55 protein-coding genes (1 of these 55 running past the window's edge) are annotated in these 55,535 nt (G+C 74.9%); 34 read left to right on the top strand and 21 right to left on the bottom strand.

The window, feature by feature from the left end; all coding sequences use genetic code 11:
- Positions 1–599: the 5' portion of an NAD-dependent epimerase/dehydratase family protein gene (locus tag CUT83_RS21540; RefSeq protein WP_420882472.1), read on the bottom strand. 367 nt of this gene lie to the left of the window's left edge; only the first 599 of its 966 coding nucleotides appear in the window; the start codon lies at positions 597–599; the stop codon falls past the left edge of the window.
- A gap of 83 nt (positions 600–682) precedes the next feature.
- On the opposite strand from CUT83_RS21540, the gene CUT83_RS21535 reads away from it, so the two are divergent.
- Together CUT83_RS21535 and CUT83_RS21530 are read left to right on the top strand one after the other, a co-directional pair.
- On the top strand, positions 683–910 hold the full coding sequence (locus CUT83_RS21535; protein ID WP_093849583.1) for a DUF6480 family protein: 228 nt from the start codon (positions 683–685) through the stop codon (positions 908–910).
- Between the two features lie 14 nt (positions 911–924).
- Positions 925–1,959, top strand: a complete 1,035-nt coding sequence (locus tag CUT83_RS21530) for a polysaccharide pyruvyl transferase family protein (RefSeq protein WP_101257474.1) — start codon at positions 925–927, stop codon at positions 1,957–1,959.
- Positions 1,960–2,001: 42 nt separating this feature from the next.
- Here CUT83_RS21530 and CUT83_RS21525 read toward each other — a convergent pair whose 3' ends face one another.
- Both CUT83_RS21525 and CUT83_RS21520 read right to left on the bottom strand, forming a co-directional pair.
- Positions 2,002–3,135, bottom strand: coding sequence for an NAD-dependent epimerase/dehydratase family protein (locus tag CUT83_RS21525; RefSeq protein WP_240958240.1), 1,134 nt, complete (start codon positions 3,133–3,135; stop codon positions 2,002–2,004).
- Positions 3,132–3,734, bottom strand: a complete 603-nt coding sequence (locus CUT83_RS21520; RefSeq protein ID WP_101257473.1) for a hemerythrin domain-containing protein — start codon at positions 3,732–3,734, stop codon at positions 3,132–3,134. The genes CUT83_RS21525 and CUT83_RS21520 overlap by 4 nt, the downstream gene beginning before the upstream one ends.
- A 173-nt stretch (positions 3,735–3,907) precedes the next feature.
- On the opposite strand from CUT83_RS21520, the gene CUT83_RS21515 reads away from it, so the two are divergent.
- The 9 genes from CUT83_RS21515 to CUT83_RS21475 all read left to right on the top strand — a co-directional run bounded on the left by CUT83_RS21515 (position 3,908) and on the right by CUT83_RS21475 (position 11,609).
- Complete coding sequence (locus CUT83_RS21515; RefSeq protein ID WP_101257472.1) at positions 3,908–4,291, top strand: hypothetical protein; 384 nt, start codon at positions 3,908–3,910, stop codon at positions 4,289–4,291.
- Positions 4,288–4,488, top strand: coding sequence for a DUF2180 family protein (locus CUT83_RS21510; RefSeq protein WP_101257471.1), 201 nt, complete (start codon positions 4,288–4,290; stop codon positions 4,486–4,488). Before CUT83_RS21515 ends, CUT83_RS21510 begins: the two co-directional genes overlap by 4 nt.
- 147 nt (positions 4,489–4,635) lie before the next feature.
- Positions 4,636–7,578 (top strand): Na+/H+ antiporter subunit A, encoded by a 2,943-nt coding sequence (locus tag CUT83_RS21505; RefSeq protein WP_101257470.1) that lies wholly within the window; start codon positions 4,636–4,638, stop codon positions 7,576–7,578.
- Positions 7,575–8,039, top strand: coding sequence for a Na(+)/H(+) antiporter subunit C (locus CUT83_RS21500; protein WP_101257469.1), 465 nt, complete (start codon positions 7,575–7,577; stop codon positions 8,037–8,039). The genes CUT83_RS21505 and CUT83_RS21500 overlap by 4 nt, the downstream gene beginning before the upstream one ends.
- Positions 8,036–9,718, top strand: a complete 1,683-nt coding sequence (locus tag CUT83_RS21495) for a Na+/H+ antiporter subunit D (RefSeq protein ID WP_101257468.1) — start codon at positions 8,036–8,038, stop codon at positions 9,716–9,718. The genes CUT83_RS21500 and CUT83_RS21495 overlap by 4 nt, the downstream gene beginning before the upstream one ends.
- On the top strand, positions 9,715–10,308 hold the full coding sequence (locus CUT83_RS21490) for a Na+/H+ antiporter subunit E (RefSeq protein ID WP_101257467.1): 594 nt from the start codon (positions 9,715–9,717) through the stop codon (positions 10,306–10,308). The genes CUT83_RS21495 and CUT83_RS21490 overlap by 4 nt, the downstream gene beginning before the upstream one ends.
- The gene (locus CUT83_RS21485) at positions 10,305–10,571 is read left to right on the top strand and encodes an MrpF/PhaF family protein (RefSeq protein WP_093849577.1); all 267 of its coding nucleotides are present in this window, start codon (positions 10,305–10,307) and stop codon (positions 10,569–10,571) included. Before CUT83_RS21490 ends, CUT83_RS21485 begins: the two co-directional genes overlap by 4 nt.
- Positions 10,568–11,035: a monovalent cation/H(+) antiporter subunit G gene (gene mnhG, locus CUT83_RS21480; RefSeq protein WP_101257466.1), complete on the top strand. Its 468-nt coding sequence runs from the start codon at positions 10,568–10,570 to the stop codon at positions 11,033–11,035. Before CUT83_RS21485 ends, mnhG begins: the two co-directional genes overlap by 4 nt.
- A gap of 271 nt (positions 11,036–11,306) precedes the next feature.
- On the top strand, positions 11,307–11,609 hold the full coding sequence (locus CUT83_RS21475; protein ID WP_101257465.1) for a DUF6343 family protein: 303 nt from the start codon (positions 11,307–11,309) through the stop codon (positions 11,607–11,609).
- A gap of 85 nt (positions 11,610–11,694) precedes the next feature.
- On the opposite strand, the gene CUT83_RS21470 is transcribed toward CUT83_RS21475, so the two are convergent.
- Positions 11,695–12,876 (bottom strand): zinc-dependent alcohol dehydrogenase, encoded by a 1,182-nt coding sequence (locus tag CUT83_RS21470; RefSeq protein ID WP_101257464.1) that lies wholly within the window; start codon positions 12,874–12,876, stop codon positions 11,695–11,697.
- 119 nt (positions 12,877–12,995) lie between these two features.
- On the opposite strand from CUT83_RS21470, the gene CUT83_RS21465 reads away from it, so the two are divergent.
- Positions 12,996–13,661 carry a HemK2/MTQ2 family protein methyltransferase gene (locus CUT83_RS21465; RefSeq protein WP_173915128.1) on the top strand — a complete coding sequence of 222 codons (666 nt, stop codon included), beginning with the start codon at positions 12,996–12,998 and terminating at the stop codon, positions 13,659–13,661.
- Positions 13,645–13,905, top strand: a complete 261-nt coding sequence (locus tag CUT83_RS21460) for a CDGSH iron-sulfur domain-containing protein (protein ID WP_165869579.1) — start codon at positions 13,645–13,647, stop codon at positions 13,903–13,905. The genes CUT83_RS21465 and CUT83_RS21460 overlap by 17 nt, the downstream gene beginning before the upstream one ends.
- Positions 13,906–13,923: 18 nt before the next feature.
- Here the strand turns inward: CUT83_RS21460 and CUT83_RS21455 are convergent, their stop codons facing one another.
- Positions 13,924–14,994, bottom strand: coding sequence for an iron-containing redox enzyme family protein (locus CUT83_RS21455; protein WP_101257463.1), 1,071 nt, complete (start codon positions 14,992–14,994; stop codon positions 13,924–13,926).
- A complete protein-coding gene (locus CUT83_RS21450; protein WP_206282662.1) occupies positions 14,991–16,127 on the bottom strand; it encodes a carboxylate-amine ligase in 1,137 nt (378 codons plus the stop codon). The genes CUT83_RS21455 and CUT83_RS21450 overlap by 4 nt, the downstream gene beginning before the upstream one ends.
- 330 nt (positions 16,128–16,457) lie before the next feature.
- On the opposite strand from CUT83_RS21450, the gene CUT83_RS30495 reads away from it, so the two are divergent.
- A complete protein-coding gene (locus tag CUT83_RS30495; RefSeq protein WP_194074726.1) occupies positions 16,458–17,120 on the top strand; it encodes a hypothetical protein in 663 nt (220 codons plus the stop codon).
- Positions 17,117–18,658 carry an FAD-dependent oxidoreductase gene (locus CUT83_RS21440; RefSeq protein WP_101257461.1) on the top strand — a complete coding sequence of 514 codons (1,542 nt, stop codon included), beginning with the start codon at positions 17,117–17,119 and terminating at the stop codon, positions 18,656–18,658. Before CUT83_RS30495 ends, CUT83_RS21440 begins: the two co-directional genes overlap by 4 nt.
- 84 nt (positions 18,659–18,742) lie before the next feature.
- Here the strand turns inward: CUT83_RS21440 and CUT83_RS21435 are convergent, their stop codons facing one another.
- The 3 genes from CUT83_RS21435 to CUT83_RS21425 form a co-directional block, all read right to left on the bottom strand.
- Positions 18,743–20,137: a transglycosylase family protein gene (locus CUT83_RS21435; RefSeq protein WP_101257460.1), complete on the bottom strand. Its 1,395-nt coding sequence runs from the start codon at positions 20,135–20,137 to the stop codon at positions 18,743–18,745.
- Positions 20,138–20,386: 249 nt separating this feature from the next.
- The gene (locus tag CUT83_RS21430) at positions 20,387–21,082 is read right to left on the bottom strand and encodes an HhH-GDP family DNA glycosylase (RefSeq protein WP_240958239.1); all 696 of its coding nucleotides are present in this window, start codon (positions 21,080–21,082) and stop codon (positions 20,387–20,389) included.
- 7 nt (positions 21,083–21,089) lie between these two features.
- Positions 21,090–21,971 (bottom strand): DUF72 domain-containing protein, encoded by an 882-nt coding sequence (locus tag CUT83_RS21425; RefSeq protein ID WP_101257459.1) that lies wholly within the window; start codon positions 21,969–21,971, stop codon positions 21,090–21,092.
- Positions 21,972–22,065: 94 nt separating this feature from the next.
- Between CUT83_RS21425 and CUT83_RS21420 the strand changes: the two genes are divergently transcribed.
- Entirely contained in the window at positions 22,066–22,476 is a 411-nt protein-coding gene (locus tag CUT83_RS21420) for a hypothetical protein (RefSeq protein WP_101257458.1), read from the top strand.
- A 71-nt stretch (positions 22,477–22,547) separates the two neighbouring features.
- On the opposite strand, the gene CUT83_RS21415 is transcribed toward CUT83_RS21420, so the two are convergent.
- Positions 22,548–22,943, bottom strand: coding sequence for a chaplin (locus CUT83_RS21415; RefSeq protein ID WP_101257457.1), 396 nt, complete (start codon positions 22,941–22,943; stop codon positions 22,548–22,550).
- A 294-nt stretch (positions 22,944–23,237) separates the two neighbouring features.
- On the opposite strand from CUT83_RS21415, the gene CUT83_RS21410 reads away from it, so the two are divergent.
- From CUT83_RS21410 to CUT83_RS21375, 8 genes are all read left to right on the top strand, one after another.
- Positions 23,238–24,335 (top strand): hypothetical protein, encoded by a 1,098-nt coding sequence (locus tag CUT83_RS21410; protein ID WP_173915127.1) that lies wholly within the window; start codon positions 23,238–23,240, stop codon positions 24,333–24,335.
- Positions 24,336–24,427: 92 nt separating this feature from the next.
- Positions 24,428–25,684 carry a glycosyltransferase family 4 protein gene (locus CUT83_RS21405; RefSeq protein WP_101257588.1) on the top strand — a complete coding sequence of 419 codons (1,257 nt, stop codon included), beginning with the start codon at positions 24,428–24,430 and terminating at the stop codon, positions 25,682–25,684.
- Positions 25,681–27,243, top strand: coding sequence for an exopolysaccharide biosynthesis polyprenyl glycosylphosphotransferase (locus CUT83_RS21400; RefSeq protein ID WP_101257455.1), 1,563 nt, complete (start codon positions 25,681–25,683; stop codon positions 27,241–27,243). The genes CUT83_RS21405 and CUT83_RS21400 overlap by 4 nt, the downstream gene beginning before the upstream one ends.
- Position 27,244: 1 nt before the next feature.
- A complete protein-coding gene (locus tag CUT83_RS21395) occupies positions 27,245–28,669 on the top strand; it encodes an O-antigen ligase family protein (RefSeq protein WP_101257454.1) in 1,425 nt (474 codons plus the stop codon).
- Positions 28,666–30,438, top strand: a complete 1,773-nt coding sequence (locus tag CUT83_RS21390; protein WP_101257587.1) for a lipid II flippase MurJ — start codon at positions 28,666–28,668, stop codon at positions 30,436–30,438. Before CUT83_RS21395 ends, CUT83_RS21390 begins: the two co-directional genes overlap by 4 nt.
- Complete coding sequence (locus CUT83_RS21385) at positions 30,428–31,258, top strand: polysaccharide deacetylase family protein (protein WP_101257453.1); 831 nt, start codon at positions 30,428–30,430, stop codon at positions 31,256–31,258. The genes CUT83_RS21390 and CUT83_RS21385 overlap by 11 nt, the downstream gene beginning before the upstream one ends.
- Positions 31,259–31,334: 76 nt before the next feature.
- A complete protein-coding gene (locus CUT83_RS21380) occupies positions 31,335–32,600 on the top strand; it encodes a glycosyltransferase (RefSeq protein WP_101257452.1) in 1,266 nt (421 codons plus the stop codon).
- Positions 32,601–32,606: 6 nt separating this feature from the next.
- Complete coding sequence (locus CUT83_RS21375; protein WP_194074725.1) at positions 32,607–33,572, top strand: lipopolysaccharide biosynthesis protein; 966 nt, start codon at positions 32,607–32,609, stop codon at positions 33,570–33,572.
- Positions 33,573–33,688: 116 nt separating this feature from the next.
- Here the strand turns inward: CUT83_RS21375 and CUT83_RS21370 are convergent, their stop codons facing one another.
- A complete protein-coding gene (locus tag CUT83_RS21370; RefSeq protein ID WP_101257451.1) occupies positions 33,689–34,858 on the bottom strand; it encodes a glycoside hydrolase family 26 protein in 1,170 nt (389 codons plus the stop codon).
- 292 nt (positions 34,859–35,150) lie between these two features.
- Here CUT83_RS21370 and CUT83_RS21365 point away from each other — a divergent pair, with 292 nt between their 5' ends.
- From CUT83_RS21365 to CUT83_RS21355, 3 genes are all read left to right on the top strand, one after another.
- On the top strand, positions 35,151–36,650 hold the full coding sequence (locus CUT83_RS21365) for a carboxylate--amine ligase (RefSeq protein ID WP_194074724.1): 1,500 nt from the start codon (positions 35,151–35,153) through the stop codon (positions 36,648–36,650).
- Between the two features lie 31 nt (positions 36,651–36,681).
- Positions 36,682–37,944 carry an NAD(P)-binding domain-containing protein gene (locus CUT83_RS21360; protein ID WP_101257450.1) on the top strand — a complete coding sequence of 421 codons (1,263 nt, stop codon included), beginning with the start codon at positions 36,682–36,684 and terminating at the stop codon, positions 37,942–37,944.
- 284 nt (positions 37,945–38,228) lie between these two features.
- Positions 38,229–40,829: a glycoside hydrolase family 9 protein gene (locus CUT83_RS21355; protein ID WP_101257586.1), complete on the top strand. Its 2,601-nt coding sequence runs from the start codon at positions 38,229–38,231 to the stop codon at positions 40,827–40,829.
- A 100-nt stretch (positions 40,830–40,929) separates the two neighbouring features.
- On the opposite strand, the gene CUT83_RS21350 is transcribed toward CUT83_RS21355, so the two are convergent.
- A complete protein-coding gene (locus tag CUT83_RS21350) occupies positions 40,930–41,763 on the bottom strand; it encodes a putative protein N(5)-glutamine methyltransferase (protein WP_173915125.1) in 834 nt (277 codons plus the stop codon).
- A 353-nt stretch (positions 41,764–42,116) separates the two neighbouring features.
- Between CUT83_RS21350 and CUT83_RS21345 the strand changes: the two genes are divergently transcribed.
- Positions 42,117–43,202 (top strand): S-(hydroxymethyl)mycothiol dehydrogenase, encoded by a 1,086-nt coding sequence (locus CUT83_RS21345; RefSeq protein ID WP_101257449.1) that lies wholly within the window; start codon positions 42,117–42,119, stop codon positions 43,200–43,202.
- Complete coding sequence (locus CUT83_RS21340; protein ID WP_101257448.1) at positions 43,199–43,831, top strand: MBL fold metallo-hydrolase; 633 nt, start codon at positions 43,199–43,201, stop codon at positions 43,829–43,831. Before CUT83_RS21345 ends, CUT83_RS21340 begins: the two co-directional genes overlap by 4 nt.
- A 45-nt stretch (positions 43,832–43,876) precedes the next feature.
- On the opposite strand, the gene CUT83_RS21335 is transcribed toward CUT83_RS21340, so the two are convergent.
- Positions 43,877–44,560 (bottom strand): TetR/AcrR family transcriptional regulator, encoded by a 684-nt coding sequence (locus tag CUT83_RS21335; protein ID WP_420882470.1) that lies wholly within the window; start codon positions 44,558–44,560, stop codon positions 43,877–43,879.
- Positions 44,561–44,670: 110 nt separating this feature from the next.
- Between CUT83_RS21335 and CUT83_RS21330 the strand changes: the two genes are divergently transcribed.
- Positions 44,671–45,231 (top strand): NAD(P)H-dependent oxidoreductase, encoded by a 561-nt coding sequence (locus CUT83_RS21330; RefSeq protein WP_101257447.1) that lies wholly within the window; start codon positions 44,671–44,673, stop codon positions 45,229–45,231.
- A gap of 70 nt (positions 45,232–45,301) precedes the next feature.
- On the opposite strand, the gene CUT83_RS21325 is transcribed toward CUT83_RS21330, so the two are convergent.
- The 6 genes from CUT83_RS21325 to CUT83_RS21300 all read right to left on the bottom strand — a co-directional run bounded on the left by CUT83_RS21325 (position 45,302) and on the right by CUT83_RS21300 (position 49,760).
- A complete protein-coding gene (locus CUT83_RS21325; protein WP_240958237.1) occupies positions 45,302–47,086 on the bottom strand; it encodes a multicopper oxidase family protein in 1,785 nt (594 codons plus the stop codon).
- Between the two features lie 209 nt (positions 47,087–47,295).
- A complete protein-coding gene (locus CUT83_RS21320) occupies positions 47,296–47,589 on the bottom strand; it encodes a hypothetical protein (RefSeq protein ID WP_101257445.1) in 294 nt (97 codons plus the stop codon).
- A gap of 19 nt (positions 47,590–47,608) precedes the next feature.
- On the bottom strand, positions 47,609–47,971 hold the full coding sequence (locus tag CUT83_RS21315; RefSeq protein WP_101257444.1) for a cupin domain-containing protein: 363 nt from the start codon (positions 47,969–47,971) through the stop codon (positions 47,609–47,611).
- 183 nt (positions 47,972–48,154) lie between these two features.
- Positions 48,155–48,844: a maleylpyruvate isomerase family mycothiol-dependent enzyme gene (locus CUT83_RS21310; RefSeq protein WP_101257443.1), complete on the bottom strand. Its 690-nt coding sequence runs from the start codon at positions 48,842–48,844 to the stop codon at positions 48,155–48,157.
- A 42-nt stretch (positions 48,845–48,886) separates the two neighbouring features.
- On the bottom strand, positions 48,887–49,336 hold the full coding sequence (locus CUT83_RS21305) for an ATP-binding protein (RefSeq protein WP_240958235.1): 450 nt from the start codon (positions 49,334–49,336) through the stop codon (positions 48,887–48,889).
- 106 nt (positions 49,337–49,442) lie between these two features.
- Positions 49,443–49,760, bottom strand: a complete 318-nt coding sequence (locus CUT83_RS21300) for an STAS domain-containing protein (protein ID WP_240958233.1) — start codon at positions 49,758–49,760, stop codon at positions 49,443–49,445.
- 333 nt (positions 49,761–50,093) lie between these two features.
- Here CUT83_RS21300 and CUT83_RS29690 point away from each other — a divergent pair, with 333 nt between their 5' ends.
- Positions 50,094–50,180 (top strand): maltose acetyltransferase domain-containing protein, encoded by an 87-nt coding sequence (locus CUT83_RS29690; protein ID WP_277347741.1) that lies wholly within the window; start codon positions 50,094–50,096, stop codon positions 50,178–50,180.
- 189 nt (positions 50,181–50,369) lie between these two features.
- Positions 50,370–51,560, top strand: a complete 1,191-nt coding sequence (locus tag CUT83_RS21295) for a glycoside hydrolase family 12 protein (RefSeq protein ID WP_101257441.1) — start codon at positions 50,370–50,372, stop codon at positions 51,558–51,560.
- Positions 51,561–51,658: 98 nt separating this feature from the next.
- On the opposite strand, the gene CUT83_RS21290 is transcribed toward CUT83_RS21295, so the two are convergent.
- A complete protein-coding gene (locus CUT83_RS21290; protein ID WP_101257440.1) occupies positions 51,659–52,312 on the bottom strand; it encodes a peptidoglycan recognition protein family protein in 654 nt (217 codons plus the stop codon).
- A gap of 153 nt (positions 52,313–52,465) precedes the next feature.
- Positions 52,466–53,347, bottom strand: a complete 882-nt coding sequence (locus CUT83_RS21285; protein WP_101257439.1) for a lysozyme — start codon at positions 53,345–53,347, stop codon at positions 52,466–52,468.
- 669 nt (positions 53,348–54,016) lie between these two features.
- Here CUT83_RS21285 and ectA point away from each other — a divergent pair.
- Positions 54,017–54,526: a diaminobutyrate acetyltransferase gene (gene ectA / locus CUT83_RS21280; RefSeq protein WP_101257438.1), complete on the top strand. Its 510-nt coding sequence runs from the start codon at positions 54,017–54,019 to the stop codon at positions 54,524–54,526.
- Positions 54,527–54,602: 76 nt separating this feature from the next.
- Positions 54,603–55,535: aspartate aminotransferase family protein (locus tag CUT83_RS21275; protein ID WP_101257437.1), on the top strand; the 933-nt coding region annotated here is incomplete at its 3' end.

Below are 55,535 nucleotides of genomic sequence, written 5' to 3'. Positions count from 1 at the left end.
GTCGGCACGGCGCGGCCGTCCCCGGCGCGCATCCGGGGGCCGTAGGAGTTGAAGATCCGCACGATCGCGGTGTCCGTGCCGCGCGCCCCGCGGTGGGCGGTGACCAGCGCCTCGGCGTACCGCTTGGCCTCGTCGTAGACGCTGCGCGGGCCGACGGGGTTGACGTGCCCCCAGTAGTCCTCGCGCTGCGGGTGCTCGCGCGGGTCGCCGTAGACCTCGGAGGTGGAGGCCAGCACCATCCGCGCGCCGTCGCGCGCGGCCAGCTCCAGGGCGTTGCGGGTGCCGCTGCTGCCCGTCTCCAGGGTCTCCAGCGGCAGCCGCAGGTAGTCCGCGGGCGAGGCGGGGCAGGCCAGGTGGAAGACCAGGTCGAAGGGGCCGCCGGGCAGGTCCGCCAGGGCGCCCGGCGCGCAGGCGTCGCGCCGTACGAAGGCGAAGCCGTCCCGGCCGAGCAGATGCGCGAGATTGCTCTCGGACCCCGAGAGCAGGTTGTCCACGGCCGTCACCGCCAGACCGTCGTCCAGCAGGCGTTCGCACAGGTGCGAACCCACGAACCCGGCGCCGCCGGTCACCACGGCCCGCCGCCGGTCACGTTCACCCATCATCGGCAACCTCTTCCTGTCGTTCCCCGCTTTTGTTCCCCGGAGCCGGTGTAAGGGGGCGTCCTGCTGCGTACTCGGAGACCATGAGCGAAACGCACCCGGATCCTGACCCCAGGCGGTCGCCCGGCCTCGAGAGCGGTGGCGGGGTGCCGCCGGGCGAGACGCCGCCCGGCGAGAGCAGCACGCCCGCGGGCGCACCCGACCAGAACGCCAACACGCCCAGCGGCTGGGGCCCGGTGCCACTGATCCTGCTGCTGGTCCTGGCCGTGGTCGTCGCGGGGTTCTTCATCGCCTACGCGGTGGCACTGTGACCCCGAGTCCCCGGATGGCGACACCGAAAACACCCGGAACGGCCGAGGCGGCCGGAGCGACCGGAACAGCCGAAACAGCCGGGGCAGGCGCAGCGGCCGGGGCGGCGGGAGCGTCCAGAGCGCTGCTCACCGGCTGGTTCACCTTCCTGCACGGGGAGGTCACGGCCGGCGACGTGCTGGCGCTGGAGCGCGTCCGGCAGGTGCTGGACCGCTCCGGCATACCCCACGACACCGCCTGGAGCCCGGGCTTCCGGCCGGACGGTCCGCATCTGGAGGACGCGGACCCGGCGCGGTACACCCATGTGGTCTTCGTCTGCGGCCCGCTGCACGGGCCCCAGGTCGCACAGCTCCACGAGCGGTACCCCGGCTGCGTGCGCGTCGCCGTGGGCGTGTCGGTCATCGACCCCGGCGACCCCGCCGTGCGCGGCTTCCACCATGTGCTGCCGCGCGACGCCGAGGACGCGCGGCCCACCGCCGATCTGGCCGCCGCCGCGCCGGAGGCGCCCGCCGCCCCGGTGGCCGGTGTGATCCTCACCCGGGGGCAGGGGGAGTACGGCGGGCGCCGCCGCCATGAGGAGGTCGCCGAGCGGGTGACCGGATGGCTGGCGCGGACCGACTGCGCCCGGGTGGAGCTCGACACCCGGCTGGCGGGCGGCGACTGGCGGCTGTGCGCCACCCCCGCCCAGCTCCAGTCCGTACTGGCCCGGCTCGACGTCGTGGTCACCGACCGGCTGCACGGCCTGGTGCTCGCCCTGCGTGCCGGGGTCCCGGCCCTGGCCGTCGACCCGGTGGCCGGCGGCGCGAAGGTGACCGCCCAGGCGCGGGTGCACCGCTGGCCGGCCCTGGTCCCGGCCGAGCGGTGCACCGGGGAGGAGCTGGACCGCTGGTGGCGGTGGTGCCTGACCGGGGGCCGGGCCGCCGCCCGCCGCCGGCGGCACGCCTTCCGCCGCGCCCCCGACCGGGACCAGGGCGGCGCACTGGCGCGGCTCCTGCGGCCGGGGACCGGAACCGGGTCCGCGGCGCCCGGCACCGGGCGCGTACGGCGGTAGCCCGCGGCGGCCGGTGCCGGGCGCCGGGGCCGGCGGGCCGGGTCAGGCCCGGCCGCCCACCCCGGTGGCGATCTCGTGCCGCCGCCCGCCCGCCACGACGGGCGCCAGCGGGGCGGTGGGCGCCCCGGCCATCTCGCGCATCCCGCGCAGCAGCTCCCGCAGCGCCTCCTGCGCCGACCGCCGCGGCCGCCAGTCCAGCTCCCCGGCGGCCCGCCCGCAGTCCATCACCGGCAGCCGCAGGAACGCGTCCAGCAGCTCCGGAGGCGCGGGCACCAGCCGCAGCCGCCACGCCGCGCCCACCGCGGCCCGCACCGGCCCCAGCGGCACCCGCACCACGCGCGCGCCCAGCACGCCGGCCAGCACGGAGGCGTCCACCACCGGCTCGGCGGCCAGGTTGAAGGCGCCGTGCACCGGCTTCAGGACCGCGAGCCGGTACGCCTCGGCGGCGTCGTCGGTGTGCAGTACCTGGAAGCGCATCCCCGGAAGGGCGGGCACGGCCGGCACCAGGCCGAGTCCGGCCGGCCGCTGCGGCAGGAACGGGCCGGCGAACAGCCTGCGCTGCTCGCTGGCGGCCTCCCGCTTGAAGAGGAAGCCCGGCCGCATCCGCACCACGCGCACCTGGGGGTGGTCGCGCTCGAAACCGTCCAGCAGCCGCTCCACGTACGCCTTCTCCCGGCAGTACGCGGCGTCCGGCCGGCCGCCGTGGGTCGGCCAGGTCTCGTCCACGGCGCGGTGGACGGGGCCGGGGGAGTAGGCGCCCACCGAGGAGGCGTACACCAGCGCGGGCACCTCGGCCGCCGCCATCGCGCGCAGCACCCGGGCGGTGCCCAGCACATTGGTGCGCCAGGTGACCAGCGGATCATGGGTGGGCTGGATCAGCCAGGCCAGGTGGACCACGGCGTCGGCGCCCCGGAACAGGTCCGTCAGCCGCTCCTCGGCGGCCCGCCCGGCCGGGTCCTCGCCGTCGCCGCCGGCCCCGATGTCCGCACTGGCCCACTCGGTCTTCGGCGGCGTCCACAGCGGTGTGCGGCGGGCGACGCCGAGCACCGAGCCGACCTCGGGGGCGTCGCCCAGGGCCCGCACCACCGAGGTGCCCACATTGCCGGTCGCGCCCAGGACGACCACGCGCAGACCGCCCCCCGCGCTCCCGCCGCTCCCGGCCGGCGCCCCGGTCACCGCTCCTCCCGGCGCAGCGCGCCCCGGGCCCGGTCCACCACGGCGGCGAACGGGCCCGCCGCGGCGTCTTCACCGTCCGGCACGGCCGCGGGGTACGGACGGGCGGGAGCCACCGACTCCGCGGCCCGCACGGCCCGGGCCATCGCCCTGCGCCACTCGGGGTCGCCTCCGGCCTCCAGAGGGGGGAACTCGTAGCGCTCCTCGGCGCGTGTGTGCGCCTCCGTCTCCTCGCGCAGCGCCGCGAGCTCCCGCAGGAAGGCCGCCCGGCCGTCCCCCGCGCAGTCCATCGACTCCAGCCGCAGCAGCGCCCGCCCGGTCCGCCGCTCCTCCTCCAGCCGCGCCGCGACGATCTCCTCGCCGCCCTCGAGGGCACCGCGCGCGTACGGGTGGACGATCTCCTCCTCGGCGGTCTCGTGCGCGGTCAGCACCCGCACCAGCCGCCGGAACGCCGCCCGGCACCCGTCGCCGCTGTCGTCATCGCAGGCGGCGGCGTTCTCCACGGCGTCGAACAGCTCCCGGATCTCGTCGTGCCGCCGCGTCAGCAGGGCCACCACGTCCTCCTCCGCGACGGCGCCGGGCGATATGTCCCGTCCAGCCATCTCGCTCCTCCTCACGGCATGCGCTGTGGCCCGGCGCCGGGTACCCGCCCTCCCGGAGGGGAAACGGCCCGTCCCGCCCCGCCCGCCGGGGGCGCGCGAACCGGTGCACACCCGGTGTTTCCGTCCCCTCGCCCCGGGTACTGCGCGAAGTGCGGAAGGAGGGATGGTGCGGCGTGCTGGTCGGCCTGCTGTTGCTGTTGACGGTCTATGTGTCGGTGGCCCTTCTGACGGCCCGTGTGGTGTACGGCATCGAGCGGGCCCGGGTCATCGAACTGGAGCGGGACTGGCATGCGGACGAGGACCCGGTCGAGCGGTTCCGGCGGCAGGGTCAGTCGGCCACCGCGTCGACGGCGTTCCTGTACGGCATGGCCTGGCCGGTCGTCGTACCGGCGTATCTCTTCTACCGCTGCGCCGTACTGGTGATCACCGTCAGGCCCCCGCCCGCCCCCTGCGAGCGCGCCGACAGGGCCGAACGGCTGGACGCGCGCATCCGCGAGCTGGAGGAGTCGCTGGGGCTGCGCGGCCACGCACTGGACGAGAACGGACCGAGGCCATGAACTGCTACGAGTGTCTGACGCGAGACCGCACCACCACCGCCGCCGCGGTGTGTTCACGCTGCCATGTCGGCCTGTGCCCCGAACACCTGCGGATCGAGGCCGAACTCGTCAGCGAGCCGCGGGGGATGGGCCAGGTCACCCAGGCGCCGGAGGCCCGCCGGGCGCTGTGCGAGGTGTGTGCGCGGGCCGAGGGCTGACACCGCGCCACCCGGCCCCGCGCCCCCACCTCCGGCCCGCGCCCCGGCCCCCGGCGCGACCGCGCCACGGACGGGTGTACAGCCACACGGCACACGTCCCTTTATGTACGCTCTGTTCGCCCATGCGCGGTTCATCCGGGAGTGTCCTTGCTGGTTCTGATCGCCGCCCACGCCGCCGTGGCCGCCCTCCTCCCCGCCCTCGCACCGCGCGCCGGGCGCGCCGTGTGGTGGGTGGCCGCCCTGGTACCGCTGGCCACGCTGGCCTGGGCGGCGGCGCTCACCCCCGACGTGCTCGACGGGGACACCCCCGTGGAGCACTTCGGCTGGGCGCCCTCGCTGGGCCTGGAGGTCGTCCTGCGGCTGGACGCGCTCTCACTGCTGATGACGGTGATCGTCAGCGGCGTCGGAGCCGCCGTCCTGTTCTACGGCGCCCGCTACACCTCCGAGGGACACGGCCGCGAGTCCGCGCTGCTGCTCGCCTTCGCCGGCGTCATGCTCGGCCTGGTCACCGCCGACAACCTGCTGGTCCTGTACGTCTTCTGGGAACTGACCACCGTGGTGTCGTTCCTGCTCATCGCGGGCCGGGGCAGGACGCGGGAGCACCGCCAGGCGGCCCAGCAGGCCCTGGTCGTCACCACCGGCGGAGGCCTGGCGATGCTGCTCGGCTTCGTGATGCTGGGGGAGACGGCCGGCACCTACCGGATCTCGGAACTGGTCGCCGACCCCCCGGAGGGCGGGTACGTCCCCGCCGCGCTGGTGCTCGTCCTGGTGGGCGTCTTCACCAAGTCGGCGCAGTTCCCCCTGCACGGCTGGCTGCCCGCCGCGATGGTCGCGCCCACCACCGTGAGCGCCTATCTGCACGCCGCCGCCATGGTCAAGGCCGGCGTCTATCTGACGGCCCGGCTGGCGCCCGGCTTCGCCGACACCGAGCCCTGGCGCCCCCTGGTGCTGGCCGTCGGCCTGCTGTCGCTGGTCCTCGGCGCCTGGCGGGCCCTGTGGGAGAGCGACCTCAAACGTGTCCTGGCCTACGGAACCATCAGCGAACTCGGTCTGCTCATCGCCCTGTTCGGCTACGGAACCCGCAACTCCGCGCTGGCCGGCGAGGTGATGCTGCTGGCACACGCCACCTTCAAGGCGTCGCTGTTCCTGATCACCGGTCTGGTCGAGCACCACACCGGCACCCGCGAGATCGGCCGCCTCTCCGGCCTGGGCCGCCGCAGGCCGGTCCTGCTGGCACTGGCCGCCCTCGCCGCGGCCTCCATGGCCGGACTGCCGCCGCTGGTCGGCTACCTGGGCCACGAGGCGTACTTCGACGCCTTCTGGAACGCGGCCCGGCACGGCCCCGGAACCGGCGAGGAGTGGGTACTGGCCGCCCTGGTGGCCGGCTCCACGCTCACCGTGACCTACGCCGTCCGCTATCTGTGGGGCGCCTTCGCGAGCCGGCCCGGCGCGGAACCGACACCGCAGGAGGACCCCGGCGACCGGGCACTCGGCATGGCCGTACCCATCGCCGCCCTGGTGGCGGCCACCGTCGCCCTGGGCGTGTGGTACCCGGGCACCGAGACCCTCACCGAGCCCTACGCCGACCGGCTGCCGTCCCCTCAGAAGCCGTACCACCTCGCGCTCTGGCACGGGCTGAGCCCCGCCCTCGCACTGTCCGTCGCCGCGCAGGCCACAGGTGTCCTGCTGTACCGCCTGCGCCCCGCCCTGGCCGCGCTGCGCGACCGCGCGCCCCGCGCCCCCGACGCGCAGGAGGGCTACCGGCGCACCGAACAGGGCCTGGACCGGGCCGCGCTGGGATTCACCCGCCGCACCCAGGTCGGCTCCCTGCCGGTCTATCTGACCGTGCTGCTGACCACCGTGCTGGTGGTGCCGGGCACCGCCCTGCTGCTGCGCGACACCCCCTTCACCGCACCGCCGCTGTGGGCCTCGGCCGTCCAGGTGCCGCTGGGCGTGGTGGTGCTGACCGCGGCGGTCGTCCTGGCCCGCGTACGCCGGCGGCTGTCGGCCGCCCTGCTGGCCGGGGCGGTGGGCTACGGGGTCGCCGGCCTCTTCCTGGTGCAGGGCGCCCCGGACCTGGCGCTGACCCAGCTCCTGGTCGAGACGCTGACACTGGTGATCATCGTGCTGGTGCTGCGCGGTCTTCCGGCCCATCTGGGCCCCCGGCGCGCGCGTCCCCGTACGCGCCGCCTGCGACTGGCGCTGTCCGCCGCCGTCGGCACGCTCGTCGCGCTGCTGGCCGTGGCCGCCTCCGCCGCCCGCCGGGACCCGGCGGTGTCCGCCTACTACATCGAGCACGTCAAGGAGGCCGGGGCCCACAACGTCGTCAACGCGATCATCGTGGACTTCCGTGCCCTGGACACCCTCGGGGAGATCGCCGTGCTGCTGGTGGCGGCCATCGGCGTGGGCGCCCTGATCCTGCTTCCGGCGGGTGCCGGGAGGACCGGGGGACCGATCCGCTCCCGGCCCCCCGCCGCCGACCGGTACCCGGCGACCGCGCGCTGGGGCGTACCGCAGGACCGGTGGCTTCCGGAGGCGGAGAACATGCCCGCCCACGACCGCCTGATCATGCTGGAGGTCGTCACCCGGCTGCTGTTCCCGTCGATCCTGGTGTTCTCGGTCTATCTGCTCTACTCAGGCCATCTGCGGCCCGGCGGCGGCTTCGCCGGCGGGCTGGTGGCCGGGCAGGCGTTCACCCTGCGCTATCTGGTGGGCGGCCGGATCGACGCCGCGTTCGCCGGACGGGTCGATCCCCGCGTCATCGCGGGCGCCGGACTGGCCCTGGCCGCGACGGCGGGCCTGGCCCCGATCGCCTTCGGCGGCGCACCCCTGTCCACCGCGCTGCCGAGCGTGACGCTGCCGGTCTTCGGCCATCTGGAACTGAGCACCAGCGTGGTCTTCGACACCGGGGTCTATCTGCTGGTCGCCGGAGTGTGCCTGAAGCTACTGGCGGCCATGGGCCCCGCCCAGGCGCCCGTCGAGGAGGCGCCGCGACCGTCCGGTGGTGAGCCCGGTGGTGAGCCCGGCGGCGGATCCGGCGGCGCCGGGCAGTCCCCGCCCTCCGACGCACCCGGGAGCCGCGGCCGATGACGACTCTGGACCTGACATCGGCCGTGGTGGTGGGCGGGCTGTTCGCCGTCGGCTTCCACCTGCTGCTGCAGCGCTCCCTGATGCGCCTGCTGTTCGGCTTCCTCGTGCTCGGGCACAGCACCAACCTGCTGATCCTGCTGGCCGCGGGGCCGCCGGGCAGGCCACCGGTCACCGGACACGGGCAGGACGAGGCCTCGTTCGCCGACCCGCTGCCGCAGGCCATGGCCCTGACCGCGATCGTCATCACCTTCGGCATCTCCATCCTGCTGCTCGCACTGGTCTACCGGGGCTGGCTGATGCTCGGCCACGACGAGGTCCGCGACGACGTGGAGGACCGCAGGCTGGGCGAGAGCGAGCACCCCAGGCGTCCCGGCGACGCGGCCGGGGAACCGGAAGAGACACCCGAACGGACGACACGGGAAACGGCGCGGGAGACACCGGGGAAGGGGGAGGAGCGATGACCGACTGGCTGCTGATCGCACCCGTCCTGCTGCCCGTACTGGCCGCGGGCCTGTCACTGGCCGTGTGGCGCAGTGCCGGCGCGCAGCGGCTGCTGGGCACCGGCGGGCTGCTGGTGGCGCTGGTGGACGCCGTGATCCTGCTGGTCCTCAGCGACCGGCGCGGCCCGCTGGTGCTGGACGTCGGCGGCTGGCCGGCCCCGGCCGGCATCACCCTGGTGGCCGACCGGCTCTCGGCACTGCTGCTGACGGTGGCGCTGGCGGTGGCGCTGGCGGTGCTGGTCTTCGCCATCGGGCAGGGCACGGCCGGGAGCGGGAGCGGCGACCCGGTCCACGCCCCCTTCCACCCCTCCTACCTGCTGCTGGCGGCCGGGGTCTCCCTGGCCTTCCTGGCCGGGGACCTGTTCAACCTCTTCGTCGCCTTCGAGCTGATGCTCGCCGCCTCCTACGTGCTGATCAACCTGGACGCCGACGAGAGCCGCATCCGGGCCGGGATGACGTACACCATCACCAGCCTGCTGTCGTCGCTGCTCTTCCTCACGGCCATCGGAGTGGTCTACGCGGCCACCGGCACGGTCAACCTGGCCGACCTCGGGGACAGGATGCCGGGCCTCCCCGAAGGACTGCGGACCGTCTTCAGTCTGCTGCTGCTGATCGTCTTCGGCATCAAGGCGGCCATGGTGCCGCTGCACTTCTGGCTTCCGGACAGCTACCCCACCGCCCCGGCGCCCATCACCGCCGTACTGGCCGCGCTGCTGACCAAGGTCGGCCTGTACGCGATGGTGCGCACCCAGACGCTGCTCTTCCCGCGCACCGAGCCGTGGACGCCGCTGCTGGTCGCGGCGGGGGTCACCCTGCTGGTGGGCATCCTGGGCGCCATCGCCCAGCAGGACCTCAACCGGCTGCTGTCCTTCGTCCTGGTCAGCCACATCGGCTACATGCTCTTCGGGCTGTCCCTGTACTCCGTCACCGGACTCACCGGGACCGTCCTGTACGCCATGCACCACATCGCCGTCCAGGCCGCGCTGTTCCTGATCGCGGGCCTGGTGGTCGCCTGGAGCGGCACCGCGTCGCTGAGCAGACTGGCCGGTGCGGCTCCGCCGCCGGGAATCCTGGCGGCGCTGTTCCTGATCTCGGGCCTGAGCCTGGCCGGGATCCCGCCGCTGTCCGGTTTCGTCGGCAAGCTCGTCCTGCTCCAGGCGGGAGCGGAGCAGGGCGGCGCGGCCGCCCTCGCCCTGCTGGCCGCGGCCCTGCTCACCAGCCTGCTGACGCTCTACGCGATGGCCAAGGTGTGGCGGGCGGCGTTCGCCACCGGGTCCGGACGGCCTCCCCCGGCACGGCCCCGCGGCACCGGGACGCGGCTGATGGTGGGCGCCACCGCCGGCACCGTGCTGATCGGTGTGGCGATCGCGCTGGGCGCCGGACCGGTGGCGCGGGTCGGCGAGCGTGCGGCGGTGGACCTGCTGGAGCGCGACGCCTACCTGGAGGCGGTGCTCGGAGGGCGGGGCGCGATCCCCGCGGACGTCCGGGAGGCAGGGGAGACCGGGGAGAGCGGAGAGCCCGGGCACCCACGGAGCACCGGGCGGATCCGGGGCGGCGGGGAGGACCCGGGCGGCGGGGAAGGCCCGGGCGGCGAGAACGACCGAAGCACCCACCGAACCGAGGAGCGGGAGCGCCGATGAGTTCCACGGACGACACCACCACCGCCGCGCCCCCTGCCGGGAACCGGCTGCGGGGACGCTGGCCGGTGGTGCTCTGGCTGTGGCTGCTGTGGATCGTGCTGTGGGGGTCGGTGAGTCCCGTCGTGCTGGTCTGCGGCGCGGCGGTGGCGGTGGCGGTGGCGGTGATCTTCCCGCTGCCGCCGATCGGCCACCGGGCGTCGGTCCATCCCCTCGGACTGGTGGTGATGGCCTGGAACATGCTGGTGGACCTGGCCCGCTCGGCCCTCGTGGTGGCCCGGGAGGCGGTGCTGCGCGGGCCGCGGACCAGGGCCGCGGTGCTGGAGGTGCAGTTGGAGGCGGACACCGACCTGCTGATCACCGCCACCTCCCATCTGGTCACGCTGACACCGGGCACGCTGGTGCTGGAGATCGACCGCGGGCGGCGCAGGCTGTACGTCCACGCGCTGCCGGTGCGCGACGCCTCGCAGGTCCCGGGGCGGCGCGCGGAGACGTCCGAGGACGAACGCCGTGTGGTGCGGGCCCTGGGCACCGCCGGGGCGCGCGAGCGCCTGCTGCGGCGGGACGGGCACGCGAAGGGGGTGGGGCGGTGAACGCGGTCGCCGTCGCCGCCCTGGCCCTGCTCTCGGCCGCCGCGGTGCTGGTCCTGGTCAGGCTGGTGCGCGGCCCGCGCTCCCTGGACCGGATCGTGGCGGTGGAGGTGCTGGTGACGCTGCTGGTCGCCGGAGCCTGCGTGGCCATCGCGGTGTGGGAGTACACCACGTTCGTGCCCGTGCTGGTCGTGCTGGCGCTGCTCGGTTTCATCGGGGCGATGACGGCGGCGCGGCTCATCGAGGAACGGGAGGAGCTACGATGACCCGGCTGGCGGCCGACGGCGGCGCGGTCGTGGTGGCCACCGCCTCGGCCGTACTGCTGCTGACCGGCGCACTCTTCTGCCTGCTGGGGGCGCTGGGGCTGCTGCGCTTCCCCGACACCGCCTCCCGGCTCCACGCCTCCTCCAAGGCCCAGACCCTGGGCGTGCTGCTGTCCCTGCTGGGCGCGGCCCTGCGGGTGCCGCTGCCCTACGCCGGACTGCTGCTGCTCGTCGCCCTCTTCCAGCTGTTCACCGTGCCCGTCGCCGGCCAGGTCGTCGGCCGGGTCGCCTACCGCACCGGCGCGGTGGACCGGAGCACCCTGGTGGTGGACGAACTGGCCGGGCGGCTGGGGCCCCCGGACCCGGAGGCCGCGGCGGAGCCGGACGACACCGGGAACGGGAGCGCGGACGAGCCGGGGGACAGGCCGGAGGACGGCGCCGGGGACGGCCGGCGCCGAGAGGCCTGACGCGGCCCGGCCGTCCTCCGGGCTCCCCCTGCCGAGGTCCCAACGGCATGAGGGGCGCACCCGCCCGTCGGGCAGGACCTACGGCGCGGCCACCGCGCCGATCCCCGGCGACGGGGTGGACGCCGACGGCGGAAGGGCGAACCGCGCCCATGGCGCCCCGGCGCGGTGGCATGGCCGGGAGCGGCACCGGGTACCCGGCGAGGCCGGAGGACCAGATGGACAGAAGGACCAGGGGGACCCGGAGAAACCGGAGCCGAGGAGGTGCACCCGCATGCGGATCCCCGGCCGGTCGCGCACCGGCACCGAACCCGTGACGGCCCGCAGTCCGCTGGGGCTGCGGCTGCTGCTGTCCGTCGTGTACATCCCGGTCTTCCTGGCCGGGACGGTGTTCTTCGCCCTCTGGGCGGCGGACTCGGGCCCGGGCGACGTCCCCGGCGCGGACTCGCTGCGCACCATCGCCTGGATCTGTGCCGCGCTGACCCTGGTGGGCGTGATCGACCTGATCGTCGTCCTGGTGCGCCGCAGGCGCGAGCGCACGGCGGGCGCGGGAGGGGCGGGGCGGCGCGGGCCGTGAGGGTCCGGCCCCCGGCCCGCGCCGTGAGGGTCCGGCCCCCGGCCCGCGCCGCCCCGCCGTGAGGGCGGAAGGACGGCGGCCGGCCCTACGGCCGCAGGACGATCTTCACCGCGCCGTCGGCCTTCTTCTGGAACATCTCGTACGCCTGGGGGGCCTTCTCCAGCGGCACGTGGTGGGTGGCGAAGTCGTCCACGCCCAGCACGTCCTCGTCCGTCAGCAGCGGCATGATCTCCGGGATCCAGCGCCGGACGTTGGCCTGGCCCATGCGCAGCTGGATCTGCTTGTCGAACAGGGTGAGCATCGGCAGCGGGTCGGTCATCCCGCCGTAGACGCCGATGATCGAGATGGTGCCGCCGCGCCGCACCGCGTCGATGGCGAGCTGCAGGGCGGCCAGCCGGTCCACGCCAGCCGTGGTCATCAGCTTCTCGGCGATCTTCTTCGGCAGCAGCCCGGTCGACTTCTGCGCCACCTCGGCGACCGCGCTGCCGTGGGCCTCCATGCCCACCGCGTCGATGACCGCGTCCGCGCCGCGCCCGCCGGTCTTCTCCCGGACGACGTCGGCGACGTCGTCGTGCTCGGTGAGGTCCAGCACGTCCACGCCGCGCGCCCGGGCCCGCTCCAGCCGCTCGGGCACCAGATCGACGCCGATCACCTTCTCCACGCCCAGGTGCAGTGCGATCCGGCAGCACATGTCGCCGATGGGGCCCAGGCCCAGCACCACCAGCGAGCCGCCCTTGGGCGCGTCCGCGTACGCCACCGCCTGCCAGGCCGTCGGCAGCACGTCCGACAGGTACAGGAAGCGGTCGTCGGCCGGCCCCTCGGGCACCTTGACCGGTCCGTAGTGCGCCTGCGGCACCCGCAGGTACTGGGCCTGGCCGCCGGGCACCTGACCGTAGAGCTTGGTGTAGCCGAAGAGCGAGCCACCGGTGCCGAACTTGCGGTTCTGGGTGGTCTCGCACTGGGTCTGGAGATCCTGCGAGCACATGAAGCAGGTGCCGCAGGCGATCTGGAACGGCATCACCACGCGGTCGCCGGGGGAGAGGTCCGGCACCTCGGGGCCGACCTCCTCCACGATGCCCATCGGCTCGTGCCCGAGGATGTCACCCTCCGTCATGAACGGGGTCAGCACGTCGTACAGGTGCAGGTCCGAGCCGCACAGCCCGCTCGACGTGATCCGCACCACCGCGTCCGTCGGTTCGCGGATCGCCGGGTCGGGGACCTCGTCCACCCGTACGTCGCGCCGGCCGTGCCAGACCACTGCCTTCATCGGTCCTCACCTCTCTTCGCGGGGAACCGGCCGGGTACCCCGGTGCGGGCCGGCCAGTCCCGCCCCGCGGGCCCGGGACGGGTGCGTTAGGGGAGCGGCAAACGAGGTATCCGGTGTTCATGTTGCTGCTCAGGCCCCCCGGGGTGTACGCGCCCCAGGACGACACCTGGCTGCTGAGGCAGGCGCTGCACGACGCCGCGCTCGCTCCCGGAGCCCGCGTCCTGGACCTCTGCACGGGCACCGGAGTGCTCGCCATGACTGCCCTGCGGATGGGCGCGGCCGAGGCGGTGGCGCTGGACGCCTCGCCCCGGGCCGTGCTCGCCGCCCGCTGCAACGCCTGGCTGCACCGGCTGCCGCTGGCGGTACGGCGCGGCGACCTCGCCGACGCCCTGGCCGAGGCGGAGCGGGGGCGCCCCTTCGGCGTGGTCCTCACCAACCCGCCGTACGTGCCCTCCCCGCGGCGCGAACCGCCCCGCGGGGGCGCGGCGATGTGCTGGGACGGCGGGCCGGACGGCCGCGCGGTGCTGGACCGGCTGTGCGCGTACGCGCCCGCGCTGCTGGCGCCGGGCGGCACCATGCTGATGGTCCACTCCGAGCTGTGCGGCACGCAGTTGACGCTGGGTCTGCTGCGCGAGCGGGGACTGAAGTCCTCCGTGGTGGCCCGCACCACCATCCCGTTCGGCCCGGTGCTGTGCGGACGCGCCGCCTGGCTGGAGGAGCGGGGCCTGATCGCCCCGGGGCAGCGCACCGAGGAACTGGTGGTGGTCCGTGCCGACCGTCCCTGAACCCGCCGGTGACAGCCGCGCCCGGCGCGTGGTGATCGATCCCGAGGGCCCGGTGCTGGTGGAGGGGCCGGTCGAGGTCGTCCTCCCCGACGGCCGCATCGCCCGCTCGGACCGCTTCACGGTCGCCCTGTGCACCTGCCGCCGCAGCCACCGCTACCCGTGGTGCGACACCAGCCACCGACGCAGGGAGCGACGCCCGAGGCCCGCGAACCCGGACTCGGAGGCGGGGGAGGGCCGGGGCTGACCCGGTGCCGGGCGCCCGTCAGGTCTCCAGCGGGCGCCGCAGCGAGGTGGCGCCGGCCCGCCAGGCGCCCAGCAGACGGTCCGCCAGACGCTCCTCCAGCAGCTCGGTGGCGCGGACGCCGAACACGACGTCGGCGGCCAGCTCCGGCTCGCGCGCCAGCAGATCGCCGATGACGTCCCGGCGCATCACCTGCTCGTGCACGGCGTCCGCCTCGATGTGCTCGGTGAAGAACAGCACGCACTCGGGCGCGGCGCCCATCCGCTCCAGCGCCCTGGCCATCTTCCGGGCGCTGGGGGCGGTGCTGATCTCGGCCGCCGCGAAGTGGCCCACCAGCGCGCCGCGCAGGGAACGGTGCAGCCCGCACAGCGACATCAGGTTCACCCCGGCGACGACCGGGGCGGGCACATCGTCGAGATGGCGCAGATAGGACGGGTCCAGGCCCGCGCCCGCCATCAGGTCCGCGAACAGCCGCGCGTGCACCCGCTCCCCGCGGCCCCCGCCGAACTCGTCGTACTCCACCGCCACCAGCGACGCCTTGGCCTGGCCGTCGAGACGGGGGATGACCCAGGCGTGCGGGTCGGCCTCCTTGAGGTGGTAGACCGAGCGGTGCGCGATGTACTCGCGCATCTGCCACCACTCGCCCTCGCGCAGCAGGAAGTCCGACACCCCGCCGCCCTCGGCCGGCTCCACCAGCAGCGGCTCCAGAGCGGCGGCCACGTCCGAGTCCGAGGCCGTGCCGGTGAGGGTGTCGCGGCGCAGGGCGCTCAGGAAGACCCGCTCCAGACCGGCGCGCAGCCGCAGCAGGTCCGGATCCCACTCCCACTCGGCCGACACGCCCGCGAAGCCCCGGTAGTGCAGCTCGTAGCAGACGTACAGGGCCAGTTGCAGGTCCTCGCCGTACGGGTCGGCCCTCTCCACCGCCGCCTTGAGGGACGACGGCAGCCGCGCGGGCGGCGGGGCGGCCAGGGCCGCCAGCACCGCTGAACTCAACTCGCCGCGCGCCGAGGGAAGCTCCGCTGTGACGGCGCCCGAGGGGGCTCCGGCGGCGGAACCGGCCGTACCGGCGGCGGTACCGGTGGTTGTCGTCATGCCCGCTTGCGCTCCCTCGCGTCGGTCTGGGCGGCCAGCAGTTCCACCACCGCCCGGGGGCCGCCCCGTGCCCAGGCACGCCGCTGCCTCTCGGCCCCGGTGCCGTCCTCGCGCACCGTCTCCAGCAGCCGCCGTACGGCCTCGGTGTCCCCGGTCTCCTCCAGGGCGGGCGCGACGTGCCGCAGCAGCGCCCGAAGCAGTTCGCCGGCCGGCACGCGGGCGCGGGCGACCGGATCGACGCCGTCGCCCCGCAGCCCGTAGCGCGCCGCGGACCACACCGCGGCCCTGGCCGCCCGCTCGTCCAGCTCCGGCTCCGGCACCCCCGCCTCCAGCTCGGCCAGCGCCCGGCGCACCAGGGCCCGCCCCAGCGCGGCCTGGAGCACCGCGTCGTCGACGGTGGCCGCCGCGTCCGCGACCCGGAACTCGACCGTGGGCAGCCACGGCGAGGGGCGCATCAGCCAGAAGCTCATCCGGTCGTCGATCAGCGCCCCGTAGGACACCAGCCGCTCCACCTCCGCGTCGTGGAAGGCGGCGTCGGGGAAGCGGGGAGGCATCCCGGCGGCGGGGAAGCGCAGCTGCTCCATCATGCGCCAGCTGGCGTAACCGCGGTCGCGGCCCTCGCAGAAGGGGGAGTTGACCGACAGTGCCAGCAGCGTCGGCAGCCAGCGGCGCACCCGGTTGACCACGGCCACCGCCGTATCCCGGTCCGGCACGCCCACATGGACGTGGCAGCCGCACACCTGGTAGTCGTCCACGATGTCGGCGAAGAGCTCCGAGACGCGGCGGAAGCGTTCCCCCTCGGCCACCGGAGGACGCCCGTCGCTCAGCACCGCCGTCCCGGAGGACAGCAGCAGCAGACCCTCCTCCCGGGCGGCGTCCACCAGCCGGGCGCGGTCCCCCGCCAGCTCACCGCGGATCTCCTCCAGCGAGGTGCACACCCCGGTGGCGGACTCCACCTGGCTGGAGAGGAACTCCGCCTTGTAGCCGGAGCCGTCGGCGGCGGACGCCTCGTGGTGGGCGCGGCGCAGTACCGCCTGGGCGCCGGCCACGGCGCGGGCGGTCGTCGGGTCGGCCAGGAGGAACTCCTCCTCGACCCCCATGGTCAGCCCCCCGGCGGTTCCATCCCTGGTCACGGCAGTGTGGGTACCCCCGGCCCGTCCGGCGAAACGGGCGGGGGTTTTCCGGGGCGGGCCACGGGTACCGCGACCGCTCGCACCCGGTGCGCACCGGGCGCCACCGCGGCTTCCCGCGGCCCCCTGGACGCTTCCCGTCTCCCGCGCCGGACGCGATGCGCCGGGATACCCGCGCCCCGGTCCCGGAAACGGCACGATCGGTGCGCAGCCGGGGCACACCGCGCGTTTCCGCCCGGTACCGGCGGGTACCGGGCGGGTCGATGAGAGCCGACCGGATCACCGACGCGTGCGCGCCCCTGACCGACACCGGGACCCGGAGGGAGACCGACCATGGCTGACGAGAACGAGCCCACCGCGGCGGGCGACGAGAGCAGGCCCGAACTGGCCGAAGAGGACGCCACCGTCAACGACGACGAGACCCCCGGCCTGCCCCCCGAGGGGGAACCCGCCACCGGTCCCAGCCCCGGCGACTCGGCACTGGACGCCCCCTACGACCCGGGCGGCCGCCCCGAGGACGAGGGCATCCCCGACCTGCAGAACGGCATGCCCGAGCAGGAGTGGGCGAACGACCCGCAGCAGATGCCCGTGCCCGGCGAGCGCCCGGTGGCCGCCGAGGAGTGGGGCACCACCTACTCCGAGCAGCTGGAGGGCAAGCCCCTGGGCGACCGGCTGGCCGAGGAGGAGCCCGACGTGGGCGAGACCTCCCGGGCCTCCGGCCCCCCGGAGGACGAGACCGGCCAGCTCAGCGACGACCCCCTCGGAGAGCGGCCCGCCAACCAGGACGTGTTCTCCCACGAGTCCGCGGCCGAGGGGCTGTCCCCGGAGGAGTCGGCCGTCCACACCGTGGAGGAGGACCGCGACGTCGGCCAGCTCAGGGGCGAGGAGGAGGCCGGGCGGACCGGCCCGCCCGAGGGCGTGGGCGAGGTCGGCCCGTCCGGCGAGGGCGAGGGGACCGGCGTGCGTCCCGAGCCCGGAAGGAGCCGCCGGCCGTGAGCGCTTCCCCTGCCGACAACGAGTCGTACTGGCTGGCGACCGCACCCGTCACCCCCGAGGCCGCCCACCCGCCGCTGGAGCCCGGCAGCGGCACCGACACCGACGTCGTGGTGGTCGGCGGCGGCATCGCGGGCCTGTGCACCGCCTGGGAGCTCGCCCGCGCCGGCCGCCGGGTCACCGTCGTGGAGGCCGACCGGATCGCCGCCGGGGTCACCGGCCACACCACCGCCAAGGTCAGCGCCCTGCACGGCATGGTCTACGACGAGCTGCGGAGCAAGCACGGCGCCGACGGCGCCCGGATGTACGCGCTCTCCCAGCAGGACGCGATCGGGCACCTGGCCGCGACCGCCGCCGAGCTGGACGTGGACTGCGAGCTGGAGCGCGTGCCCGCCTACACCTGGGCCGAGTCCGAGGAGACGGCCCGGAAGCTGCGGGCCGAGGCCGAGGCCGCCGCCGAGGCCGGCCTGCCCGCCGCCTACGTCACCGAGACCGGTCTGCCCTTCCCCGTCCGGGGCGCGGTACGCGTGGCCGACCAGGCGCAGTTCCACCCGCGCAAGTTCCTCCTGGCGCTCGCGGACGACCTGGTGCGGCGCGGCGGGCGGATCGCCGAGCGCACCCGGGTGGTGAACCTGAAGGAGGGCGAACCGTGCACGGTGACCGCCGAGAACGGCGCCACGGTCACCGCGAACGCCGTCGTCGTGGCCACCCACTACCCCGTCTTCGACCGCGCGCTGCTGTTCTCCCGGCTGGAGCCGCACCGTGAACTGGTCGTCGCCGCCGCGATCCCCGCCGAGCGGGACCCGGCCGGGATGTACCTGACCCCCGAGAACGACACCCGCTCGGTGCGCACCGCGCCCCACGGGGACGGGCAGCGGCTCCTGATCGTCACCGGTGAGAAGTTCCTGCCCGGCACGGCCGACGTCACCGAGCGCTTCGGGAGGCTGGAGGACTGGACGCGCGAGCGCTTCCCCGGCACCCGGATCGTCCACCGCTGGGCCACCCAGGACAACAGCTCAACCGACCGGGTGCCGTACATCGGGCCGTTCCACCCCGGCGCGCGCCACACCTACGTGGCCACCGGCTTCGGCGGCTGGGGGATGGCGAGCGGGGTGCTGGCGGGCCGGCTGCTCGCCCGGTACGTCACCGGCGGCGACCTGCCGGCCTGGGCGAAGCTGTACGACCCCCGGCGGCTGCCCGGCTTCCGCGACGCGCCCTCGCTGCTGGGCCTGCAGGCAGGCGTCGCCAAGCACTTCGTCGGCGACCGGCTGCGCCCCTCCCACGCCGACTCCGTCGACGACATCGCCCCCGGCGACGGCGCGGTCGTGCGGATCGGCGGGAGCCGCTGCGCCGTCCACCGCGACGCCGGCGGACAACTGCACGCCGTCTCGGCCCGCTGTACCCACCTGGGCTGCCTGGTCCACTTCAACGACGCGGAACTGGCCTGGGAGTGCCCGTGCCACGGCTCGCGCTTCGCCCCGGACGGTTCGGTGATCCAGGGCCCCGCGACCCACCCGCTGGAGCGGCGCGACATCGGGTGACGGCCGCCCCGTCCCGCCCTGCCCCGTCCCGCCCTGCCCGGCACGGTGCCGGGCGGGACGGGGCGGAAGGCGGATGCGCGCGGATCAGATGCGCACGCCGTTGGCGCGCAGATAGGCCAGCGGGTCGATGTCGGAGCCGTAGCCGGGGCCGGTGCGGATCTCGAAGTGCAGATGGGGGCCGGTGCTGTTGCCGGTGGATCCCGAACGCCCGATCCGCTGGCCTGCGTTGACCTGCTGGCCGGAGCGCACGGAGATCGCCGACAGATGGGCGTACTGGCTGTAGCGGCCGTCGGAGTGCCGGATGACCACCTGATAGCCGTACGCGCCGCCCCAGCCGGCCGAGACGACCTGCCCGCGGCTGACGGACTGCACCGAGGTGCCCGTGGAGACGGGGAAGTCGATGCCGGTGTGGTAGCCGCTGGACCAGCCGCTGCCCGACTGGCGGTACGCGGTGGTGGGCGAGACGCCGCTGATGGGCGCGGCGTAACCGGAGGCCTGTGTCTTGGAGCTCTTGCGCTCGGCCCGCTCGGGCTCGGTCTGCGCCTTGATCTTCTCCCGCGGCTTCTCCCGGGGCTTCTCCCGGGACTCCGTCTTCTCCTCGGGCTTGGCCTGCTCCTTCGGCTTCTCCCGGACCTCGGGCTTGGCCTGTGCCTTTGGTCCCTCCTGCTCCTTCGGCTTCTCCCCGGCCTTCGGCGCGTCCTTCTGCCGGGGCACGGTGGTGCTCCGGCCGGGCGCGTCGTCCTGCGGCGTCCGGGCCGCACCGCCCTGCTGGAGGCTGAGCCGCTGCCCGGGGAAGATCAGATCCGGGTCGCCGCCCACGACCGTGCGGTTGCGCTCGTACAGCGCCTGCCAGCCGCCGCGCACATCGTGCTCGTCGGCTATCCCGGAGAGGGTGTCGCCGCCCGCCACCACATGGGTCCGACCGCTGTCGGAGGGCTTGTCGGAGGGCTTGTCGGCGGGTTTCGCGGCCGGTTTCGAGGTCTCGGCCCGTGTCTGTGCCCGCACCTGCGCCTGTGCCTGCGTCTGGGTACGGGGCTGGTTGCCCTCCGTCCCGGAGGCGGTCTCGGAGGGGGTCTCCGCCGTGGTGCCGGAGCCCCGGTGCTCCCAGGTCAGACCGGCTTGGGACGAGCACACCGGCCAGGCGGCCGGGCCCTGCCCGTCGAGCACCCGCTCGGCGACGGCTATCTGCTCGTCCCTGGTGGCGAGATCGGCGCGCGGGGCGTAGGCGGTACCGCCGAATTCCTGCCAGGTGCTCTGCTTGAACTGTAAACCGCCGAAGAAACCGTTACCGGAGTTGATATTCCAGTTCCCGCTGCTCTCGCACGCGGCGACCTTGTTCCAGATCTCCTCGGGCGTGGCGTGGGCGGCGGTGGCCCCGATCAGCGGGATGGCGATTCCGGCCCCTCCCGCGGTGACGGTCAGCGACGCGCGGGAAACCGCGTTGGGCTTGTAACGGCGATGACGCCCTTTTCCGGCCACAGCCGGTCCCTCCCCTACGCCGTATCCGGCGGTCCGTCAGTTGAGCTTTCACGTAATTGCGTTGGCGAGCGCGCCAAAGATAGACACGCTTTCCGCAGGACGGCAAGAGCCGGCCTCCGGCGCTCACCGTGAAAGCCCCGGGAACGGCACAGCACGGCGCAGGGCGGCACAGCACCGCGCGGGACGGCGCAGAACGGCGCGGAAACAGCGCGCTGCAGAACGGAAACGACGCGGAAAGGAAAAGTGAACTCACGCCTCCGCCGCGGCGAGCACCTCGTCGGCGGCCTTCCGGTCGAGGGCGACGCGCACCAGCCCCGCGGCCAGCCGGGGCAGTTCCTCCCGGGGCACCAGCCGTGCCAGCTCCCGGGACGAGGCGGCCAGCCCCAGCCGCTGCGCGCCCTCGCGGGTCCTGCGGTCGAGGTACGGGGCGAACTCCGGCCAGACGCCCTGGGCTTCGCGCAGGAAGATGTCGGCCCCGGCCGGCCCGATGCCGGGGAAGCGCTGGAGCCGCTCGCCCACCCCGCTCTCCTCACGCAGCCCGCGCAGGTCCCCACGGTAGCGCTGGAGGAGCAGCTCCGCGCCGTCGCCGAGCTGGGTGGCCGTCCGCTCGTCGTACCGCCGGTAGCCGCCCGCGCCCAGGGCGTCCACCCGCCGCTGCCAGGCCGACTCGGCCATGCTCCGTGCGTCGCCCAGCCCGGCGTCGAACAGGGCGCGGGCCGCGGAGACCGCGGTGTCGGCCCGGATGCGGGCGCTCAGCAGCAGTGAGAGCACCAGCAGCCGGTACAGCGGAACGGGGGTGTTCCGCAGCCGGATGCCCGCCTCCCGCGCATACGTGCGGCCGTGGAGTTCCAGCAGCGCGCGCACCACGGCGGCGTCGCGCTCGCGTGAACCCGCGCGCCGGCCCGCGCCCGCCCGCGCGTTCCTCTTCCCGCCCGGCTCGGTCATGGCCGCATCACCCCAACAGCTCGCTCATCGCCTCGGCGGCGCGGACGGCCGCGTCGCCGCAGCAGTTGTTGAACAGCACGTGCACCCGGTCGGTCCGCTCCGCCAGCGCCCGTATCCGCGGAACCCACTCGGCCAGCTCCTCCCCGGTGTAGCGGTGCCGGTAGGAGTCCTCCTTGGAACCCGTGCCCCAGTGCGGGCTGCGGCCGTGGAAGCGGACCACCGACAGCTGTGGCGCGGTCGCGGCGGCGACCGGTGGCACGGACGCGGGCAGGCCGCGTGCGGTGTCCACCGCGACCAGCGCCGCGCCGTGGCGCTTGGCCAGGTCGGCGGTGTCCGCGCGGTACGCGGGCGCGTACCAGCGCGGGTCGCGGAACTCCACCGCCGTGCGCCACCCCAGTGCGCCCGCGCGCCCCAGGCACCGCTCCAGGAACGCCTCCGCGCCGGGCCCGGGCCGCAGCGACGGCGGGAACTGCATCAGCACCGCGCCCAGCCGCCCGGCCGCGCGAAGCGGCTCCAGCGCATCGGAGAAGCGCCGCCACACCTCCTCCACGACCGCCGGCCCCAGCGCTTCGGCCCGCACCCGGGCGTTCGCGGGGGCGCCGGCCGGGCGCAGCTGCGCCGGAAGCGAGCCGACCCGGGTGGAGTGGCCGGTGAGCAGGGAGAACGCCTTGACGTCGAAGACGAACCCGTCGGGAGTGCGCTCGGCCCACAGCCGGCTGTTGCGCGTGCTGGGCAGCCCGTAGTACGTCGAGTCCACCTCGACCAGGCCGAAACGCCCGGCGTAGTGCCGCAGCCGCCCCTCCGCGCCCTCGGCCGAGGAGGGGTACCACCCGCTGCCGACCAGCGAGGGGTCCGTCCACGAGCAGGTGCCGACCAGAATGTTTCCCATGGCCGCCGGGTACCCGCGCCGCGTCGGCGAGATCCGCCGTCAGGAAGCATTCGGGGATTCCCGGGCTCCGGGCCCCGTGGAGAGGAGCGAGGCCATGTCCGGTGAGGACGAGGGCACGGACAGGGAGCGGCGCGCCCGCGAGATCGCCGAGGAGGCCGAGCGGATGCGGAACCCGGGCAACGCCACGTACGGCCCGGGCCAGGAGCGGCCCCAAAGCGGCGAGGACACGGGCACGGGCGAGGACCACTGGGAGCCCGGCGGCGAGGAGGAACCGGGAGCCTCCCCGCTGGGCAGGGGCGATGTGCACGCCGTGGCCGCCGGCGACATGGAGCAGCCCGAGATCGCCGCGGGGCCGACCCCGGGGATGCAGCCGGGCGAGACCGTGGAGCGCGGCCCCTGGACCCCGCCGGTGGAGGTGGACCCGCCGGCCGGCCGCAACCTGCCGCGCGACGCGGCGGGGGAGCGGGACGCGGTGCGGGAGCAGGAGGAGGAAGGCGGCCCCTGAGCGCCCTCACGGGACGCCCCCGGAGCCGAAACGCCTCCGCCCCACCGGCTCGGCGGGGCGGAGGCGCCGGATCACTCGTTGACGCAGACGTTCCCGGAGGACGAGTTCAGCGCGCCCAGAACGGTCAGCTGGTTGCCGCAGAAGTTGAGGTCGAAGTCGACCGGGACCTGCACCACGTTGCCGCTGAGGACACCGGGGGAACCGAAGGCCACCGCCTCGGCGGAGGCGCCGCCGTCTCCGCCGTGACCGCCGCGGCGGTCGTCCCCGCCCTTGCGGTGGTCCTTCCTCCGGTCCTTCCCGTGGCCCTTGCCGTCGTTCTTCTTCCCGTCGTCCTTCCTCTGCTCCTTCTTGTGACCGCCCTTGTGACCGCCGGGCTGGTCTCCGCCGGCAGAGGCGGCTCCCGCGCCGCCGAGAACCAGGGCGCAGGCGGCCGCGGCGATCGCGGCGGTCTTGGCGATACGCATCATCGCCGTTCTCCTTTCGGGATTCTTCGAACCGTGGTCGATCCGGGCTGTGAATGGGTTGTCCTGTCCGGAGGCGGCCCAACAGGGGTGATGCGCAGGACCACCCGGAGGGCCCAGCGGGATCACCGTTCCGGTGCTCTCCTGTGGGCCGTACCGCCGCAAGCGGATGCCGTACGCGCCGGAGGCTGATCCGGGCGGTCACACGCTCGGCGCAACCCCCGCGCGTCACCTCCGGCGGAGGTGCGCGCATCTGCCATGGTTTGCTCCGATTTGAACGGTATCGATCGGAGAAAGTCCATGCGTGTTTCCCTGGGGCTCACCAGCCGAGGAGTGCTGTGCGCACTGGCAGCCGCGGCCCTGGCGATGGCGCTGCCGCCGACCGCGGCCGCGCCCGCGCCCGGCGAGGCGCCGCGCATCCCGTTCGGGGAGCGGTACCGCGCCACACAGCACGGCGGCATCGTGCGCGCCGCCAACTCGGCCGCCACCTGCCTCACCCCCGCCACCCCCGGCACGCCGCCGTGCGCACCGGCCCGGAAGGGCGCGGCGAAGGGGAACAACGGCGACTACGAGATGACCTACGTCGACATCGACGACGACCCCAACACCTACAACTCCAGCGGAGCGGAACTGCGTCTGCCCGCCGGGGCGCGCGTCACCTACGCCCGGCTGTACTGGGGCGGCAACCTCCGGGTCGGCGAGCAGAAGCCCCCCGAGGACAACGGACGGGTGCTGATCGCCGAGCCGGGCGGCCGGTACAAGGAGGTCCTCGCCGACACCGTCGTCGGCCACCGCCGTACCGGCGTCATGGACGGGTACACCGCGTCCGCCGACGTCACCGGCCTGGTCGCACGGTCCGGCGGCGGCTCCTACACCGTCGCCCAGCTCAACGTCGCCGCGGGCCGCTCGCCCGCCGGCGCCTGGGGCGGCTGGACGCTGGTGGCCGCCTACGCCCACCCCGGGGAACCGCTGCGCCATCTGGTGCTCATGGACGGCTACGAGGCCATGACCCCCTCCAGGGGCGCCCTCGAGATCACCGCCGAGGCCCTGCCGGTGCCGCCCGGGGCGTCCGGCGCCGCGGGCGTGGTGGCGTACGACGGCGACCGCGGCCGGGGCGGGGAGACGCTGACGGTGGGCACCGGGACCGCACCCGCCCACCGGGTGCGCGACGCGGCCAACCCCGCCGACGACCCCATGAACTCCACGATCACCGACCACGGCCGCCCCGCGCCCCGCCGCGTGCCCGCGTACCCCGACACGCTGGGCTACGACTCCGACGTTCACGGCATCACCCCCGCGCTGGTGCGCGGCGGCGACTCGCTGACGTTCCGCTTCACCACCCGCGACGAGGGCTACCAGCTCGGAGCGCTCTTCCTGCAGGTCGACGCACGCCGCTGAGAGCCGCGGACCGGCGCCCTCGGCGCGACGTCAGAAAGCTTCGGCGAATGGGGAGTTCACGCGTGTCCCACAACGACCGGCAAGCGGTTCCCATGACGGTGCTGCACCTGTCCCAGCCCGTGGACGGCGGGGTGGCCAGGGTCGTCACCGACCTGGTCCGCGCCCAGACCGCGGAGGGAACGCGCGCCGTGGTGGCCTGCCCGCCCGGCGGCGCGCTGGGCAGGGACGCCGCCGCGGCCGGCGCGGAGGTGGCCGACTGGCCGGCGCTGCGCGAACCGGGACCGGGCCTGTACGGCGAGGCCGTACGGGCCGCCCGGCTGGTGCGGCGCGTCCGTCCCGATCTGGTGCACACGCACAGCGCCAAGGCGGGGCTGGCCCTGCGGCTGGCCCTGCGGGGCCGCGTCCCCACCGTCCACCAGCCGCACGCCTGGTCCTTCGACGCCGTCGGCGGGACGACCGCCCGGCTGGCCCTGTACTGGGAGCGGCTGGCGGCCCGCTGGGCGGACCGCGTGCTGTGCGTGGCCGGCGACGAACTGCGGCACGGCGAGGCGTCGGGGGTGCGCGCCCGCTGGGCGGTGGTCCACAACGGCGTGGACACCGGCCGCTTCCGCCCGGCGGACGAAGCCGCCCGCGCCCGCGCGCGCACCGCCCTGCCCGCGCTCGCCGGAGTGCCGCCGCACGCCCCCCTGGCCGTCTGCGTCGGCAGGCTGTGCCGGCAGAAGGGGCAGGACGTGCTGCTGCGGGCCTGGCCCGAGGTCGCCGCCCGCGTCCCCGGCGCCCGGCTGGTCCTGGTCGGCGACGGCCCGTCGCGCCGGGAACTGGCCTCGGCGGCGCCCGCGGGGGTGCTGTTCGCCGGTGCGGCACAGGACACGGCGGCCTGGTACGCGGCGGCCGACGCGGTGGTGCTGCCCTCCCGCTGGGAGGGGATGGCGCTCGTCCCGCTGGAGGCGATGGCCTGCGGCCGCCCGGTGGTGGCGACCGCAGTGACCGGTGCGGCCGAGAGCCTCCCGCCGGGCCGCGCCGCCGACTTCCTGGTCCCGCCGGAGGACCCCCGCGCCCTGGCCCGCGCGCTGGCCTCGCTGCTGGCCGACCCGCCGCTCCGGCACGACCTGGGGCTGCTGGCCGCCGAACACGTCCGGGCCTTCCACGACGTACGGCACACGGCCGAGCGGGTCGCGCGGCTGTACGCCGAGGTGCTGGCCGAGCGGTCCGCCGCCGCGCCCGGCCGCCGGCGGACCCGCCCGCCGGCCCCCGCCCCGGCCGGCCGCCTTCCCCGGCCGGCCGCCGGACCCCCATCCCGTCCCCATCCCGATCTCCACCCCGATACCAGGGAGCACATCAGGCGATGACCACGGACAACACCGGGACATCCAACCCGAGCCGGGTCCTGCCCCTGCCGGGGCCCAAGCCCCGCACCACGGCGGCCCATGTCGGCCCGCCGCGCTCACCGGCGCACCGGCCGCTGCCGCCGGCTCTGCGCGGCAACCCGCACCGCCGCCGCGCCGCCGCCCTCCTCGCGGCGGCCGACTGCCTCGCCGCGGTCGCGGCGGCCGCCGCCGTGACCGCCGTGACCGCGGCGCCCGGAGCGCCCGGAGCGGGCGGAGGCGAGGGGGTACTCGCGGCCGCGGTGCTGTGCGCCGTCCTGCTGGCCGTCCTGGTGCCGCTCAACGCCCGCGCCGGCCTCTACCGCATCGCCCTGGCGCCAACCGCGCTCGGCGAACTGCCCGCCCTGCTCGGCCGTACGGCCGCCGCCTGGTGCGCGGCCGCCGCGATCCCGGCCGCGATCCGGGAGGGGAACGCCCCGGGCTGGACGCTCCTCGTGGCCGCTGTGGCCGCCCACACGGCCCTGGCCTGCGTCGCACGCGGCGCCGTCCACCTGGCGCGCCGCCGTGCCGGACGCCGCAGACCGCGCTCCGCCCTGGTGATCGGCACCGGGGAGGCGGGACGGCGCGTCACCACCGCCCTGTACGAGCACCCCGAGTACGGGATGCGCCCGGTCGGGGTGGTCGAGCCGGGAGGAGAACCGGCCGACGCGGCACTGGCCGAGGGCGTCTCGGTACCGGTGCTCACCGGACGCGAGGACATCGTCCGCGCCGCCATCCAGAACGCCGTGCGCGACGCGGTGTTCACCCGCGACCCCGGCACGGACCCGGAGGCCGCGGCGCTCGTACCGGTCTTCACGGACCTGGACTGCACCGTGTGGGTGGTCGGCGCGGCATCCCCGGCCGCACACCCGGCCGCCGCCGTCCCCGGCGCCGGCGGACGTACGGTCGAGCACCTGTGGGGCTTCCCCTGCCGCCGCCTGGACCCGCGGCCCCGGCACCACCGGGCCGGACCGCGCGGCAAGCGCGCCCTGGACGTCGCCGTGGCCGCCGCGGCTCTGCTGGCCGCCGCCCCGGTGCTGCTGGCCTGCGCGCTCGCCGTCCGGATCGCCGACGGGCCCGGGGTGATCTTCCGTCAGGAGCGGATCGGGCTGGGCGGACGCCCGTTCACCGTCCTGAAGTTCCGCACCCTGCGCCCCCGTGACGAGCACGAGTCGGCGACGCGCTGGAACGTCGCCGACGACCGCCGGATGAGCACGGTCGGACATGTGCTGCGCCGCACCTCGCTCGACGAGCTGCCCCAGCTGTTCAACGTGCTGCGCGGTGACATGAGCCTGGTCGGGCCGCGGCCCGAACGCCCCTACTTCGTCCAGCACTTCAGCCGGCTCCACCCCGGCTACGCGGCCCGCCACCGGATGCCCGCCGGGATCACCGGGCTGGCCCAGGTGCACGGACTGCGCGGCGACACCTCCATCGAGGACCGGGCGCGGTTCGACAACCACTACATCGAGACCTGGTCGCTGTGGCAGGACGTCTCGATCCTGCTGCGCACCGCGGGCTCCGTCCTCCGGCTCGGGGGCAGCTGAGGTGACGACGGCCACCACGGTCACCACGGCCACCACGGCCGGCGCGGCCGGCACAGAGCCCGCACAGCCCGGGGCCCGCCTCGCGAAGGCGGTGGCCGCCCACCGGCCGGTGCTGCCGGCACTCGCCACCGTTGTGCTGGTGTGCGTGCCCGCGTACCGCGAACCCGGTGGGGGAGGCGCGGGCCCCACCCTCGCCGACGCCGCCTCGGGCGTCCTGGTCGTGTACTGCGCCGCGTGGGCGCTGCGCACCCGCGCGCGCCCGCTGGCGGCCCCGGCAGCCGCCGTCCTGGCGGCCCCGGCAGCCGGTCTGGCGCTGGCGGCCGTGACGGCTCAGGACCCCGCGGCCGGCCTCACCGGTTTCGTCCGCCTGCTCCAGGTGTTCGTCCTGGTGCCGGCCGCCCTGGTGCTCACGCTGCGCTCGCCGCGGCACACCCGGGCGGTCGCCGCCTCGCTGGTGGCGGTCGCCGTGGTGCAGGGCGCGGTCGGCGTCCACCAGTACCTCACCGGCACCGGCGCCTCGTACCGCGGGGAGAACGTCCGGGCGGTGGGCACCTTCGGGCCGACGGACGTCATGGGGATGGCCTCCGCCGTCTCCTGCGGCGTCGTCGTCGCCCTGGCCGCAGGGCTCGCCCCGCCGGCCGGGGCCCCCCGGTGGCTGCGGCCGGCGGCGCTGGGCACCGCCGCCGCGCTCCTGGTGCCGCTGGTCCTCTCCTTCAGCCGGGGGGCGTGGATCTCCACCGCCGCCGCCTGCACGGCCGTGCTGCTCCTGACGGGGCTGCGGGCGGCCCTGCGCACCCTGGCGGTTGTTCTGGCCGCCGCGGTGGTCCTGGTCGGGGGGTTCGGCGTGGGCGGCGACCTCGTCGCCGAGCGCGCCGCCAGCATCACCGAGGTCGCCGGAGAGCCCGACCAGTCCGTGACCGACCGCTACACCATGTGGGCCGCCGCCGCGGGGATCTGGCGCGAGAACCCGCTGACCGGGGTGGGCCCCAGGGGCTTCGCCGAGCACCGCGACTCCCACGCCTCCCTCGCGCTGTCCTCGGCGAGCGACACCGCCGGGGCCGGACAGGACTTCCACCGCCAGCCCCTGCTGTCCCCGCACAACATGTACCTGCTCCTCCTGGCCGAACAGGGGCTGGCCGGCGCCGCCGCCGTCACGGGCGGCTGGGCCGCGCTGCTGGTGCTGGGCCTGCGGCGGCTGCGGCGGGCGCGGGCGGCGGGGCGGGAGGCCGACTGCGGCCTGGCCGCGACCGGCCTGCTCGTCCTGGTCTGCGTCGACTTCCTCTACGCCGACATCGGGGGCCCCTCCACGGTGCTGACCGCCGTGGCACTCGGCCTGGCCGCCTGGTGGGCACTGGCGCCCGCGGCGGCGGTCGGCGGCGTGGCCGGCGGCCGCGCGCGGGGCGCGAAGGAGGCGGGCGCACGGTGAGCGCCGGCACCGCGACCGGCGTGACCGGCGCGCCCCCGCCCCCCTCCGGACCCTCCGCCTCCCCGGCCGCACCCGCGCCCGGTTCCGGCTCCGGTTCCGCGCCCGGTTCCGGTTCCGCGCCGGGCAGGCGGTTCGTCGCCCGGGCCGCCGCGGCCACCGCCGTCCTCACCGCCGCCGGTTCCTTCTTCGGCCTGGTGCGGGACCAGACCATCGCCCATCTGTTCGGCGCGGGCAGCGAGACGGACGCGTTCCTGGTGTCCTGGACCGTCCCGGAGTTCGCCTCGACGATCCTCATCGAGGACGCCATGGCGCTGGTGCTGGTCCCGGCGTTCAGCCTCGCGCTGTCGCGCCGCGCCGCCGTCCGCGAGACCGGGAAGGACGCCCGCGCCCTCCCGGAGGATCCCGCGGGCCCCGCCGACCCGGTGCGCGCGCTGCTGGCGGCCACGCTTCCCCGGCTGCTCCTGGCACTGGCGTGCGCCGCCGCGGCCGTGGCACTGCTGGCGCCGCCGCTGGTGGGCGCCCTCGCGCCCGGCCTGGCCGACCCCGGCCTGGCGGTGGACTGCACCCGGCTGACGGCCGTCACCGTGCTGGGCTTCGGAACCGCCGGGTACTTCAGCGCGGCCCTGCGCGCCCACCGCAGCTTCGCGCCCCCGGCGGCGATCTACTGCGCGTACAACATCACCGTCATCGCCGTGGTGCTGGGCCTGCACGCCCGGTGGGGGGTGCGCGCCGCCGCGTTCGGGGTGGCCGCGGGCAGCCTGGCGATGGTCCTGGTCCAGCTCCCGGCGTTCTGGCGGCGCCTGCACCTCCGCGCCGCCGGAACCCTGCGCGCGCGCCGGCCCGTACGCGCCGCACGCCCCCCGCGCGCCGCACGCCCCCCGCGCGCCGCACGCCCCCCGCGCGCCGCGGCGCTGGTGGGCTGGGGCGTGGTCGCGCCGGTGGCCGTCTTCGCCCTCTCCCGCCAGTCGCAGGTGCTCGTCGAGCGCTTCCTGGCCTCCGGGCTGCCGCCCGGCGCGATCTCACACCTGAACTACGCGCAGAAGATCGCCCAACTGCCCATGACCTTCTCCCTGCTGCTGTGCACGGTCACCTTCCCCCTGGTCGCCCGGGCCATGGCCGACGGCCGGACCGAGCGGGCCCGGCGGCGCGTGGAGCGTGATCTGGTGCTGGCCGCGACGGTGGTGCTGCTGGGGGCCGCGTATGTGATCGCCTACGCCCCCCAGATCGTCCAGCTCCTCTTCGAGCGGGGCGCCTTCGGAGCCGCGGACACCGCCGCCACCGCCTCGGTCATGCGCGTCTACGCCACCGGACTGCTCGGCCACTGCCTGGCCGGCGCCCTGGTGCGGCCGTTCTTCGCCACCGCCCGGCCCGTCTGGTACCCGGCCGCCGCGATGGCCGCCGGCCTGCTGCTCACCGTCGTGGCCGGCGCCCTGGCGGCCCCCCGCTGGGGCGTCCACGGTATCGCCGCGGCCAACGCCGCCGGGATCACCACCACCGCGCTGCTGCTCCTGTGCGGTCTGCGCACCCGCGTCCTGCCCGTCCGGGTGCGCGCGGTGGCGGCCGGTCTGGTCCGGCTGACGCTGGCCGCCGCCGCGGCCACCGCGGCCGGCCTGGCCGCCGCACCGCTCCTGCCCTCCCCGCTTCCCGCCGCCGCCGCCGGGGCGCTGGCCGTCCCGGCCGCCTTCACCGCCGCCGCGCTCGCCGTCCGGGCGCCAGAAGTACCGCAGCTCCTCACCGCCGTCACACGAAGGTTCCGCCATGCCCGCTGACCCTGCCCGCACGACCGCCCCCGCTCCCGCCCCGACCGTGCCCCCCGCCTCGCTGCCGCGGCTGCGGCCGGTGCGCCCCTGGGTGCTGATGTACCACTCGGTGGCCGAGCACACCGAGGACCCCTACGACGTCACCGTCTCGCCGGGCCGCCTGGACCGCCAGCTGCGCTGGCTGCGGCGGCGCGGCCTGCGCGGCGTGGGGGTGGGCGAGCTGCTGCGGGAGAGAGCGGCCGGACGCGGCGCGGGCCTGGTGGGCCTGACCTTCGACGACGGGTACGCCGACTTCATCGGGGAGGCCGTGCCGCTGCTGCGCCGCCACGGCTGCACCGCGACCGTGTTCGTCCTGCCCGGCAGGCTCGGCGGCGACAACGAGTGGGACCCGCTGGGCCCGCGCAAGCCGCTGCTGACCGAGGCGGGGATCCGTGCCGCGGTCGGCGCCGGAATGGAGGTCGGCTCCCACGGGCTGCTCCACCTCGACCTGACGGCCGCCGACGACGAGACCCTGCGCCGGGAGACCGGGGGCAGCCGCGAGCTGCTGGAGGAGGTCACCGGACGCCGGGCGGACGGCTTCTGCTACCCCTACGGCACGGTCGACCACCGCGCGGTGCGGGCGGTGCGCGCGGCGGGCTACACGTACGCCTGCGCCATCGACCCCGGCCCGCTGACCGGTCTGCACGCCCTGCCCCGCGTCCACATCGGCGAGGAGGACACCTCGACGCGGCTGTACGCCAAGAGACTGCTGCACCCCCTGCGGCGCCGGGCCCTGCCCAGCGGCCCCACCGCCCCGGCCGCCGGATCCCTCACCGGGGCCGGACGGTGACGGCGGCGCACGGGACGGGAAGCCCGCCCGGAAGGCGGTCCCGGACCCGGAACCGCGGCGTGGGAGAGGAGGACCGATGAGAGTGCTGCACGTCATCACCGGTCTCGGCGCGGGCGGCGCCGAGCAGCAACTGCGGCTGCTGCTGCGCCACCTGCCGCTGTGCTGCGACGTCGTCACCCTGACCAACCCCGGCGCGGTCGCCGAGGGCATCGAGGCCGACGGCACCGCCGTCACCCGTCTGGGAATGCGCGGCAACCGCGACCTGTCCGCCCTGCCGCGGCTGGTGGACACCGTCCGCGCCGGGCGCTACGACATCGTCCACACCCATCTGTACCGGGCCTGCGTCTACGGGCGGATCGCGGCGCGGCTGGCCGGGACGCGCACGGTGGTCGCCACCGAGCACTCCCTGGGCGAGCGGCGGATCGAGGGCCGCCCGCTCACCCAGGGCGCCCGCGCCCTGTACCTGGCGACCGAGCGCATGGGCACCGCGACCGTCGCGGTCTCCACCACCGTCGCCTCCCGGCTGCGCCGCTGGGGCGTGCCCGGCTCCCGCATCAAGGTCATCCCCAACGGCATCGACGCGGCCCGGTTCCGCTTCGACCCCGTGGTGCGCGCGTCGGTGCGCACCCGCCTGGGACTGCCCGCGCACGCCCTGGTGGTCGGCGGTGTCGGACGGCTGGTGCCCGGCAAGCGCTTCGACATCGCGGTGCGGGCCGTCGCACAGCTCCCCGGGGCCCATCTGGTCCTGGCCGGGGACGGGCCGGAGCGCGGCAGGCTGCGCGAACTGGCCGCCGGGCTCGGTATCGCCGACCGCGTACGGCTGCTGGGGGAGTGCGGGGGAGCGGTGGGGGCCGAGCCGGGCGGCCACGAGGGCCGCCCGGACATCCCCGGACTGCTCAGCGCCATGGACGTGTTCGTCTCGCCGTCGGCCGAGGAGGCCTTCGGGCTGGCCGTGCTGGAGGCGCTGGCGGCCGGACTGCCCGTGCTCCATGTGACCTGCCCGGCCATCGACGAGCTGCCGCGCTCCCACGCCCCCGGGGCGCACCGGATCGAGCCGGGGGTCGCGAGCCTGGTCGCGGCGCTGCGCGAGCCGTCGTCGGTGCCGCCCGGCAGGCGCCGGGCCCCGGTCTGCGAGGCCGTGCGCCGCTACGACGTGGCCCGCGGCGCGGACCGGCTCATGGCCCTGTACGAGGAGCTCCACGGCCGCGCCCCCGCGCGTCCGGCCGCGGGCACCGCCGCACCTGCCGCCGTACGCGCCCCCGTAACGCCCCTGCCCGCCCCGGTCGTCCCGGCCGCATCCGCCACCCCGACCGCCCCGACCGCCCCGACGACGAAGAGGTAGCCCGCCTTGACCGAGCCGCGCACGACCGAGCCGCGCACGACCGAACCGCCCCGACCGCCGGCACCGCCGCGCCGCACCGGCCCGCTCGCCCGCCTCTCGCCGCCGTGGCGGCCGTCCTCCCTGCCCGCCTGGTGGCCGCTGGCACTGGGGATCCTGCTGGGACTGGCCGGCGGAGCGGCGTACGGCCTGCTCGCCACGCCCCGCTACACCGCGACCAGTTACGTGGTCGTGGTGCCCGGCCCCGGGGCGGACTCGGCGACCGCCCTCGGCTTCGCCCAGGCGTACGGCCGCGTCGCCACCGACAGCGCCGTCCTCGCCGAGGCGAGGGCGGCGGCGAGGATGCCGGTGGAGGAACTGCGCGACGCCGTACGGTCGGCCACCTCCCCGGACGCGCCCATGGTGGAGATCACCGGGACCGCCTCCAGCCCCGGCCCGGCCGCGGCCGCCTCCAACGCGGTGGCCAACGCCCTGACCAGGACCGGGAACCAGGCCACGAGCAGTACGGGGGTGCGGCTGTCGCTGTTCGCCCCGGCGTTCGACCCCACCGAACCCGCCTCGCCCTCGGTGCCGCTCGCCGTCGCGGTGGGTGTCTGCGCGGGCGGGCTCGTCGGCGGCCTCGCGCTCCTGGCCGCTCCCAGGAGCCGCCGCGCCCCGGTCCCCGCCGGCGTACCGGCCCCCGCCGGCGTACCGGCCCCCGCCGGGGCCGCGAACCGGGGCGCCCGTGCCGAGTCGCCGGTGCCTGCCGCCGACGCGCCCTCCCCGTGGAAACCATCTCCTTCGAAACCCTCCGCGGTGCCCCCCGCCCAGGCCGCGCCCGCAGCCGACTCCGGGGTCCCCGCACCCGCCGTCAAGGCCGCGGCCAAGGCGGCGGCAGCGGCGGCGGCGTCCGTCTCCGCGCCCTTGGGCAAGGACGCGGCCGGGGACGGGACGCCGGAGGAGCGGCGGAAACTGGGCCGGCGGTCCGCCCGGTGACCCGCCGCACACCCCGTACCCCGCCCCGGCCGGCGGGCGTACCGGCCGGGGCGGGGCGGGAGGTGTGCGCTCCGGCCCCCGGCCGCCCGGGGGCCTGTCGTCCAGGGCCTCCTCGCCTAGGGCCTTCTCGCCCAGGAGAGGGTGACGCACAGCCGCCGGTCGCCGAACCAGCCGCCCAGCCAGTCGCCCAGGTCCACGCAGATCTCCGGCCGGTTCCGCCCCGGCCGCGAGGCGCCGGGCGTCATCCTCTCCCGGAAGACCGCGGAGGACTTCGGGTTCTCCTCGCACCGCCACACGCCGTGCGGACAGTAGTCGCTGATGGTGTGGTAGAGCGGCTTCTGCTCGTCGATCCAGTCCAGCATGCGGCGCATGTACTCGGCGTTGTCGCCCCTGCGGAACAGCCCCCATTCGGGATAGGAGATCCGCTTTCCGCGCGCGGCGGCGAAATCCACCTGATGCCGCAGGCCGTAGGGCTGGTTCACCTGGTCGTCGAACGTCTCGCCGGGCGGCTGGTCGTAGGAGTCCATGCCGATGATGTCGACCACGTCGTCACCCGGGTAGCACTCGGTCCAGCCGATCGCGTCCTTTCCCCGGCTGGGCGCGAAATCGAAGCGGAACCTCTGCCCGTCCACCGACCGCATGGCGTTGACGATGCGCCTCCAGTACGCCTTCCACGCCTGCGGATCCGGAGCGCAGCGGTGGGTGTAGGTGGTGCCGTTCATCTCCCAGCCCAGCACGATCACCGTGTCGGGCACCCCCGCGGAGACCAGATGCCCGGCCAGGGTGCGGAAGTGGTGGTCGAAGCGGCCCCGGGCGCCTCGGGCGAGCAGTTCGCGCACCTCGTGGTCGGGGACGCCGGCCTCGTTGCGCGCCTGCATCGGCACGTTGAGCACGAACAGCCGGTCGGGGTCGGCGCGCCGCCATTCGGCCCAGGGGCGCAGGAAGTACGGGTCGCTCTCGATGCGCTCCCAGGTGTCGCCCGGCAGATAGGTGTGGCCGACCCGCAGGTCCGCACCGCCGAGCCACTCCCGCAGCTCCGTGATCCGCCGCACCCCGTCCGAACCCGACCCGAGGAAGGCGCCGGCGGCCACGGAGGAGCCCGCCCCGTCCGGCGGGCGGGGCCCGTCGCCGTCCCCGAACGTGCCGGTCGCCACGGCGCCGCCCGCCACCAGCGCTCCGGCGAGGACGGCCCCGGCGCACGCGGTCGTCAGTCTGCGGCGCCGGGCGGGCGCCGCGGGCTTCCGGTGCCGGCCGGTTCTTCCCGGTCGGGGGTTTCGATGGGGCATCGTGCCTCCTTGCTGCGTCGCCAGAACGGCCTGCTCTTTCTCCCCGGCCCTGCGCGTCTTTTCCGAGACACTAATCGGAGAATCCCTCAAATGAACCGCCAGGCTGCTTTCTGATAACCCGTTCGCTGTTTTCGTCGCCCGCCCGGCCCAGCGTCGGGAGGAATTCGGTGGCGTCGGCCACGGCACCGCGCCGGCGCCCGGTAAGACCGTCGGCGGAACGCCGGAGAACGTCGGATAAACACCAGAGAAAAACGCAAGGAAAACCCCCGAGGAACGCCGAGGACTGCGCACCATGTCGCCACCGTTCGACACCGAGGTACCCGTACTGCTGCTGAGACTCGACCGGAACCCCTTCCACCACGGCACCCTGGGGGCCATCAGGTCCCTGGGGCGCGCCGGTGTCGAGGTCCACGCCGTCGTCGAGTCGCCGCACTGCCCCATCGGCCGCTCCCGCTACCTGCGGCAGGGGCACCAACTGCCGGCGGACGGGGTCCGCGGCGCCCACCGGACGGGAGAGACGGTCGATGCCGCCGGCGGAGCGTCGGACGGCCGGCTGGAGCGGATGCTCCGTCAGATCTCCGACCGCATCGGACGGCCCGCCGTCCTGATCCCCATGGACGACATGGGGGCCATCGCCGCGGCCCGGCTCGCCGGCCGGCTCGCCGGACGCTTCCTGCTGCCCGAACAGCCGCCCGAACTGCCGCAGCGGGTGGCCGACAAGGCCCGCCTGGCCGCCATGTGCGCGGAACTGGACATCCCGCACCCGCCGACCGTGAGCCCGCGCAGCGCCGGCGAGGCCGCCGCCGCGGCCCGGGAGCTGGGCCTGCCCCTGATCGCCAAGTGGAGCCGCCCCTGGCTGCTGCCCCAGGGCGGCACACTGCGCAGCACCACCGTGGTCACCACGGAGGAGCAGGCACGCGCCCTGTACCGGCGCAGCGGCGAGGCCGGCAGCCGGCTGCTGCTCCAGCGGCTCGTGCCCGGCGGCCGCGACACCGACTGGTTCTTCCACGGCTGCTTCACCGGCGGCGCGGTCCGCCTCGCCGGAGGGGCCGGGCGCAAGGAGCGTTCCTGGCCGCTGGGCGCGGGCCTCACGGCGGTCGGCCGCTGGCTGCCGAACCCCGAGGTCGAGCGGGCGGCAGGGCTGCTGGCCGAGCACCTGGACTACCGGGGCATCCTCGACCTGGACTTCCGGTTCGACACCGCCACCGGCACCTACCGGTTGCTGGACTTCAACCCCCGTCCCGGCGCGCAGTTCCGCCTGTTCACCGACCGCTCGGGGCTGGACGTCGTACGGGCCCTGCACCTGGACCTCACCGGCCGGACCGCCGCCCCGGCCGACCCCGTACCGGGCCGCCTCTTCGTCGCGGAGAACTACGCCCTGCTGTCCTCGCTGGCGGCACTGCCCTCCGAAGGAGTGCCGCTCACCTCCGCCCGGCGCGGCCGCTCGGCTGCCGCGGGCGGCACGGGCGGCGCGGGCGGCGCGGGCGGCGCGGGCGGCGGGGAGGACGCGGGGGAGGGGAGGAGCCGGCCGCGGGAGACGGAGACCGCCTGGTTCGCGGCGGACGACCCGGCGCCCTTCCTCGCCATGGCCGCCTCCTGGCTCGGACAGGGCGGGCGCAAGACCGCGGTGCGCCTGGCACGGCGCCTGCTGCGTCCGGGGCGGCCGGCGGTCCGCGTGCCGGCACCGGAGGGCGCGGGCGGCAGCAGCGGCCGGGCCGGCGCGGCCGCGGCACCCCTCGGCGCGCCCCGGACCCCGGCTGACCTGCGCACCACCGAACACCCCACGGCATGACGACCCCACGACGAGAGAACGGTGACCGACCATGTACGACCTGGTAGTGGTGGGCGCGGGCCCCTACGGACTGTCGATCGCGTCCCACGCGGCGGCGGCCGGGATCGGGGTACGCGTCCTCGGCCGCCCGATGGCCTCCTGGCGTGACCACATGCCCGAGGGGATGTTCCTCAAGTCCGAGCCCTGGTCCTCGAATCTGTCCGACCCCTCCGGCGAGTACACCCTGGCCGCCTACTGCGCCTCCCGGGGGCTGCGCGCCGAGCACGGCAACCCGCTGCCGATCGGCGTCTTCACCGAGTACGGGCTGTGGTTCGGGCGTTCGGCCGTGCCGTCGGTCGAGGAGGAGACGGTCGTCTCCGTGCGCCCCCGGACGGAGGGCTTCCTGGTGGAGACCGGGGCGGGCGAGGCGATCCTGACGCGGACCGTGGCCCTGGCCGTCGGCGTGATGCCCTTCGTCCACCGCCCCGAGCCGCTGCGGGCACTGCCCCGCGAACTCGTCACGCACAGCAGCCACCACCGGGACCTGTCGCGTTTCCGCGGCCGGGACGTCACGGTGATCGGCGCCGGGCAGGCCGCCCTGGAGACCGCGGCCCTGCTGGCCGAGTGCGGCGCCCGCCCCCGGGTGGTGGCCCGCGCCGGCGGCGTCTCCTGGAACACCCCGCCCCAGCCCCTGGAGCGCTCCGCGCTGCGCTCCCTGATCGACCCGCACTGCGGGCTGGGCACGGGCTGGCCCAGCTGGGTGTGGTCCGAGAAGCCCTGGGTGGTCCGCCGGCTGCCCGGCGCGCTGCGGACCCGGATCGTGGACCGTGCGCTGGGCCCGGCCGGGGCCTGGTGGCTGCGCGACCGGGTGGAGAGCCGGATCCCGGTGCTGCTCGGCCAGCGGCTGCGGGCGGCCGTCCCGGCGGGCGGGGGAGTGCGGTTGAGCCTGGAGACGGCCGAGGGGGCGGCCACGACCCTGGAGACCGACCATGTGGTGGCCGCCACCGGGTTCGTCCCGGACATCGGGCGGCTGGGCCTGCTGGACCCGTATGTGCGCAACCGCCTGCGGCTGGCGGGGACCGGCCGGGCGCCCGAGGTGGACGGCCGGTTCGAGTCCTCGGTTCCGGGCCTGTTCTTCGCCGGGCTGCTGACGGCCCCGTCCTTCGGCCCGTCCATGCGGTTCGTCTACGGGGCCGGTTTCACGGCGGAACGGCTGGTGCGGGGGGTCCGGCGCCGGCTGGGCGGGCGCCGCGGCGCCCCGGTGCCCGGCAGTCGGCGCTCGGCCGGCGCCCGGGACACGGTGACCCTGGGCTGAGCCGTGTGTTCCCGGGCCCGCGCGCCGCCGCGGGCCCGGGAACGCGCCTTCGCGTCCGGCGGTCCGCCCGGTTGCGGGAATCCGTTGGTGGCGTCCGATGTCTTGACGCTTTCTGTCATGCACCCCACGATCTATGGGAGCGCTCCCAGGTGTTGTGGGGCGCAGCTCGTCATGCCGTCGCGTCGCCCCGTCCGTTTTCCCCACGCCGGAAGGACCGAACTGTGACACCTCATCCGCCCCCTCAGCCCCGGGCGACGGGCCGCCCGCGCCGCGGCAGGCGCCGCCTGCTGGGCGCCGTGGCCGCCGCCGGACTGCTGGCCGGCGCCCTGACCGCCCCCGCCCTCGCGGCCGCGGACGGGCCCGAACTGATCACCAACGGCGACTTCTCCAACGGCACCACCGGCTGGTGGTGGACGGAGAACAGCCCCGGCGAGGTCGTCGACGGCCGGCTGTGCGCCGAGGTGCCCGCCGGCACGGAGAACCCCTGGGACGCCATCGTCGGGCAGAACGACCTTCCGCTCGCCGCGGGAGAGGGCTACGAGCTGAGCTTCACCGCCAGCGCCACCGAGCCGATCACCGTCCGCACCAACGTCCAGATGGCCGCCGAACCCTGGACCACCGAGCACGCCTCGGCCGACCAGGTCGGCGCGGAGGCGAAGACCTTCACCCACGTCTTCACCGCGGGCGCCGACCACGAGGCCGCCCAGCTCGCCTTCCAGATCGGCGGCAGCGAGCAGGCGTACACCTTCTGCGTGGACGACGTCTCGCTCACCGGCGGCGCCGAGCCGCCCGTCTACGAGCCCGACACCGGCTCGCCGGTGCGCGTCAACCAGGTCGGCTATCTCACCGAGGGGCCCAAGAACGGCACCTTCGTCACCGACAAGACCTCGGCCCTGACCTGGACGCTCAAGGACGCCGACGGCACCGAGAAGGCCTCCGGCACCACCACCCCCGCCGGCGTCGACCCCACCTCGCGCCAGAACGTCCACACCTTCGACTTCGGTGACTTCACCGAGGCGGGCGAGGGCTACACCGTCACCGTCGACGGCGAGACCAGCGAGCCCTTCGACATCGGCGACGACCTGTACTCGCAGCTGCGCTCGGACGCGCTGGCGTACTTCTACCACAACCGCAGCGGCATCGAGATCGACGCCGACCTGGTGGGCGAGGAGTACGCCCGTCCCGCCGGACACGTCGGCGCCGCGCCCAACCAGGGCGACACCGAGGTCCCGTGCCAGGAGGGCCTGTGCGACTACACCCTGGACGTCTCCGGCGGCTGGTACGACGCCGGTGACCACGGCAAGTACGTCGTCAACGGCGGCATCTCCGTCGCCCAGGTGATGTCCAACTACGAGCGCACCCTCACCGCCGAGGGCGCCGACGGCGCCGCGCTCGGCGACGGGAAGCTCCGCGTCCCCGAGCGCGGCAACGGCGTCCCGGACGTACTGGACGAGGCCCGCTGGCAGATGGACTTCCTGATGCGGATGATGGTGCCCGCCGGCGAGGAACTCGCCGGCATGGCGCACCACAAGATCCACGACAGGGAGTGGACCGGACTGCCGCTGCTGCCGCACCAGGACCCGCAGCCGCGCGAGCTGCACGCGCCGTCCACCGCCGCCACCCTCAACGTGGCCGCCACCGCCGCCCAGTGCGCCCGCCTGTTCGAGCCCTACGACGCGGACTTCGCCGCGCGGTGCCTGGACGCCGCCGAGACCGCCTGGACCGCCGCCAAGGCGCACCCGGACATGCTCGCCGACCCGAACGACGGCACCGGCGGCGGCGCCTACAGCGACGACGACGTGACCGACGAGTTCTACTGGGCCGCGGCCGAACTCTTCGTCACCACCGGCAACGAGACCTACCGTCAGGAGGTCATGGACTCCCCGCTGCACGGTGACACCGACGCCGTCTTCCCGCGCGGCGGCATGTCCTGGGGGGCCACCGCCGGCCTGGGCGCGCTCAGCCTGGCCACCGTGCCCAACGAGATGACCGACGCCCAGCTCCAGGGCGTACGCGCCATGGTCACCGAGGCCGCCGACGGCTACGCCGCCGACTCCCGCGGCGCCGCCTACGGCGTGCCCTACGCCCCGCAGGACAACCACTACGTGTGGGGCTCCAACAGCCAGGTCCTCAACAACATGGTGGTCCTGGCCACCGCGCACGACCTGACCGGCGAAGCCGCCTACCGCGACGCGGTGCTGCGCGGCATGGACTACCTGCTGGGCCGCAACCCGCTCAACCAGTCCTACGTCACCGGCTACGGCGAGCGCGACTCGCGCAACCAGCACCACCGGTTCTGGGCCAACCAGCTCGACCCGGACCTGCCCAACCCGGCGCCCGGCTCCGTCGCGGGCGGCCCGAACGTCGAGATCCAGGACCCGATCGCCCAGGACAAGCTCCAGGGCTGCGCCCCGGCGATGTGCTACATCGACCACATCGAGTCCTGGGCCACCAACGAGATCACCATCAACTGGAACGCCCCGCTGGCCTGGGTGGCCTCCTACCTCGACGACCTCGGCCAGGGCGGCGACGGCGGCGAGGACCCGGGCGAGGACCCGGGCGAGACGCCCTCCTGCGAGGTCACCTACTCATCCAACCGGTGGAACGGCGGCTTCAACAGCAACGTGACGGTGAAGAACACCGGCACCGACACGCTCAGCGGCTGGGAGCTGACCTGGTCCTTCGCCGACGACCAGAGGATCACCCAGGCGTGGAACGCCCAGGTCGTCCAGACCGGACGGGACGTCGTCGCCAAGCCGGCGCAGTGGAACAGCACCATCCCGGCGAATGGCTCCGTGAGCTTCGGCTTCAACGGAACCTCCGGCGGCCAGGCGGCCGACCCGGACGCCGTCTCCCTGAACGGGAAGGCGTGCACGGTCAAGTGACCTGACGCACCTTCGGCCGCACGCCACCCGACCGGAGGGCCGGGGCGCCCGCACCGGGCGCCCCGGCCCTCCGCCGTCAGTCTCCCCGTCAGTTCCGTCGTCAGCTCTGCCGCAGCCCGTCGCCGGCCGGGGAGCCGAGGACGACGGTGGCGTACAGCTCCTCGCAGACGACCGTCTCCGGCACCAGACCGGCCCGGGCGACGGCCTGCGCCGTCCGCGGCGCCTGGTGCCCGCCCGTCTCCACCAGCAGACGTCCGTCCGGCGCCAGCCACCGCGGCGCCTCCTCGACCACCCGCCGCTGGACGCCCAGCCCGTCCGGCCCGCCGTCGAGCGCCACCGGCGGCTCGTGCTCGCGGGCCTCCGCGGGCAGCAGCCCCATCTCACCGGTGGGGACGTAGGGCGCGTTGGCGACCAGCACGTCGACGCGGCCGCGCAGCGACGCGGGCAGCGGGGCGTACAGATCGCCCTCGTACACCCGGCCCCCGGCGGGGGCGAGATTGCGGCGCGCGCAGCGCACCGCGGCCGGGTCGACGTCGGCGGCGTGGAGCTCCACCCCCTCCACGGCCGCCGCCACCGCGGCGCCCACCGCGCCCGAACCGCAGCACAGATCGAGTACGACGGCGCCGCGCCGGCGCCCGGCGAGCGCCGCGGCCCGCCGGGCGAGGAACTCGGTACGGCGGCGGGGCACGAAGACCCCGGGCTCCACCGCGATGCGCAGGCCGCGGAACTCCGCCCAGCCCAGCACGTGTTCGAGCGGCAGACCGCCCGCCCGGCGCTCCACCATGGCGGCGAGCTCATCGGGGGCACGGGCGGCGGACAGCATCAGCCGCGCCTCGTCCTCGGCGAAGACACAGCCCGCGGCCCGCAGCCGGGCGGCGACGGCGGGCAGGGCGGAGGTGATGGAAGAAGCGGGGAAGGGAGTGGGATGAGACATGAGAGCCTTTCGGGATGCCGAAGGGTGCTCTCGCGGTCACCCGCGCCGGTCCCCGGCGCCTTCGCGGGACCGGGGGACGAGAGAGCCCTGCCTGACCTGGCGTCGACCGGTCCCACCCCCCTCGCGTCGCACCGCGTCGCGGAGCGGCAACCCTACAGCACCGCGGTCGGCCCCAGGGAGCGGCTTCTGCCCGGGGCCCGCCCGGGGGCCCGCCCGTGTGGCCCGCCCGCGGATCCGTCGCGGGACGTGCGGCGGGTCGGTGGGTCGGCGGGGGAGGTTCGGGTAGCGATGGACCTGGGGCCCGCCGCCGAGACGGGCCCAGGACGCTGGAACACAGGAGAGGCTGCGAAGACGTGTCACAGAAGGTGCGGGCGGTCATCGCCCGGCGGAAGAACGAGCCGGTCACCGTCGAGACGGTCGTGGTGCCCGACCCCGGCCCCGGCGAGGCGGTGGTGAAGGTGCAGGCGTGCGGGGTGTGCCACACCGATCTGCACTACCGCCAGGGCGGCATCTCCGACGACTTCCCGTTCATGCTGGGGCACGAGGCCGCGGGCGTGGTGGAGTCGGTCGGCGAGGGCGTGACCGAGGTGGAACCCGGCGACTTCGTGGTCCTGAACTGGCGGGCGGTGTGCGGGCAGTGCCGTGCCTGCCGCCGCGGGCGGCCCTGGTACTGCTTCGCCACCCACAACGCCGCGCAGAAGATGACGCTGGAGGACGGCACCGAGCTGACCGCCGCACTGGGTATCGGGGCGTTCGCGGACAAGACCCTGGTCCACGCCGGGCAGTGCACCAAGGTCGACCCGGCCGCGTCGCCGGCCGTCGCAGGCCTGCTGGGCTGCGGTGTGATGGCCGGCCTCGGCGCCGCGCTGAACACCGGGAACGTCCAGCGCGGCGACAGCGTGGCCGTCATCGGCTGCGGCGGGGTGGGCGGAGCGGCGGTGATGGGCGCCAACCTGGCCGGGGCCTCGCGGGTCATCGCCGTCGACATCGACGACCGCAAGCTGGCCACCGCCCGGAAGCTGGGCGCCACCCACACCGTCGACTCCCGCGGAAGTGACCCGGTGGAGGCGGTGCGGGAGCTGACCGGAGGGTTCGGCGCGGACGTGGTCATCGACGCCGTCGGCGTCCCCGAGACCTACCGGCAGGCCTTCTACGCCCGGGACCTGGCCGGGACGGTGGTGCTGGTGGGGGTGCCCACCCCCGAGATGAGGCTGGAGCTGCCGCTGCTGGACGTCTTCGGCCGCGGCGGGGCGCTGAAGTCCTCCTGGTACGGCGACTGCCTGCCCTCCCGCGACTTCCCCATGCTCATCGACCTCTACCTCCAGGGCCGGCTGGACCTGGGGGCGTTCGTCAGCGAGACCATCACGCTGGACGGGGTGGAGGAGTCGTTCGACCGCATGGTGGCCGGCGACGTGCTGCGCTCGGTGGTGTCCCTGTGAGCACCGTACGTGTCGACCATCTGACCACCTCCGGCACCTTCTCCCTGGACGGCGGCACCTGGGAGGTGGACAACAACGTCTGGATCGTCGGCGACGAGGACGAGGCGCTGGTCGTCGACGCCGCCCACGACGCCGACGCCATCGCCCGCGCGCTGGGCGGGCGGCGGCTGACCGCCGTCGTGTGCACCCACGCCCACGACGACCACATCGGCGCCGCTCCGGCCCTGGCCGAGGCCACCGGCGCGCCCGTCCTCCTCCACCCCGACGACCGGCCGCTGTGGGACCTGACCCACCCCGGCCGGGCGCCGGACGGGGAGCTGGCCGACGGGCAGACGCTCACCGTCGCCGGAACCGGGCTGACGGTGCTGCACACCCCCGGCCACGCGCCCGGCGCGGTCTGCCTGTACGCCCCGGCGCTGGGCACGGTCTTCACCGGCGACACCCTCTTCGCCGGCGGCCCCGGAGCCACGGGGCGGTCCTTCTCGCACTTCCCGACCATCATCGACTCCATCCGCGACAGGCTGCTCACCCTGCCGCCGGAGACGGTGGTGCGCACCGGCCACGGCGAGTCCACCACCATCGGCGCCGAGGCGCCCCACCTCCAGGAGTGGATCGACCGGGGCCACTGAGCCCGCTGCCTGCACGAGCAGGGAGGTGCGGGCCGGCCCGGCGGCTCAGGTGCGGGTGATACGGGCGACCAGGTCGAGCCAGCCGGCCTCCAGACGCTCCAGCGGCATGCCGCGCCGCTGGGTGAGGTGGTGCAGCAGCGCGACGTCCAGATGGCTCGCCAGGGTGTGGGCCAGCAGCTCGGCGTCGCCGCCGGCGCCGGCCTCGCGCAGCAGCGTGGTGAGGTGGGTGAGGACCAGACGGCGGGGCGGGGGCTCGAAGCGCCTGCACGCCTCCGGTTCGGCGGCCAGCAGCAGGGCCCGGTGGGCGGCCAGGTGCCTGAGCGTGGCGAGGCCGAACTCCTCCAGCCGCCGCACGGGGGGCGCCCCGGGCCCCAGCGGCGGGGGGCCGGTGAGGAAGGACTCCTGGTAGAGACGCTCGGAGTGGTCCAGGAGGGCCATGAGCAGGCCGCCCCGGTCGCCGAAGCGCCGGAAGACGGTCCCCTTGCCGACGGAGGCGGCCGCCGCGACGGCCTCCATGGTCAGATGCTCGGGGCCCCGCTCGGCCACCAGCCGGGCGGCGGCCTCCAGCAGACGGGTCCGGTTGCGGGCCGCGTCCGCGCGCATGGGAGGCGTCTGGCCGGCCAGCGGCAGCAGCGGCTGGCCGGCCGCCTGCCCGGCCGCCTGCTCGGCTGTCTGCCCGGGGTGGCCCTGTTCGTCGTCGGGCGGCGCGATCGGAGTCACAGAACTCAGCGTACCCCCCGGGGGAAGAAAATGGACCACGGTCCGGTTAGCGTGCTAGAAAGTATGCGGACCACGGTCCGCTTACCGCCCCACCCCTCCCGATCCCCACAGGAGACGCCATGTCCGTCCGCATCCTCGCCCTCGTCGGCAGCCTCCGCTCCGGCTCGCACAACCGCCAGCTCGCCGAGGCGGCCGTGAAGCACGCCCCCGAGGGCGTCGAGATCGCCGTCCACGAGGGCCTGGGCGACCTGCCCTTCTACAACGAGGACGTCGACGTCGAGGGCTCCGTGCCCGCCGAGGCCGCGCGGCTGCGCGAGGTGGCCGGTGGAGCCGACGCCTTCCTGCTGTTCTCGCCCGAGTACAACGGCACCATCCCGGCCGTGCTGAAGAACGCGATCGACTGGCTCTCCCGCCCCTACGGCGCCGGCGCCCTGTCCGGCAAGCCGGTGGCCGTCGTCGGCACCGCCTTCGGGCAGTACGGCGGCGTGTGGGCGCAGGACGAGACCCGCAAGGCCGCGGGGATCGCGGGCGCCACCGTGCTGGAGGACGTGAAGCTCTCCATCCCCAACTCGGTCGTGCGCTTCGCCGAGGCCCACCCGGCCGACGACGCCGAGATCGCCGGGCAGCTCGTCGAGGTCCTCGGCAGGGTCTCGGCCGCCGCCGCGCCGTCCGCCGCCTGACCGTACCGCGCGGGCGCGGTACGGGAGGGCCCTCCGGGTTTCGGAGGGCCCTCCCGTACCGCTTCGCGGTTCAGCGGACCCGGTAGTTCCGCATCATCTCGTGGTCCTCGTGCTCGAGGATGTGGCAGTGCCAGACGTACAGGCCGCGCCTGTCGAAGAACGCCTTGATCCGGGTGACCTGGCCGGGCGGAGCCGACACGCTGTCCTTCGGCCCCAGCTCGGTGGCGTCCGGCCGCTGCGGTCGCCCGATCTCGATGTCGGACAGCGCCCCGGTCTGCGGATCCCGGTCGGCGGTGAACGGCGCCCGGTCCAGCACCTGGAACCGCACCAGATGCAGATGGATGGGGTGTGTGTCGGGCGTGGCGTTGAAGACCTCCCAGATCTCGGCGGTGTGCAGCCCGGGATCCTCGGTGACCGGTTCGGACCACTCCAGCGGACCCCGCTCCACGGTGCCCAGCAGCGGCTTCAGCCTGCCGAACTCGTCGGTGCCCTCGGACAGCAGCAGCCGGCGGGTCCGGGCCGGGGGCCTGGAGATCCGGAAGGGGGCGCGGCGCAGCGTCCGCGGCAGCCGGGGCTCGGGGACCCGCTCGTCGCGGGGCCGGTTCACCCGGAACCGCATCACCTGGTCGGCGGGCGGGGCCACGGGGTCGCCGTAGGGGAAGGGCGTGGGCGCGTCGTTGGTCAGGGTGTGGACCTCGCCCTCCAGCCCCCGGAAGTCGACGACCAGGTCCACCCGCTCGCCGGGGGCGATCACCAGCGGCCCGTCCAGCGGCAGCGGCCGGTGGAGGAAGCCGAGCTCGGTCCCGATCAGGGTGACGGGGAACGGCCACCCTCCGCCGGCCGACAGCCGGTAGAAGCGCGAGTTCGACCCGTTGAGCAGCCGCAGCCGGTACTGGCGCGGCTCCACGTCCAGATACGGCCACGCCTTGCCGTTGACCAGGATCACCTGCCCGAAGAACTCGGGCCGCACCGAGGGCCCGCCCGGCCAGTCGGGCGAGTCGGCGGGGACGTCCGGGTAGGCCAGCCGCCCGTCCGGGTGGAACATGCGGTCCTGGACCACCAGTTCCAGCTCGTACGGCCCGCAGGGCAGCCGGTGGTCCTCGATGAGCGAGAGCTCGTGCGAGTCGCGCAGGAGGTAGAAGCCGGCCAGCCCGGCGTAGACGTTGAGCCGGGTGATGCCGAGGGTGTGGTCGTGGTACCAGAGGGTGGCGGCCTCCTGGCTGTTGTCGTAGTGGAACCGCGTGCCGTCGAAGCGCGGTCCGACGGCGCCGCCGGGGGTGTACCAGGCGTCGGGGTGGCCGTCGCTGTCCGGATCGGTGTGCCCGCCGTGCAGGTGCACCACGGCCGGTACGCCGTCGCGCTCGATGGTGCGGCCGGTGCCGGCGAAGGCCCAGTGGACCGTGGTGTCCACCGGCAGCAGGTGCCGGTGGGGCAGGTCGTTGATCCAGTGCACCCGTACGGGCCGGTCCCGGTGGGCCACGATGGTGGGGCCGGGGTAGGACACCTGCGCCGGGCCCCCGGAGGCGAGGCCGCCGCCGTGGCGCCCGCGCGCCCCGAAGCCCCACACCGGTGTGGTCAGACCCAGCCCGCCGCCCAGGAGGTCCTGGCGCGCCGGGCCCATCACGAAGGTCCGGTCGCCTCCGCCCAGCGCGTCGACGCGTGACGGGCGGGGCAGCGGGTCGGTGAACCGGGGGACGGCGGCGGGGTCGGCGACCGGTTCGCGGTAGAGAGGGTCGTCGAGGGGCGGCAGTGCGGCGGCCTCCCGGGCGGCGGCGGGCGGCGCCGTACCGGGCCCGGACAGGAGCAGCGCGCCCCCGGTCAGCGAGCTCGCCTGGATGAAACGTCTTCTGTCCACGGTCTGTCTTTCCCTCGGGGTCGCGGATGGCTGGGCACCCGTGATCATCTCCGGGAAAGAAGGGCCGGTATATGGACTGTCCGGGTAAAAATCCGTGATTCGCCGCATACGCGAACAAAAACATGGATTCCCGCGGACCGCGCGGCTCCGGGAGGGTGCGGGCACGGAGAACCGGCGGGCCCGGGCCCGCCGGCGGTGCGGTCGGGGACTCAGGACATCTCGTCGACCACCTCCAGGTTCACGAAGCGGGGCTCCTTGCTGCACAGCCCCCGGATCTGCTCGGAGACGCGCTGCGTCTCGGGCATCTCGCTGTTCCTCATCGCCTGCTCGTACGAGGGGAACTCGACGATGTCCACGTAGTGGGTGGAGTTCTCGCGGTCCTGTCCGTGGAGCTCGCGGGAGAGGGTCCGCTTGCCCTCCGTCATCCGCATCCACTGGTTCCAGAGATCCATCATCTCCTTGTCGTGCGTCGTCTCGTACTCGATGAGCTGTACGAACGTCATGGGACTCCTCCTGTGACGGTCACTCGCGGGCCTTGGCGTACTCCTCCGCCATGGCGCCGGCGAAGTCGTACGCCACGACCGCCTCGTCGCCGACGACCCAGGCGTCGTGCCCCGGCGGGCAGACGAACACGTCGCCCGGCCCGACCTCGGCCTCCTGGCCGTCGTCCATGCGCAGCCGCATCCGCCCGCGCACCACGTAGCCGTTGTGGTGGATTTGGCAGCTTTCCGTTCCGGCGATCGGGCCCACCGACTCCGACCAGCGCCAGCCGGGCTCGAACGTGGCCACGGCGAAGTCCAGCCCGGTGAGGTGGAGGGCTTCGAGGTGGCCACGGGGGAAGTCGCGCCGCTCGTCCGGCTTCTCGATGGTCTTGACTTCCAGCATGGCTGAACCTCCGTTTCACGCCATATGTCCATGATGCGCGCGTGAGGCGCGGCAGGGAAACGGTGAGGAGCGGGGATTTCGGGAATCCGGCGAAGCGGCCGGGCCGTCGCCACCGAGGCCGGCGGCCGCCCCCGTACACGGTCCGGGCACGGTCCGTGCGCGGACCCGTGTGCGCAGGTCCGGTCAGGGGACCAGCGGACCCTCCAGGACCCGTAGGCCGGCCGCGCGGTCGCCCTCCCACACGAGCCGTCCGTCGTCCCCCGGGACGCGCCCCCACAGCATGAGCAGCAGGTCCGCGGCGGTGGCGGAGACCGTGGCGACCGGGGCGCCGGGGCCGTGCACCCATGACGCGCCGGTGTCGGTGGAGACCAGGCGTACGGCCTGCCCGGGCGGGACCGCGCGCCCCCGTGCCAACTGGCGCGGAGCCATGGTGTCGAACACCTCCGCCACGCCCTCGGCGGCCGTCTCCGCGTCGGGCGGGCGGGCCGCGCCGAGCGCGTTCTCGGCGTCCCACCGGTGTACGAGGGTCTCCATGCAGCGGCGGCGCCGCCAGAAGCCGACCGTGCGCGGGGGGTGGAACGTCCAGGCCGGTGCCGAGGGGTCGGCCCGCAGGGCGTCCAGCAGGACCGAGCACGTCCGGTCGAACCATTCCGCCAGTGCCGCCGGATCCCTGGGGACCGCGGGCCGGTGGTCACCGTGCCCCTCGGTCACGGCCGCCGCGGCCCAGAGGTTGCCCACGCCCAGGTGCTCGGCCAGATCGCGCAGCGTCCAGCCGCCGCAGTGCTCCACCGGGGCGCTCAGGTCCCCGTCGAGACAGGCCCGGAAGGCCTGGAGTTCGTGCTGTGTCCGGGTGAGCAGGCGGGCGGAGTCCATGGCCGGGAATCTAGCCCGGCCCCGGGCGTCCCGGGGCCGGTTTCACCACGGGAGGAAGGCGTGGATCTCCTTGCCGTCCGGCAGCGGGTGGACGCTGAGCCGGTCGGCGATCCGCTCGACGATGGACCAGCCGAAGCCGCCCCCGCCGCTGTTCAGGTCGGCCTGACGGGGGCTGGGCGGGGCCGGGTCGCCGTCGCGGACGGTGATCTGTACGCGGCCCTCGGCGAACGCCAGGCACAGGGTGAGCGGACCGGGCGCGTGGCGTACGGCGTTGGTGACCAGTTCGGAGACGACCAGCAGCACGTCGTCGTGCGAGCGCTCCCCGGCGGGCGGCTCGGTGCCCGCCAGCTTCGTCAGGAAGGCGTCGGCGGCGTCACGAGCCCGGGCGATGGTGCCGGAGTGGCCCTCGAAGTCGGCGCGCAAATGGGGAGCCCCCAAACCCTCGCTCAGCAGTTCCATCGCCGGTCCCCCAGTCAACACAGCGGTGTCCATGGTGCGTCTTCCCGCTGTAGGCCCACACCATACGCCGGTGTCGCCCGGGCCCGCCGCATCCACTGCCGCGGGCGGGCCCGGGCGCGGCCCGGAGAGGGAGGAGCGGTCAGCGGGCGACGGTGAAGAACCCGGCCAGCCCCACCAGTTCCAGCAGCCTGCCGGGCTGTTCGCCGACGCCGGTCAGGGTCAGGGGAACCCCGCGGTCCCGGCAGCGGCGTTCCAGGGAGAGCAGGGCGTGCAGACCGGCGGAGTCCATGAAGGGGACGCTCGACAGGTCGACCGCCAGGCTCCGCCACGGCCGGTCGATCTCCTCCAGGACGCCCGTCAGGGCCGGCGCGCTGTCATGGTCGACATCACCCCGGGGGTGCAGGACGACGGTGTCGTGTTGGCGGGTGACGGCGACGGACAGGGTGCGCATGGCCATTCGACCCCCTTCCGGGGTGGATCGGCTCGTGCCGGCCGAGGTGTCTTCCGGATCGGGCGGTTCGGCGGTGCCCGGCCGGCGCGGGCAAAGGAGCCCCCCCCGGCCGGACCGTGGGGCGGCTTCCCCCACGGTCACACACCTGGAGCCGCCGCGCCACCATCGTTGTCCCAAATCCCGGCCCGTGCGCACGTCCGGGTGAGCCGGGCGGGGCGTGAGGCGCCCCGGTGCCGGCCGGGGCCGGAACCGGGGCGCCGCTGACCGGTTCGGGCGCGCGGGTGACGCCGGCGGGGTTCCTGGGCGGTCTGGCGGTGTGCCGCCGAGCGGAGGGATGCCGTGACCAGCCACAAGGAGCGCATGCTCGCCGGGGAGCCCTACCTCGCCGACGATCCCGAACTGGCCGCCGAGCACGGCCTGTCGTAGGAACGGTTCGAAGGGGAGCGAATGCCCGGTTGCTCACGACAGGCGGCGAGATGCGGAGATCCGGGGGTGGGGAGGGAAGTCGAGGGTGCCGTCCGTCTTGTCATGTCCCTTGGGTGGTCATAGAGTCCGCCGCGCAGTGATGGGAGCGCTCCCAGAGGCTCCCCGCCCCGCTCCTGCCGAAAGGACAGCATGGCTTCCCCCCTGCGCACCCCCCTGCGCACCCCCCTCCTTTCCCTGCCCCGGATACGCGCCGTACTGCTGGCGCTCCTGCTGCTCGCGGGGGCCCTGACGGCCCTGACCGCCACGGCGCAGACCGCCCGCGCCGACGAGCGGATCTGCGACCAGTACGGGAGCACCACCATCCAGGGCAAGTACGTGGTGCAGAACAACCGCTGGGGCACCAGCGCCACCCAGTGCATCGACGTGACGGGCACCGGGTTCCGGCTCGCCCAGGCCGACGGCTCCGTCCCGACCGACGGGGCGCCCAAGTCCTACCCCTCGGTCTTCTACGGCTGCCACTACACCAACTGCTCCCCGGGCACCAACCTGCCGATGCAGGTCAGCTCGATCGGCAGCGCGCCCAGCAGCATCTCCTACACCTACGTCGACAACGCGGTCTACAACGCCTCGTACGACATCTGGCTCGACCCGACGCCGAAGAAGGACGGGGTCAACCGGACCGAGATCATGATCTGGCTCAACCGGGTCGGCCCGATCCAGCCCATCGGCTCCCGCGTCGGCACGGCGGACGTCGGCGGCCGCAGCTGGGAGGTGTGGACCGGCAGCAACGGCTCCAACGACGTCATCTCCTTCATCGCCCCCTCCGCGGTCCGGAGCATGAGCTTCGACGTCATGGACTTCGTCGACGAGACGGTCGCCCGCGGCATGGCCCAGCGCTCGTGGTACCTGACGAGCGTCCAGGCCGGCTTCGAGCCCTGGCAGAACGGCGCCGGTCTCGCGGTCGACTCCTTCTCCGCGGCCGTCAACACCGGCAGCGGCGGTGGCGACGGTGGCGGTGACGGTGGCGGCGGTGACGACGGCGGGCCGGGCGGTGAGCCGGGCGCCTGCGAGGTCACCTACACCACCAACTCCTGGTCGAACGGCTTCACCGCCGACGTCGGCGTCAGGAACACCGGCTCCACCGCGATCAGCGGCTGGGAGATGAGCTTCGCCCTGCCCGCCGGCCAGTCGGTCACCAGCGCCTGGAACGCCACGCTCTCCTCCAGCGGGGGCACGGTGACGGCCCGTCCGGTCGAGCACAACAGGAACATCGAACCGGGCGGCACCCAGTCGTTCGGCTTCCAGGGGACCCACTCGGGGGGCACGCCCGGCGAGCCGACCCGGTTCACCCTCAACGGCACCGTCTGCACGGTGAAGTGAGCCGCGCGCGGCGGGCACGGTAGAGCGACGCGGGGCCCGGGACCGCACACCGCACAGGGGGCGGTCCGGGCCCCGCGCCGCGTTCGGTCCGGCCGCCCTCAGCCCAGCCGCGCCGCCACCTCGTCGCGCAGCCGCGGCAGCATGTCGTGGAGCACCCCGGGGCACAGCGTGCCCGTGTCGTAGTCCTTGTGGCCGTACATCCGCGCGGGCGCGATGCCGTACCGCTCGCACACGTACGCGCACAGGATCACCAGCACCTCCCACTGGGCCTGCGGCGGCACCGCGCCCGCGTGGTAAGCGCCCTCGCAGGCGATGCCGACGGCACGGTCGTTCTGCCCGGAGGTGTGCGCGCCGAGCACGAAGGAGGTGCCGCCGGTGAGGGTCCGCAGGCTGCCGTGCCGGCCCTCGGTGATCCAGCCTCCCCGGCTGACGGCGAAGTGGTAGCCGGTGTCGATCCAGCCGTTGTCGTCCATGTGCAGGTCCTGGACCCAGTGGGCGTGCGCGTGGGCCCGGTCGCGGGAGAGGTCGGAGGTGTTCGCGCTCACCGTGTGGTGGACGATGATCCGGTCCGGCCGGTACCCGAGAACGGTGACGTTCCCCCGGGGCGGCCGCGCGTTCCACTCCGAGGTGCTGTCGACGTCGGGTTCGATCGTGCCCGAGGCCCGGGCGGTGCCCGCCGGCACGCCGGCGGCGACGAGCCCGGCGGCACCGGTGATCAGCAGACGGCGGCGCAGTGGTTTCTCACCGTTCAAGGTCGCTCCTCAAAAGAGCCGCGCGGAGCACGCGGGCCGCGGGTGACGGGCTGTACGGGGACGGGGACGGGGCGGGAGACGGGACGGGCGGGCCCGGACGCCGGCCCCACCGTGCGGTGGGGCCGGCCGGGTCGGTTCGGCCGCTCCGTGGGGTTACGGGGTGTTGTTGGCCAGGGCGAGGAGCCGGTCCCTGGAGCCGTTGAACTTGTTGCGGTCGACGTTCCCGGAGACGCCGCCGACCGAGCCGGTGCTGGTGTACTGCCACACCGTCCAGGTGGGGAAGCCGCCGGGGATGGTCGGAGTCTCGCTGGAGGTCCAGTGCGCCACCCACAGCGGGCTCTTGCTGTACATGCCCGTCCAGTTGCCGGTGCAGGTGTTCCACCAGCCCGCGGTCGTGTAGATCACCACGTCGCGCGAGGTGCGCGCCTTGTAGGTGTTGTAGAAGTCGTTGATCCAGGCGCGCATCTGGGTGGTGGACAGGCCGTAGCACATCGCCCCGTAGGGGTTGTGCTCGATGTCCAGGACGCCCGGCAGGGTCCTGTTGTCACGTGACCACGCGCCGCCGTTGGAGGCGAAGTAGGCCGCCTGGGTCGATCCGCCGGAGACGTCGGGGCGCGCGAAGTGGTAGGCGCCGCGGATCACGCCGGCGTTGTACGCCGCCACGTAGTTGGTGTTGAACCGCGAGTCCTTGTAGCTGGTGCCCTCGGTCGCCTTGATCCAGGCGAACTGAATGCCCGAGTTCCGCACCGAGGTCCAGTTGATGGCGCCCTGCCAGTGCGAGACGTCGATCCCCTGCACGCCGCTGGTGTGGGACGCGGCCCCCAGCGGCGGTTCCTCCCGCGCGCCGGCGCCCTCGTGGAGTCGGTGGCCGGCGCCCATGAACGCCGTGCCCGGCTTGAGGCGCTCCTTGGCGGGCGGAGGCGCCGCCGCGGCCGTGCCCGCCGTGGCCGTCAGCAGGGCGAGTACGGCGGCGAGTACGGCGACCACGGTGGTTCTTTGCCGGCGGTGGGGGGAGAGGGGTCTGTGCGGGCGCATGATGGCTTCCTCCTGGCGCTCGGTGAAGGCGGGGGTGGGGGGAGGGGAGGAGGTGCTGGGTGATGCCGTCGGTGCGGACGAGCGCGCCGGCGCGACCGCGCCGGCGCGCCTTTCTTGACGTGCACGTGTCATAAGTGACGCATGTGGGCGGTCGCCCTGTAAAGACGCTCCAGGCACTCTCTGTGGTCTCGACCTCTGCCGCCGGGTGCGAGCTGCGCCGACGGGCCGCGCCCGGCGGAAACTTTCACGGCGCGAAAGCGGATGCCGCCCCCGGTGGGCGTCCCGGGCCGGGGAGGCGGGGAGGCCCGCGCCGCGGTGCTGTGCGTTCCGCCGTTCGGGTGACCTTTGGGCTGGGCTTCGGGGCCGGCCGGACAAGTCTTTCCGCTGTTTTCCCACTGCATCCGGCTCGGCGCGGGGAAAGGCGGGAAATCCTTCGGTGGCCGCCCGGAAGTCACCGGAGTAACTTTCGGTGGGTGCCGTAAAGCGCGGGAAGCCCGCCGAACAGGGCAGACAGTCCGGCCAGTTGCCCCGCGCACCGGAAAGACCGTCCGACAGCGCAGGTGACTGCTCCGTGAAATCCGCGCCCGGCGGTACCGGGCTCCCGGCGGCCGATTCCGTTCGGTGAAAGCCGCCGGGGCATCGGACGCCGGCCGCGGTGGAGGTGAAGCCATGGCGACGCAGACGGAACCCCTGATCGAGACACCCGGTGTCGAGGACGGTGCCGCCGTGTGGCGCATCGCCCGCGACTCCCGCGTGCTCGATCTCAACTCCTCCTACAGCTACCTGCTGTGGTTCCGGGACTTCGCCCGGACCTCCGCGGTGGCGCGCGGCGAGCGCGGTGCGCCCGTCGGCTTCGTCACAGGCTATCTGCGCCCGGACAGGCCCGGCACGCTGGTCGTCTGGCAGATCGCGGTGGACGAGGACCACCGCGGACGCGGACTGGCCGGCGCCATGCTGGACCACCTGGCCGCCCGGTCGGCCCCGCGCGGGATCCGGCGCCTGGAGGCCACCGTCGCACCGGGGAACACCGCCTCCGACCGGCTGTTCACACTCTTCGCCCGGCGGCACGGCGCGGCGCTGGAGCGCGAGGCGCTGTTCGGCGCGGAACTCTTCCCGGACGGCCACGGCCCCGAGGTGCTGTACCGCATCGGACCGCTGCCCCGCGCCGTCCGGCCCTGACCCGCCGTCCGGCCCGGTCCGCCCGCGTGCGGGCGGCACGCCGCCCGGCACCACATCCACCGAGGAGCACACCATCATGGCCATCACCGAAGCCGAGACCTCCGTCTTCGACGCCCTGGAGTCTCAGGTGCGCAGCTACTGCCGAGGCTGGCCCAGGGTCTTCGAGTACGCGCGCGGCAGCTACCTGTACGACGAGGACGGCCATGTGTACCTGGACTTCTTCGCCGGGGCGGGCGCCCTCAACTACGGCCACAACAACCCGGTGCTCAAACGCGCCCTGCTGGACTACCTCGAGCGCGACGGCGTCACCCACGGCCTGGACATGTCCACCACGGCCAAGCGCGCCTTCCTGGAGACCTTCCGGGACGTGGTCCTGCGGCCGCGCGGCCTGGACCACAAGGTGATGTTCCCCGGCCCGACCGGCACCAACGCCGTCGAGGCGGCCCTGAAGCTGGCCCGCAAGGTCAAGGGCCGGGAGTCGATCGTCTCCTTCACCAACGCCTTCCACGGCATGTCGCTGGGATCCCTGGCCGTCACCGGCAACGCCTTCAAGCGCGCCGGCGCCGGCGTCCCCCTGGTCCACGGCACCCCGATGCCCTTCGACCGCTACCTCGACGGCAAGGTCGAGGACTTCCTGTGGTTCGAGCGGCTGCTGGAGGACTCCGGCTCGGGTCTGAACCGGCCGGCCGCCGTGATCGTCGAGACGGTCCAGGGCGAGGGCGGCATCAACGTCGCCCGGGCCGAGTGGCTGCGCGCCCTGGCCGACCTGTGCAAGCGGCAGGACATGCTGCTGATCGTCGACGACATCCAGATGGGCTGCGGCCGCACCGGTGCCTTCTTCTCCTTCGAGGAGGCGGGCATCACCCCCGACATCATCACCGTCTCCAAGTCCATCAGCGGCTACGGGATGCCGATGGCGCTGACCCTGTTCCGGCCCGAGCTGGACGTGTGGGAGCCCGGCGAGCACAACGGCACCTTCCGCGGCAACAACCCCGCCTTCGTCACCGCC

This window comes from Streptomyces barkulensis (assembly GCF_002843305.1).
Lineage (GTDB): Bacteria > Actinomycetota > Actinomycetes > Streptomycetales > Streptomycetaceae > Streptomyces > Streptomyces barkulensis.
Note: the sequence above shows the minus strand (reverse complement) of the source record. Positions and strands in the feature narration are given on the sequence as shown.

What these genes read in the sequence shown, in the direction of transcription:
- CUT83_RS21420 (WP_101257458.1), top strand. Translation starts at nt 22,066, where the DNA reads ATGTCCGGTGAGGACGAGGGCACGGACAGGGAGCGGCGCGCCCGCGAG.
- CUT83_RS21490 (WP_101257467.1), top strand. Translation starts at nt 9,715, where the DNA reads ATGAGTTCCACGGACGACACCACCACCGCCGCGCCCCCTGCCGGGAAC.
- mnhG (WP_101257466.1), top strand. Translation starts at nt 10,568, where the DNA reads ATGACCCGGCTGGCGGCCGACGGCGGCGCGGTCGTGGTGGCCACCGCC.
- CUT83_RS21360 (WP_101257450.1), top strand. Translation starts at nt 36,682, where the DNA reads ATGTACGACCTGGTAGTGGTGGGCGCGGGCCCCTACGGACTGTCGATC.
- CUT83_RS21315 (WP_101257444.1), bottom strand. Translation starts at nt 47,971, where the DNA reads ATGCTGGAAGTCAAGACCATCGAGAAGCCGGACGAGCGGCGCGACTTC.
- CUT83_RS21520 (WP_101257473.1), bottom strand. Translation starts at nt 3,734, where the DNA reads ATGGCTGGACGGGACATATCGCCCGGCGCCGTCGCGGAGGAGGACGTG.
- CUT83_RS21530 (WP_101257474.1), top strand. Translation starts at nt 925, where the DNA reads ATGGCGACACCGAAAACACCCGGAACGGCCGAGGCGGCCGGAGCGACC.
- CUT83_RS21385 (WP_101257453.1), top strand. Translation starts at nt 30,428, where the DNA reads ATGCCCGCTGACCCTGCCCGCACGACCGCCCCCGCTCCCGCCCCGACC.
- CUT83_RS21510 (WP_101257471.1), top strand. Translation starts at nt 4,288, where the DNA reads ATGAACTGCTACGAGTGTCTGACGCGAGACCGCACCACCACCGCCGCC.
- CUT83_RS21415 (WP_101257457.1), bottom strand. Translation starts at nt 22,943, where the DNA reads ATGATGCGTATCGCCAAGACCGCCGCGATCGCCGCGGCCGCCTGCGCC.
- CUT83_RS21495 (WP_101257468.1), top strand. Translation starts at nt 8,036, where the DNA reads ATGACCGACTGGCTGCTGATCGCACCCGTCCTGCTGCCCGTACTGGCC.
- CUT83_RS21305 (WP_240958235.1), bottom strand. Translation starts at nt 49,336, where the DNA reads ATGGACACCGCTGTGTTGACTGGGGGACCGGCGATGGAACTGCTGAGC.
- CUT83_RS21455 (WP_101257463.1), bottom strand. Translation starts at nt 14,994, where the DNA reads ATGACGACAACCACCGGTACCGCCGCCGGTACGGCCGGTTCCGCCGCC.
- CUT83_RS21430 (WP_240958239.1), bottom strand. Translation starts at nt 21,082, where the DNA reads ATGACCGAGCCGGGCGGGAAGAGGAACGCGCGGGCGGGCGCGGGCCGG.
- CUT83_RS21285 (WP_101257439.1), bottom strand. Translation starts at nt 53,347, where the DNA reads ATGCGCCCGCACAGACCCCTCTCCCCCCACCGCCGGCAAAGAACCACC.
- CUT83_RS21310 (WP_101257443.1), bottom strand. Translation starts at nt 48,844, where the DNA reads ATGGACTCCGCCCGCCTGCTCACCCGGACACAGCACGAACTCCAGGCC.
- CUT83_RS21425 (WP_101257459.1), bottom strand. Translation starts at nt 21,971, where the DNA reads ATGGGAAACATTCTGGTCGGCACCTGCTCGTGGACGGACCCCTCGCTG.
- CUT83_RS21400 (WP_101257455.1), top strand. Translation starts at nt 25,681, where the DNA reads ATGACCACGGACAACACCGGGACATCCAACCCGAGCCGGGTCCTGCCC.
- CUT83_RS21465 (WP_173915128.1), top strand. Translation starts at nt 12,996, where the DNA reads ATGTTGCTGCTCAGGCCCCCCGGGGTGTACGCGCCCCAGGACGACACC.
- CUT83_RS30495 (WP_194074726.1), top strand. Translation starts at nt 16,458, where the DNA reads ATGGCTGACGAGAACGAGCCCACCGCGGCGGGCGACGAGAGCAGGCCC.
- CUT83_RS21535 (WP_093849583.1), top strand. Translation starts at nt 683, where the DNA reads ATGAGCGAAACGCACCCGGATCCTGACCCCAGGCGGTCGCCCGGCCTC.
- CUT83_RS21410 (WP_173915127.1), top strand. Translation starts at nt 23,238, where the DNA reads ATGCGTGTTTCCCTGGGGCTCACCAGCCGAGGAGTGCTGTGCGCACTG.
- CUT83_RS21475 (WP_101257465.1), top strand. Translation starts at nt 11,307, where the DNA reads ATGCGGATCCCCGGCCGGTCGCGCACCGGCACCGAACCCGTGACGGCC.
- CUT83_RS21380 (WP_101257452.1), top strand. Translation starts at nt 31,335, where the DNA reads ATGAGAGTGCTGCACGTCATCACCGGTCTCGGCGCGGGCGGCGCCGAG.
- CUT83_RS21330 (WP_101257447.1), top strand. Translation starts at nt 44,671, where the DNA reads ATGTCCGTCCGCATCCTCGCCCTCGTCGGCAGCCTCCGCTCCGGCTCG.
- CUT83_RS21370 (WP_101257451.1), bottom strand. Translation starts at nt 34,858, where the DNA reads ATGCCCCATCGAAACCCCCGACCGGGAAGAACCGGCCGGCACCGGAAG.
- CUT83_RS21365 (WP_194074724.1), top strand. Translation starts at nt 35,151, where the DNA reads ATGTCGCCACCGTTCGACACCGAGGTACCCGTACTGCTGCTGAGACTC.
- ectA (WP_101257438.1), top strand. Translation starts at nt 54,017, where the DNA reads ATGGCGACGCAGACGGAACCCCTGATCGAGACACCCGGTGTCGAGGAC.
- CUT83_RS21500 (WP_101257469.1), top strand. Translation starts at nt 7,575, where the DNA reads ATGACGACTCTGGACCTGACATCGGCCGTGGTGGTGGGCGGGCTGTTC.
- CUT83_RS21300 (WP_240958233.1), bottom strand. Translation starts at nt 49,760, where the DNA reads ATGGCCATGCGCACCCTGTCCGTCGCCGTCACCCGCCAACACGACACC.
- CUT83_RS21470 (WP_101257464.1), bottom strand. Translation starts at nt 12,876, where the DNA reads ATGAAGGCAGTGGTCTGGCACGGCCGGCGCGACGTACGGGTGGACGAG.
- CUT83_RS21320 (WP_101257445.1), bottom strand. Translation starts at nt 47,589, where the DNA reads ATGACGTTCGTACAGCTCATCGAGTACGAGACGACGCACGACAAGGAG.
- CUT83_RS21295 (WP_101257441.1), top strand. Translation starts at nt 50,370, where the DNA reads ATGGCTTCCCCCCTGCGCACCCCCCTGCGCACCCCCCTCCTTTCCCTG.
- CUT83_RS21350 (WP_173915125.1), bottom strand. Translation starts at nt 41,763, where the DNA reads ATGTCTCATCCCACTCCCTTCCCCGCTTCTTCCATCACCTCCGCCCTG.
- CUT83_RS21405 (WP_101257588.1), top strand. Translation starts at nt 24,428, where the DNA reads ATGACGGTGCTGCACCTGTCCCAGCCCGTGGACGGCGGGGTGGCCAGG.